General features: G+C 68.7%; 57 protein-coding genes and 1 pseudogene (2 of these 58 running past the window's edge). 27 read left to right on the top strand and 31 right to left on the bottom strand.

Going from position 1 to position 53920, the window contains the following annotated elements; translation table 11 throughout:
- A protein-coding gene (locus tag DTQ71_RS19520) for a DUF502 domain-containing protein (RefSeq protein WP_109565980.1) crosses the window boundary here: on the bottom strand, positions 1-301 show its beginning. 410 nt of this gene lie to the left of the window's left edge; only the first 301 of its 711 coding nucleotides appear in the window; the start codon lies at positions 299-301; its stop codon lies off the left edge, out of view.
- A 515-nt stretch (positions 302-816) separates the two neighbouring features.
- Entirely contained in the window at positions 817-1689 is an 873-nt protein-coding gene (locus DTQ71_RS19525) for a PfkB family carbohydrate kinase (RefSeq protein WP_109565981.1), read from the bottom strand.
- 274 nt (positions 1690-1963) lie between these two features.
- Here DTQ71_RS19525 and DTQ71_RS23245 point away from each other — a divergent pair, with 274 nt between their 5' ends.
- Positions 1964-2143: a hypothetical protein gene (locus DTQ71_RS23245; protein ID WP_146204903.1), complete on the top strand. Its 180-nt coding sequence runs from the start codon at positions 1964-1966 to the stop codon at positions 2141-2143.
- 62 nt (positions 2144-2205) lie between these two features.
- On the opposite strand, the gene DTQ71_RS19535 is transcribed toward DTQ71_RS23245, so the two are convergent.
- The 8 genes and pseudogenes from DTQ71_RS19535 to DTQ71_RS19565 all read right to left on the bottom strand — a co-directional run bounded on the left by DTQ71_RS19535 (position 2206) and on the right by DTQ71_RS19565 (position 8596).
- Positions 2206-2904, bottom strand: a complete 699-nt coding sequence (locus tag DTQ71_RS19535; protein ID WP_109565983.1) for a M48 family metallopeptidase — start codon at positions 2902-2904, stop codon at positions 2206-2208.
- 351 nt (positions 2905-3255) lie between these two features.
- On the bottom strand, positions 3256-4440 hold the full coding sequence (locus DTQ71_RS19540) for a vWA domain-containing protein (protein WP_109565984.1): 1185 nt from the start codon (positions 4438-4440) through the stop codon (positions 3256-3258).
- Positions 4441-4602 carry a hypothetical protein gene (locus tag DTQ71_RS23670; RefSeq protein WP_170125509.1) on the bottom strand — a complete coding sequence of 54 codons (162 nt, stop codon included), beginning with the start codon at positions 4600-4602 and terminating at the stop codon, positions 4441-4443. It lies immediately after the preceding gene.
- A 101-nt stretch (positions 4603-4703) separates the two neighbouring features.
- The gene (locus DTQ71_RS19545) at positions 4704-6068 is read right to left on the bottom strand and encodes a DUF2927 domain-containing protein (protein ID WP_245947665.1); all 1365 of its coding nucleotides are present in this window, start codon (positions 6066-6068) and stop codon (positions 4704-4706) included.
- Positions 6065-6517 carry a GNAT family N-acetyltransferase gene (locus DTQ71_RS19550; RefSeq protein WP_109565985.1) on the bottom strand — a complete coding sequence of 151 codons (453 nt, stop codon included), beginning with the start codon at positions 6515-6517 and terminating at the stop codon, positions 6065-6067. Before DTQ71_RS19550 ends, DTQ71_RS19545 begins: the two co-directional genes overlap by 4 nt.
- Positions 6518-6592: 75 nt before the next feature.
- A complete protein-coding gene (locus DTQ71_RS19555) occupies positions 6593-7213 on the bottom strand; it encodes an FkbM family methyltransferase (protein ID WP_109565986.1) in 621 nt (206 codons plus the stop codon).
- Between the two features lie 235 nt (positions 7214-7448).
- A pseudogene (locus DTQ71_RS24980) lies at positions 7449-7664 on the bottom strand (GNAT family N-acetyltransferase); the annotation flags it as partial.
- A gap of 98 nt (positions 7665-7762) precedes the next feature.
- Positions 7763-8596, bottom strand: a complete 834-nt coding sequence (locus DTQ71_RS19565) for an AAA family ATPase (protein WP_109565987.1) — start codon at positions 8594-8596, stop codon at positions 7763-7765.
- Between the two features lie 179 nt (positions 8597-8775).
- Here DTQ71_RS19565 and dksA point away from each other — a divergent pair, with 179 nt between their 5' ends.
- Both dksA and DTQ71_RS19575 read left to right on the top strand, forming a co-directional pair.
- Positions 8776-9198: an RNA polymerase-binding protein DksA gene (dksA, locus tag DTQ71_RS19570; RefSeq protein ID WP_109565988.1), complete on the top strand. Its 423-nt coding sequence runs from the start codon at positions 8776-8778 to the stop codon at positions 9196-9198.
- A 45-nt stretch (positions 9199-9243) separates the two neighbouring features.
- On the top strand, positions 9244-10356 hold the full coding sequence (locus DTQ71_RS19575; RefSeq protein ID WP_109566033.1) for an FAD-dependent monooxygenase: 1113 nt from the start codon (positions 9244-9246) through the stop codon (positions 10354-10356).
- Positions 10357-10363: 7 nt separating this feature from the next.
- Here DTQ71_RS19575 and DTQ71_RS19580 read toward each other — a convergent pair whose 3' ends face one another.
- On the bottom strand, positions 10364-12331 hold the full coding sequence (locus DTQ71_RS19580; RefSeq protein ID WP_146204904.1) for a calcium-binding protein: 1968 nt from the start codon (positions 12329-12331) through the stop codon (positions 10364-10366).
- 421 nt (positions 12332-12752) lie between these two features.
- On the opposite strand from DTQ71_RS19580, the gene DTQ71_RS19585 reads away from it, so the two are divergent.
- A complete protein-coding gene (locus DTQ71_RS19585; RefSeq protein WP_170125511.1) occupies positions 12753-13766 on the top strand; it encodes a LacI family DNA-binding transcriptional regulator in 1014 nt (337 codons plus the stop codon).
- A gap of 6 nt (positions 13767-13772) precedes the next feature.
- On the opposite strand, the gene hrpB is transcribed toward DTQ71_RS19585, so the two are convergent.
- Both hrpB and DTQ71_RS19595 read right to left on the bottom strand, forming a co-directional pair.
- On the bottom strand, positions 13773-16103 hold the full coding sequence (hrpB, locus tag DTQ71_RS19590) for an ATP-dependent helicase HrpB (protein WP_109565991.1): 2331 nt from the start codon (positions 16101-16103) through the stop codon (positions 13773-13775).
- On the bottom strand, positions 16100-16813 hold the full coding sequence (locus DTQ71_RS19595; protein ID WP_170125512.1) for a DUF3108 domain-containing protein: 714 nt from the start codon (positions 16811-16813) through the stop codon (positions 16100-16102). Before DTQ71_RS19595 ends, hrpB begins: the two co-directional genes overlap by 4 nt.
- Before the next feature lie 112 nt (positions 16814-16925).
- Here DTQ71_RS19595 and DTQ71_RS19600 point away from each other — a divergent pair, with 112 nt between their 5' ends.
- Positions 16926-17477 (top strand): tetratricopeptide repeat protein, encoded by a 552-nt coding sequence (locus DTQ71_RS19600; protein ID WP_109565993.1) that lies wholly within the window; start codon positions 16926-16928, stop codon positions 17475-17477.
- A gap of 83 nt (positions 17478-17560) precedes the next feature.
- Here the strand turns inward: DTQ71_RS19600 and DTQ71_RS19605 are convergent, their stop codons facing one another.
- The 3 genes from DTQ71_RS19605 to DTQ71_RS19615 all read right to left on the bottom strand — a co-directional run bounded on the left by DTQ71_RS19605 (position 17561) and on the right by DTQ71_RS19615 (position 21908).
- Positions 17561-18250 (bottom strand): response regulator transcription factor, encoded by a 690-nt coding sequence (locus tag DTQ71_RS19605; RefSeq protein ID WP_109565994.1) that lies wholly within the window; start codon positions 18248-18250, stop codon positions 17561-17563.
- Between the two features lie 118 nt (positions 18251-18368).
- Positions 18369-20273, bottom strand: coding sequence for a hybrid sensor histidine kinase/response regulator (locus DTQ71_RS19610; protein WP_245947666.1), 1905 nt, complete (start codon positions 20271-20273; stop codon positions 18369-18371).
- 198 nt (positions 20274-20471) lie between these two features.
- A complete protein-coding gene (locus tag DTQ71_RS19615; RefSeq protein WP_170125513.1) occupies positions 20472-21908 on the bottom strand; it encodes an aminotransferase-like domain-containing protein in 1437 nt (478 codons plus the stop codon).
- A gap of 112 nt (positions 21909-22020) precedes the next feature.
- Here DTQ71_RS19615 and DTQ71_RS19620 point away from each other — a divergent pair, with 112 nt between their 5' ends.
- The gene (locus DTQ71_RS19620) at positions 22021-22248 is read left to right on the top strand and encodes a DUF1127 domain-containing protein (protein WP_109565996.1); all 228 of its coding nucleotides are present in this window, start codon (positions 22021-22023) and stop codon (positions 22246-22248) included.
- Between the two features lie 218 nt (positions 22249-22466).
- On the opposite strand, the gene DTQ71_RS19625 is transcribed toward DTQ71_RS19620, so the two are convergent.
- Positions 22467-22883: a PaaI family thioesterase gene (locus DTQ71_RS19625; RefSeq protein WP_109565997.1), complete on the bottom strand. Its 417-nt coding sequence runs from the start codon at positions 22881-22883 to the stop codon at positions 22467-22469.
- A 45-nt stretch (positions 22884-22928) separates the two neighbouring features.
- On the opposite strand from DTQ71_RS19625, the gene DTQ71_RS19630 reads away from it, so the two are divergent.
- The 13 genes from DTQ71_RS19630 to DTQ71_RS19690 all read left to right on the top strand — a co-directional run bounded on the left by DTQ71_RS19630 (position 22929) and on the right by DTQ71_RS19690 (position 34324).
- A complete protein-coding gene (locus tag DTQ71_RS19630) occupies positions 22929-23714 on the top strand; it encodes an enoyl-CoA hydratase (protein ID WP_109565998.1) in 786 nt (261 codons plus the stop codon).
- Between the two features lie 41 nt (positions 23715-23755).
- A complete protein-coding gene (gene surE, locus DTQ71_RS19635; RefSeq protein ID WP_109565999.1) occupies positions 23756-24550 on the top strand; it encodes a 5'/3'-nucleotidase SurE in 795 nt (264 codons plus the stop codon).
- 26 nt (positions 24551-24576) lie between these two features.
- Positions 24577-25197, top strand: coding sequence for a protein-L-isoaspartate(D-aspartate) O-methyltransferase (locus DTQ71_RS19640; protein ID WP_109566000.1), 621 nt, complete (start codon positions 24577-24579; stop codon positions 25195-25197).
- Positions 25198-25235: 38 nt separating this feature from the next.
- Complete coding sequence (locus tag DTQ71_RS19645) at positions 25236-26405, top strand: M23 family metallopeptidase (RefSeq protein WP_109566001.1); 1170 nt, start codon at positions 25236-25238, stop codon at positions 26403-26405.
- 129 nt (positions 26406-26534) lie between these two features.
- Positions 26535-26759 carry a twin-arginine translocase TatA/TatE family subunit gene (locus tag DTQ71_RS19650; RefSeq protein ID WP_109566002.1) on the top strand — a complete coding sequence of 75 codons (225 nt, stop codon included), beginning with the start codon at positions 26535-26537 and terminating at the stop codon, positions 26757-26759.
- Between the two features lie 20 nt (positions 26760-26779).
- Positions 26780-27256: a Sec-independent protein translocase protein TatB gene (gene tatB, locus DTQ71_RS19655; RefSeq protein WP_109566003.1), complete on the top strand. Its 477-nt coding sequence runs from the start codon at positions 26780-26782 to the stop codon at positions 27254-27256.
- 2 nt (positions 27257-27258) lie between these two features.
- Positions 27259-28158: a twin-arginine translocase subunit TatC gene (gene tatC, locus DTQ71_RS19660; RefSeq protein WP_109566004.1), complete on the top strand. Its 900-nt coding sequence runs from the start codon at positions 27259-27261 to the stop codon at positions 28156-28158.
- 8 nt (positions 28159-28166) lie between these two features.
- Complete coding sequence (locus DTQ71_RS19665) at positions 28167-28997, top strand: ATP-binding protein (protein WP_109566035.1); 831 nt, start codon at positions 28167-28169, stop codon at positions 28995-28997.
- A gap of 102 nt (positions 28998-29099) precedes the next feature.
- Positions 29100-30290, top strand: a complete 1191-nt coding sequence (locus tag DTQ71_RS19670; RefSeq protein WP_109566005.1) for an ABC transporter substrate-binding protein — start codon at positions 29100-29102, stop codon at positions 30288-30290.
- A 63-nt stretch (positions 30291-30353) separates the two neighbouring features.
- Entirely contained in the window at positions 30354-31133 is a 780-nt protein-coding gene (locus DTQ71_RS19675; protein WP_109566006.1) for an ABC transporter ATP-binding protein, read from the top strand.
- Positions 31130-31948: an ABC transporter ATP-binding protein gene (locus DTQ71_RS19680; RefSeq protein ID WP_109566007.1), complete on the top strand. Its 819-nt coding sequence runs from the start codon at positions 31130-31132 to the stop codon at positions 31946-31948. The genes DTQ71_RS19675 and DTQ71_RS19680 overlap by 4 nt, the downstream gene beginning before the upstream one ends.
- A 64-nt stretch (positions 31949-32012) precedes the next feature.
- Positions 32013-33023, top strand: a complete 1011-nt coding sequence (locus DTQ71_RS19685) for a branched-chain amino acid ABC transporter permease (protein ID WP_109566008.1) — start codon at positions 32013-32015, stop codon at positions 33021-33023.
- Entirely contained in the window at positions 33020-34324 is a 1305-nt protein-coding gene (locus DTQ71_RS19690; protein WP_109566009.1) for a branched-chain amino acid ABC transporter permease, read from the top strand. The genes DTQ71_RS19685 and DTQ71_RS19690 overlap by 4 nt, the downstream gene beginning before the upstream one ends.
- A gap of 10 nt (positions 34325-34334) precedes the next feature.
- On the opposite strand, the gene DTQ71_RS19695 is transcribed toward DTQ71_RS19690, so the two are convergent.
- Both DTQ71_RS19695 and DTQ71_RS19700 read right to left on the bottom strand, forming a co-directional pair.
- Positions 34335-34985, bottom strand: a complete 651-nt coding sequence (locus DTQ71_RS19695) for a DUF305 domain-containing protein (protein WP_109566010.1) — start codon at positions 34983-34985, stop codon at positions 34335-34337.
- A gap of 199 nt (positions 34986-35184) precedes the next feature.
- Positions 35185-36855: a chloride channel protein gene (locus DTQ71_RS19700; RefSeq protein WP_245947667.1), complete on the bottom strand. Its 1671-nt coding sequence runs from the start codon at positions 36853-36855 to the stop codon at positions 35185-35187.
- A gap of 54 nt (positions 36856-36909) precedes the next feature.
- Between DTQ71_RS19700 and DTQ71_RS19705 the strand changes: the two genes are divergently transcribed.
- Positions 36910-38283, top strand: a complete 1374-nt coding sequence (locus DTQ71_RS19705) for an FAD-binding oxidoreductase (RefSeq protein WP_109566011.1) — start codon at positions 36910-36912, stop codon at positions 38281-38283.
- Positions 38284-38371: 88 nt separating this feature from the next.
- Here the strand turns inward: DTQ71_RS19705 and DTQ71_RS19710 are convergent, their stop codons facing one another.
- From DTQ71_RS19710 to DTQ71_RS19720, 3 genes are all read right to left on the bottom strand, one after another.
- Positions 38372-38713, bottom strand: coding sequence for a DUF427 domain-containing protein (locus tag DTQ71_RS19710; protein ID WP_109566012.1), 342 nt, complete (start codon positions 38711-38713; stop codon positions 38372-38374).
- A 67-nt stretch (positions 38714-38780) separates the two neighbouring features.
- On the bottom strand, positions 38781-40565 hold the full coding sequence (locus DTQ71_RS19715) for an aminopeptidase P family protein (protein ID WP_109566013.1): 1785 nt from the start codon (positions 40563-40565) through the stop codon (positions 38781-38783).
- Between the two features lie 172 nt (positions 40566-40737).
- On the bottom strand, positions 40738-41340 hold the full coding sequence (locus tag DTQ71_RS19720; protein ID WP_109566014.1) for a flavin reductase family protein: 603 nt from the start codon (positions 41338-41340) through the stop codon (positions 40738-40740).
- Positions 41341-41451: 111 nt separating this feature from the next.
- Here DTQ71_RS19720 and DTQ71_RS19725 point away from each other — a divergent pair, with 111 nt between their 5' ends.
- A complete protein-coding gene (locus tag DTQ71_RS19725) occupies positions 41452-41949 on the top strand; it encodes a GNAT family N-acetyltransferase (RefSeq protein ID WP_109566037.1) in 498 nt (165 codons plus the stop codon).
- Between the two features lie 6 nt (positions 41950-41955).
- A complete protein-coding gene (locus DTQ71_RS19730) occupies positions 41956-42717 on the top strand; it encodes an EcsC family protein (protein ID WP_172500072.1) in 762 nt (253 codons plus the stop codon).
- Positions 42718-42906: 189 nt separating this feature from the next.
- Here the strand turns inward: DTQ71_RS19730 and msrB are convergent, their stop codons facing one another.
- On the bottom strand, positions 42907-43311 hold the full coding sequence (msrB, locus tag DTQ71_RS19735; RefSeq protein ID WP_109566015.1) for a peptide-methionine (R)-S-oxide reductase MsrB: 405 nt from the start codon (positions 43309-43311) through the stop codon (positions 42907-42909).
- Between the two features lie 73 nt (positions 43312-43384).
- Here msrB and DTQ71_RS19740 point away from each other — a divergent pair, with 73 nt between their 5' ends.
- Both DTQ71_RS19740 and DTQ71_RS19745 read left to right on the top strand, forming a co-directional pair.
- The gene (locus DTQ71_RS19740; protein WP_109566016.1) at positions 43385-44071 is read left to right on the top strand and encodes a GNAT family N-acyltransferase; all 687 of its coding nucleotides are present in this window, start codon (positions 43385-43387) and stop codon (positions 44069-44071) included.
- A 31-nt stretch (positions 44072-44102) separates the two neighbouring features.
- Entirely contained in the window at positions 44103-45923 is a 1821-nt protein-coding gene (locus DTQ71_RS19745; protein ID WP_109566017.1) for an ABC-F family ATP-binding cassette domain-containing protein, read from the top strand.
- Between the two features lie 18 nt (positions 45924-45941).
- Here the strand turns inward: DTQ71_RS19745 and DTQ71_RS19750 are convergent, their stop codons facing one another.
- Positions 45942-46634, bottom strand: a complete 693-nt coding sequence (locus tag DTQ71_RS19750; protein ID WP_109566018.1) for a DUF1194 domain-containing protein — start codon at positions 46632-46634, stop codon at positions 45942-45944.
- A gap of 60 nt (positions 46635-46694) precedes the next feature.
- Positions 46695-47366: a hypothetical protein gene (locus DTQ71_RS19755; protein WP_109566019.1), complete on the bottom strand. Its 672-nt coding sequence runs from the start codon at positions 47364-47366 to the stop codon at positions 46695-46697.
- Between the two features lie 111 nt (positions 47367-47477).
- Between DTQ71_RS19755 and DTQ71_RS19760 the strand changes: the two genes are divergently transcribed.
- Together DTQ71_RS19760 and DTQ71_RS19765 are read left to right on the top strand one after the other, a co-directional pair.
- The gene (locus DTQ71_RS19760) at positions 47478-47867 is read left to right on the top strand and encodes a c-type cytochrome (RefSeq protein WP_109566020.1); all 390 of its coding nucleotides are present in this window, start codon (positions 47478-47480) and stop codon (positions 47865-47867) included.
- A 68-nt stretch (positions 47868-47935) separates the two neighbouring features.
- A complete protein-coding gene (locus DTQ71_RS19765; protein ID WP_109566021.1) occupies positions 47936-48427 on the top strand; it encodes an REP-associated tyrosine transposase in 492 nt (163 codons plus the stop codon).
- 103 nt (positions 48428-48530) lie between these two features.
- Here the strand turns inward: DTQ71_RS19765 and DTQ71_RS23250 are convergent, their stop codons facing one another.
- The 3 genes from DTQ71_RS23250 to DTQ71_RS19775 form a co-directional block, all read right to left on the bottom strand.
- Positions 48531-49049, bottom strand: a complete 519-nt coding sequence (locus DTQ71_RS23250; RefSeq protein WP_146204905.1) for a hypothetical protein — start codon at positions 49047-49049, stop codon at positions 48531-48533.
- Positions 49046-51007 carry a DNA topoisomerase IV subunit B gene (gene parE / locus DTQ71_RS19770; protein WP_109566022.1) on the bottom strand — a complete coding sequence of 654 codons (1962 nt, stop codon included), beginning with the start codon at positions 51005-51007 and terminating at the stop codon, positions 49046-49048. The genes DTQ71_RS23250 and parE overlap by 4 nt, the downstream gene beginning before the upstream one ends.
- Before the next feature lie 80 nt (positions 51008-51087).
- Entirely contained in the window at positions 51088-51783 is a 696-nt protein-coding gene (locus DTQ71_RS19775; RefSeq protein WP_109566023.1) for a hypothetical protein, read from the bottom strand.
- Between the two features lie 242 nt (positions 51784-52025).
- On the opposite strand from DTQ71_RS19775, the gene galE reads away from it, so the two are divergent.
- Positions 52026-53042, top strand: a complete 1017-nt coding sequence (gene galE / locus DTQ71_RS19780; RefSeq protein ID WP_109566024.1) for a UDP-glucose 4-epimerase GalE — start codon at positions 52026-52028, stop codon at positions 53040-53042.
- Between the two features lie 77 nt (positions 53043-53119).
- On the opposite strand, the gene DTQ71_RS19785 is transcribed toward galE, so the two are convergent.
- The 3 genes in view from DTQ71_RS19785 to ccmC are tightly spaced (each overlapping or abutting the next) and all read right to left on the bottom strand, a layout consistent with a single transcriptional unit that may run on beyond the window.
- Complete coding sequence (locus tag DTQ71_RS19785; RefSeq protein WP_109566025.1) at positions 53120-53647, bottom strand: DsbE family thiol:disulfide interchange protein; 528 nt, start codon at positions 53645-53647, stop codon at positions 53120-53122.
- Positions 53644-53781: a heme exporter protein CcmD gene (ccmD, locus tag DTQ71_RS19790; RefSeq protein WP_109566026.1), complete on the bottom strand. Its 138-nt coding sequence runs from the start codon at positions 53779-53781 to the stop codon at positions 53644-53646. Before ccmD ends, DTQ71_RS19785 begins: the two co-directional genes overlap by 4 nt.
- Positions 53778-53920, bottom strand: the 3' portion of a protein-coding gene (gene ccmC / locus DTQ71_RS19795; RefSeq protein WP_109566027.1) for a heme ABC transporter permease CcmC. The gene runs 586 nt beyond the window's last position; only the last 143 of its 729 coding nucleotides appear in the window; its start codon lies off the right edge, out of view; the stop codon is at positions 53778-53780. Before ccmC ends, ccmD begins: the two co-directional genes overlap by 4 nt.

The following is a 53920-nucleotide window of genomic DNA, read 5'->3' on the forward strand; positions in this document are numbered from 1 at the left end:
GGCCGATATAGCCCTTGACGACCCAACCGACGACCAGGGTGAAGAGCAGGAAGAACGCGACCCCGATGCCGCGGATATTGACCTCCAACCCGAAGCGCTGGAGCAGCCAGATATCCGGGCGGTAGCCCTGCGGCACGAAGGGCAGGACCCAGCTGTCGAACCAGCCGATCACAGTCCAGATCAGCCATGTGGTAAGGCCGATGGGGGCGATCACCACCAGGCCGGTCAGGAAATTGTTCCTGATCCGGGTCAGCAGGCCCGGCCGCTGGACTCGGGGGGGATGGTCGTCTCCAAGCTGCATGGGGCCGTCCGGTCATTCGTCGGATCCGACATAAGCGGCAGGGGGCACGGGAACAAGCGCGGAGCGGGCGGGGCGGTCGGGCAAGCGCCAGATCGTGAGGCAGGTGCCCTGTTTTTCGGCAAGGCGGACGGGTCTGTCTCAGGCGCCGGCACGGCATCGGCAGAGCGTCCGATTGCGTGGCGATGGGCAGGGCGAGACGGGTCGGGTGCTTCATCCGAACCGACCCGGATGCGGGGCGCGTTGCTTCGTTCTGCTGATCGCGCCCGCCCCTCCGGGAGACGCACAGGGGGCAGCGGTCTACTTCTCTGTCGCCGGCGCTCAGGGGGCCGTCGGGGAGACATCGCCGCGGCGCCCGCCGGGCCAGACTGTGAGGTGTGGGACGAGAGGGCGCCTCGGCGCGTGCTCTGCCTATCCGGTCATGACGCAGAGGCAGGCCTCGCTCAGGACGGGGTCACGGGGGGGCGTCCGGTCTCCCTATGGCATGGTTGCCGAGGCCGGATCTCGAGCGCGGCCGGTCAGTACGTGTCGCCCGACACATAGGTCGCCGCCGCGTCGACGGCGCGGCGGAGCGCGGCCTCCGGCCCGGCACCTTCGCGCTCGGCGGCGATATGGGCGGCCATGAACGTGTCGCCCGCGCCGGTGACTCGCGTGACCATCACGTCGGGCGGGTGGTGCGCCTCCACGCCATCGGCATGGGCGCAGGCCGCGAGGCGCGGTCCATCCGTCACCAGCGCCCGGTGCAGGCCCCGCGCGCGCAGCGCCTGCGCCGCCTCGGCGGCGTCGGTCTGTGCGCGGTGCAGCAGCAGCCCCGCCTCCTCCAGGTTGACATAGAGCGTGGCCGAGCTGTGAGTGAGGAAGGGCAAGAGCCGCTCCGCCTTGCCCGGCGAGGCGGGCGCGACGCGCAGATCCGTCGCGGCAAAGCGCGGATCCTGCGCAATCTGCGCCAACAGGTCCGCGGTGAGGTTCCCGTCCAGCGCGACGGGCCCCTCCCAGCCCTGAAGCTCGTCTTGCAGCGGGCGGAGGATCTTGTCCCCCACCGCCTCCAGCGAATGGGCGTCGGCGATGGCCGCGATCAGGCCATTCCCGCCCTCGACGGCCATGTAGACATCCGTCGGCAGGTCGTCCGAGCGGTAGAGCGTCCGCGTCACCAGCCCCATGTGATCCAGCGCCGCGACCAACTCTTCCCCGGCCGGATCGCGTCCCACCACCGACAGCAGCGCGGGCGTCATGCCATAAGCCTTGGCCGCCATCGCGATGTTCAGCGCCACCCCGCCGGGCAGCCGGGTGATCCGCCCCGGGCGGTCGGAGCCTTGGGTCATATGCGCGGTCGAACGGCCGATCACGTCCCACAGGACGGAGCCGATGCAGAGAAGGTCGGGGCGGGTCATTGCGCCGCTGTGCCACGGCGCGGGGCGTTTCGTCCAGATCGGCCCGGCGCTGCGGGCCTGCTGGAGCTGTCGTTACGTCAGCCTAACAATTATCAAACGAATGCCCCTGTCGGCCCGGCCACCGTCGCGGCAATCTCTTCCCTGGATCGACGCGGCAGATGGGTGCGGGATGGCGGGCGAATGGGACAGGTTCTTGGGCCGCAATGGAAATATCCGGTCATCGGGGTTGGATCCGTTGCGGCCCTTTCGCCGTCCGGCCGCGACCGCAGAGGACATGGCGCGAACCGAGCAGGGCCAGCTCAACCTGGTCGCGCTGCATGACCGGATCGCCGAGGCCGAGGAAGAGCTGTCGATGCTGGACGAGCCGGCGGACCTGCGTGAGAAGGCCCGGGAAATCGATCTGCTGCACCGCGCCCTCGCGCAGGAGGTCGCGGCGCTACGCGATCTCGGCTAAACCCGCATCCGGGAGCCTGGCGCGCGCCCTTGTCCCGGCCGCGAGGGCGCGGTGGATGGGCTTCAGCGCGGCGGGCCTTCGATGCCCCAGCGCGCCTCCAGGGTCTCGATGGCGGCGATGCGTTCCTCTGTCTTCGGATGGCTCATCAGCCAGGCCGGCATCCCCACTCCACCCATCCCGGTCAGTTTCGAGAGCTTGCCGAACAGTGTCTTTTGCGGCGCCGTGCCGATGCCCGCCTTGACCAGCAGCGCGCTGGCATAGGCATCGGCCTCGTATTCATCCTGCCGCGACAGGCGCGCGGCGACGAGCGAGGCCAGGACATTGGCGAGATAGGGGCCAACCCCGGGGACGACCCGGCCCAGCATGCCCGAGAGCACCACGCGGATCGCGTTCTGGCCGCTGAAGTCGATCAGCCGCCGCCTTGCGTGCCCCAGCGCGACATGGCCCAGCTCATGGGCGACGACGCTGGCCATCTCGGGGGCCGAGACCTCCCCGGCGTGAAACTTCCGCAGAAAGCCTCGGGTGATGAAGATGCGCCCATCGGGCGCGGCGAGGCCGTTGACGGGGTCCACCTCGTGGACGTGGACGCGGATGCGCTCCACGTCCAAAACGCGCGCCATCTTCGCGAATTCCCGCTCCAGCTCCGGATCGGCGAGCGGGGTCGCGGTGGCGTCCATCTGGCGCTTCAGACGCCAGGCCGAAAAGAACCAGAGCACGACGCCATAGCCGATGGTCAGGAGAAGGGCGGGGAGCTTGAGCATGGGCGGAATATGGGAGCGGGTCGGCCCCGCGTGTAGGGTGCGCGGCGAATTCGCCGCGGCCGCTGCGCCGGTGCCTCAGTGCGGCCCGCGAAACGACCCGCAGGACTGGGGATGCGCGCCCATGCGATCAACCTCCATCGATCCAGAGGCCGGTTCCGTGCCGCTCCAAATTCCCGGGGCGTATCACGGCATGTCTGTCGCGGGGGATGACATGATTTCGGCAAGATAGACTGAGACCGGAGAGACAGGATGACCGAGGCCGCCCCTTGGGACATGGCCTCTCCGACGGCGCTCCCGCGGGCGGTTTCCGAGGGGCTGCCGCCTGCCATCTATCTCCAGAATCGTGCCATGTTACCGCGTGAGGAGCTTCATCCCTTCCGTCAGTCCCTCCAGCGTCATCGGGACCATCCGATCCTCGAAGATTTCCTGGATCATGCGGATCGAATGGGTGTGACGCCAATGTGCCCGGGGCATCGGGTTGATCCAGAGGTTCGAGGCCCATTGCTCCCGTGCGCGTGCCAGCCAGACCTGTCCCGCCTCCTCGTTCCAATGCTCGTTGGCGCCGCCGGGGTAGGCGATCTCGTAAGGCGACATCGACGCATCGCCCACGAAGATGCAGCGGTAGTCGGGGCCGTAGGTGTTGAGCACCTCGCGCGTCGGCGTCACCGCGTTCCAGCGGCGGCGGTTGTCGCGCCAGACGCCCTCGTAGAGGCAGTTGTGGAAGTAGAAATGCTCCAGCGTGCGGAACTCGGCGCGGGCGGCGGAGAAGAGCTCCTCCACGACTTTCACATGCGGGTCCATCGAGCCGCCCACGTCGAGGAAGAGCAGCACCTTCACCGCGTTGCGCCGCTCGGGCCGGGTCTTGACGTCCAGGTATCCCGCCTTGGCGGTCGAACGGATGGTGCCGTCCAGGTCCAGCTCTTCCGCGGCGCCGTCGCGGGCCCAGGCCCGCAGGCGTTTGAGCGCCACCTTGATGTTGCGGGTGCCCAGCTCGACCCCGTCGTCGAGATTGCGGAACTCGCGCTTGTCCCAGACCTTCACCGCCCGCTTGTGGCGAGACTCGTGCTGGCCGATGCGCACGCCTTCGGGGTTGTAGCCATAGGCGCCGAAGGGGCTGGTTCCGGCGGTTCCGATCCATTTGGAGCCGCCCTGGTGGCGACCCTGCTGCTCGGAGAGGCGCTGACGCAGGGTCTCCATCAGCTTGTCGAAGCCGCCCAGCGCCTCGATCTCGGCGCGCTCTTCGGGGGTCAGATGCTTCTCGGCCTGCTTCTCCAGCCAGTCGGCGGGCAGGTCCATCGCCTCCAGCACCTGTTGCAGGGAGACCTGTTCCAGCCCCTCGAAGGCCGTGGCGAAGGCGCGGTCGAAGCGGTCGATATGGCGCTCGTCCTTCACCAGAGCGGTGCGGGCGAGGTAGTAGAACGCCTCGACGTCATAGGTCGCGAGGCCTGCGGCCATCCCTTCGAGAAAGGCCAGATGCTCCCGCAATGAGACCGGAACGCCCGCGGCGCGCAATGTCTCGAAAAAGCGGAGGAACATCTAGACCCGCGTCAGCAGGACGATCGCCAGAAGGCCCAAGAGGCCTCCGATCACGGCCCAGACGGCGGCGTATTGCGCCATGTCGAAGCCATTGCCGTTCTTGCGGCGGACATAGAGGGCGCCCGCGATGGCGCCGGCGGCGGCGGTGATGAGAGGCAGCATGGCGCTCACCTAGAGGCGGCGGGGCGGCGGGGCAAGATGGGGCGCTCTGCCTTGTCGAGCCAGTGCCCTCCCCATCGAGGCCCGTGCGCCCGCTGCGCCGCCTAGCTCGCCGGGCTGAGCGCGTCGATCTCGGCCAGACGGCGGGCCAGCACCCGGTCGCCCCAGGCGTAGCGGCCCCAGGAAATCGCCTCGCTGCGGACCTCCTGCGAAAGCTCGGCCGCGCCCCGCATCGCAAGTGCCTGGCTGCGGATCATGAGCAGTGTGGAGGTGATCCCGGCGTTCTGCGCGTCGCGCGCGGCGGGGAGGGCGCGGTCGACGATGCGCAGGGTGGACTCGGGCTGACCCGCGGTCAGCGCGAAGGCGGCGAGCTGCACCGCCACATGGGCCGCGTGGATGCCGTCGCCATAGAGACGGCGGAAGCCGGTGCCCGCGGCGAGGAAGGCCGCGATGGCGCGGTCGGCATCCGTCGACAGCGCCGCCCGGCCCAGCGCAAGCTGCGCGAAGGGCAGGCGCGAGTCGCGCCAGCTGGCATCGGTGGCGATGGCGACGGCGCGCTCGGCCTGGGCCAGGCGGTTGCGGCTCGACCCCGCGGGAGAGAGCGCGCCGCGGATGGAGCGGGTCCAGTCGTCCGGACTCTCGACCGTCGCGGCGCGATCGGGCCGGCGGCCGGCCGGGTTCACCCGGGCCATCACCTTCGGCAGGACCGCCGCGATCTCCTCCTGGCTCATGCCGGAGCGTAGCGCGGGGTCGTAGGTCGCCCGCAGCAGCATCATGTCGTAGCTGGTCAGAACGACATGGACATTGTCGTCGTTGAAGACCGAATGGGGCAGCCGGTAGAGGTCGTTGAGCGGGCCGAGCGCCTGGGCCAGTTCCTCGTGCAGGCAGTCGCGGATTTCCTGGGCCGAGACGTCCCCCGGCAGGAAGATGCTGGCGCGGGTCCGGGTCTTGAGGGTGGTCCAGTCCACGGCGTTGCTGAAGCGGCGGTCCAGATAATCCTGCCAGCCGGTCACGCGCGGCACGACGAAGCAGGCCGCGCCGGGGACCACCGATTGCAGCGTCTTGCGGGGCAGGGCGGAGACGGTGATCGACGGCATCTCGCCGCGCCCCGCCCGCGAGACGTCGATCCGCGCCTCGGTCCTGAGCCGCGCGATCAGCGCATCGAGATCGGCATCGAGGGACGAGGGGGCCTCCCCCTCGACGCCGACGGTGATCGGGCCTTCGAAGCGGGTGAAGACCGGCAATTGGCGCCCGGTCTCCAGCTGGAAGGAGAGCGCCATGAAATCCCGCGCCAGCTGGCCGTTGGGCTGCACCGGGATCGGGCGCTGCGGGACGCCGGTGAAGCGGTGGGCGGGGGGCAGGGCCGCGGCACTGACGATGCCCGCGCGGCTCGCCACCGGGGGCGCGTCCGCGGGTGTGCAGGAGGCCAGGGCGACCGCGCCCGCGAGGATCAGACCGCGCAGCATCATGGCCGGTCGTATTTGATGAAGGAGGACATCCGCCCGATCCGGTCGTAGAGACGTCGGGCGGTCGCGTTCTCGGCCTGGGTCAGCCAATAGACCCGCGGCGCCCCGGCCGCGTCCGCGGCGGCATAGACCGCCTCGATCAGGGTCCGCGCGATGCCACGGCCCCGGGCCTCGGGCGCGGTGAACAGATCTTGCAGATAGATGACGCCCTCGGGCCGCCACATATGCGGATGGTGCAGCCAATGGACGAGGCCGAGGGCCTCCGACCCGTCCCAGGCCAGCAGGCCCTGGAAGGTCGCCGGGTCGTCCGACAGCAATCGGTCGAACGCGATGTCATAGGTCTCCTCGGGGAGGCGCGTCTCGTAGAAGTCGAGATAGTCGCGCCAGAGCGCACCCCATACCTGCCGGTCGGCCCGCGCCGGGGGGCGCAGGGCGATCCTGTTCACTGCCATGCTCGATCTCGCCGGTTTCCGGTCGTTATTGCGGCAGGCTAGGTCGCGATTGGGGCGAAAGGAAGGCCGATATGCTCAGCGCGGCGCGAAGAGATAGGTGGGCGAGCCGAAGCGCCGCCCCCGGTCGTAGCCCAGCCCGTCGAGATAGGCAGTCGTCTCGTCGAGGACGTCGTCGAAGATCTCGATATAGAGCAGCGGCTTCTGCGACCGGATCGTGGCCTCAGCGCCTTGTAATACCGCGCGTTCCATGCCCTCCACGTCGATCTTCATCACCGCCACGTCGGTCAGGCCAAGATCGTCGAGGCGCATCACCGGCGATTCCGTCCACTTGCCGTTGATGTCCAGGTCGATGGTGCCGGGTGCGGCGCCGAGGGCACAGTTCATGATCCGGATATGCTCGGTCATCTTGTTCATGCGGAAGAGTTCGTGGGCGTGGCGCACCCATTCGCCGTAAGGCTCGAACCCGATCACCTGCCGCGAGGGGCAGCACAGCGCGAAATAGAGCGCGTGATTGCCGTTGTTCATGCCCGCATCGACATAGGTACCAGGTCGGTTCTGCGCGCCGACATGGGCCAGCAGGCCCGGCTCGTAGAACTGGCCCTTGGCCCAATGGCTGCCGATGCGGCCCTTGATTCCCTGGGGCAGGCGGACCTTGACGCCCGCGATGGTGAATTCGGCGTGCTTCTTGAAGTACATGGGACGGCATTCGCGGCTGAGATCGGACTGGGGCTCCGCCCCAGACCCCGAGGTATTTGAGGCAAGATGAGACGGGGTGCCCGTTAACCTTAATGGATCGTTTATCCGGGGTCATGGGGCGGAATGTCCTTACGGAGGAATACACGGGAGAAGCCGTCCTCTGTCCGCTTGTCTTCGCGCAGGTAGCGGAGACGGGGGGGAGCGTCAGGTTCCGGGTCATCGCCGCGTTGGTGTAGAGGCGGACGGCGCGGGCGCCCCGCCGCCGGGCCGCCTCCGCCTCGCAGAAGGCGATGAGGGAGAGCCCGATGCCCCGGCCCGCGTGGTCCGGGTGGGTGGCGACGGTCTCGAGGCGGATGTCGGCGCCCTGCGTATCGAACAGGACGAAGCCGCGCAGCGCCGCGTCGATCCAGACGGCCCCGTGCGCGATCATCGCGGGATAGTCGGCCGTCATCGGGGCGGGCGGGCGACCGATCAGGGCGGTGGAAGGGGCAAAGGCCGCCCTGGCACGGGCCACGATGGCCGGGGCGTCCGCGGCGGTGGCCGCCCGGATCAGCGCTGACCCCGCGCCATGAAGGCCAGCCTCTCGAACAGGTGGACATCCGCCTCGTTCTTCAGCAGCGCGCCGTGCAGCTTCGGCAGGGCAGGGCCGTTCTTGAGGTCCTCCGCCGTCAGATCCTCCGCCAGGAGCAGCTTGAGCCAGTCCAGCACCTCGGAGGTGGAGGGCTTCTTCTTGAGCCCCTGCTGCTCGCGGACTTGGTAGAACTGCGTCAGCGCCGTGGTCAGAAGGGCACCCTGGATGCCCGGATGATGCACCTCGACGATGCGTTTCAGCGTCTCCATGTCCGGGAAGCGGATGTAGTGGAAGAAGCACCGGCGCAGGAAGGCGTCGGGCAGCTCTTTCTCGTTGTTCGACGTGATGATGACGATGGGGCGGTGCCGCGCGCGGATCGTCTCGCCGGTCTCGTAGACGTGGAACTCCATCCGGTCGAGCTCCTGCAGGAGGTCGTTCGGAAACTCGATATCCGCCTTGTCGATCTCGTCGATCAGCAGGACCACGCGCTGGTCGGCCTCGAAGGCCTGCCAGAGTTTGCCCTTGCGGATGTAGTTCGAGATGTCGTGCACGCGCGCGTCGCCCAGCTGACTGTCGCGCAGGCGCGAGACGGCATCGTATTCATAGAGCCCCTGCTGCGCCCGCGTGGTCGATTTCACTGCCCATTCCAGCATGGGCGCGTCCAGCGCGGCGGCGACCTGGCGGGCCAGTTCAGTCTTTCCGGTGCCGGGCTCGCCCTTGACCAGCAGGGGCCGCTCAAGTGTGATCGCGGCGTTCACGGCCACGGTCAAATCATCGGTGGCGACGTAGTCGCGGGTCCCCTCGAAGCGCATACGTCCCTCCATCGTGGCCGATCCGGCACGGTACTTAGCAGCCGGTCCCGCTGGTGCAACCAGACAGGTCCGAGGGCGTGACAACCCCTCGGGGCTGATGTAAGCGGCCTCCAGAGAGTCGGGAACGGCTTGATCTGTTTACGGATCGCCGCGGCACCCGACCCCAGAGGGAGTGCGACATGAAGGCCGAGACCTTTTTGCCCAATGATTACATCCCCGCCGAGGACGAGCCCTTCATGAATGAGCGGCAGGTGGAGTATTTCCGCCGCAAGCTGCTGGCCTGGAAGAGCGACCTTCTGGAGGAGACGGCGACCACCATCGAGGGCCTGCAAGGGGCCGCCCGCAACATCCCCGACATCGCGGATCGCGCCTCCGAGGAGACCGACCGCGCGCTGGAGCTGCGGACGCGAGACCGGCAGCGTAAGCTGATCTCCAAGATCGACAGCGCCCTGCGCCGCATCGAAGAGGGGGAATACGGCTATTGCGAGGTGACTGGCGATCCGATCTCGCTCAAGCGCCTGGACGCCCGGCCCATCGCCACGATGTCCCTGGAAGCGCAGGAGCGTCACGAGCGGCGCGAGAAGGTTCATCGCGACGACTAAGGGCTGCTCGTCCGGCGTGACCGCCGTTCTCGCCCCGTGGGCCTCATGACGGCCGATATCACGGTACTGGGGGCCGGAGTCGCGGGGCTCGCGGCGGCTCTGGCGCTGCGGGACAGAGGCGTTTCCGTTGAAATCATCGAACAGGCGCCCGCACTGACCGAGGTCGGGGCGGGCTTGCAAATCGCGCCGAATGGGGCGCGGGTTCTGCGCGCCCTGGGTGTGCAGCCGCCGGGTCCCGAAAGCGCGGCGGTTCACCTGATCGACGGACCCACCGGGCGCTCGCTGATCCGCATGCCGCTCGGTCCCGGCTTCCATCTCGTGCATCGCGCGGATCTGATCGACGCTCTTGCCGCCCGGCTGGGTGCTATTCCGTCCCATCTCGGCCGCCAAGTCTCAGGCATCGAGGCGGAGGGAAAGCGGTTGCGATTCGCCGACGGCAGCGCGCGGGAGGTGCGGCGTCTCATCGGCGCGGACGGCGTGCGTGGCGCGGCCCGCGGCTTCGTCGCACCGGGACATGCGCCGAAATGGACGGGGCAAGTGGCGTGGCGCGCCACGGTTCCGGTGACAGGCTGGCCGATGGAAGCGCAGGTCCATGTCGGGCCCGGCCGGCATCTGGTGCTCTACCCGCTCCGCGACGGGGCGCTGCTGAACATCGTGGCGGTGGAGGAGCGGTCGGACTGGGTCGCGGAGGGCTGGTCGCAGCCGGACGACCCCGCGGCCTTGCGCACCGCCTTCGCGGGCTATGCCGCGCCGGTGCGCGATGTGCTGGAGCGGGTCGAGCAGGTCAATCTCTGGGGCCTGATGGACCACGGGGCGACGCCGGCCTGGCGGCGGGGCGCCTGCACCCTGATCGGCGACGCGGCGCATCCGACCCTGCCCTTCCTCGCCCAGGGGGCCAATCTGGCGCTGGAAGACGCCTGGACCCTGGCCGCCGCCCCGGACCCCGCCGCCTGGGAAGCCGCGCGCCGCCCCCGTGTCACCCGCGCCCTCGCGGCGGCAAAAGGGAACGCGCGGAACTATCATCTGACGGGCGCGCGGCGCCGCCTGGGCCATTTGGCCCTGCGCGCCATCGGTTCGGTCGCGCCCGGCGCGATGCTATCGCGCTTCGACTGGCTCTACGGCGCGGATGTGACCGAAGGCGCCGGCGCGCGCGGCTGAGCGCGGGTCACCCGAGGAACAGGATATTGTCCATATCGGCGACGGCCCGGTAATCGGAATGGCCTTCGAAATGGAAGATCTGTTGATTTCCATTGTCGCAAGCGACGCGAATTTCCAATAGACCTTGTGCTGCATCGTATTCGTGGCGGACGCCGCTGAAATCGGACCGGGCCATATCCTCGAAGACGATGTGATCCTTTCCGATCTCGAAGTCCTTAATCACGTCGATGTCGCCGGTAAAATCGCCCCGCCGGAATACGAAATAGTCAGCGCCGTGCCCGCCTTTCATGGAGTCGCCGCCCCGGCCTCCGATCAGAATGTCATCGCCTGCTCCCGCATCCAGCCGATCCGCGCCGCGGCCGCCTTCGAGCCGGTCGTCGCCCCGCCCCGTCTGGAGGGATCGGCCGTCCCCCGCGTCGCCCTGCGCGGGTTCCGGGCGGGGTCGAGGGCTGGGGGCCGGATCGGTTGGAGAGACATCTCCCGGGACGGGCTCGGGCTGGTTGACGAGGGCGGGCGCGGCCTCGGAGACGATCTGCGCGATTTCATGGGGGCGCATCAGGATATGGACGCCTTCTGCGATCTCGGCCGCGGTGAAGCTCAGCGTACGGATCGACGCGGCGGCGTCGTCCTCGTTGATGTAATGCCGGGCGCCCTGGATCTCGATCCAGTCAGCCGCGCCACCGTCATTGCTCAGCTGCCCGTCGGTGGTGGCGGCATCCACGCCGACCAGCGTCACGGTCACGCCCGCGCCCTCGATCACCATCTCATCGTCGATCTCAAGGCGCTTGCGCGTCGGGAAATTCGCGGTGACGTAGGTGACCTTGGTATCCGCGTCCTCGAAGAACTGCGCGACGAAACTGTTCGGCGTGATCGGCTCGGGCGAGAAGCCCGCGACGGTCTTGTCGACATATCGCAGCCCGACCGTGTTGGTCGCCAGCAGGTCGAACACGGCCCCGGCGACGGAGCTGACGACGATGCCGGTCTCCGCATCGACCAGCGCGTCCCGGCGGTTGCCGCCCGCCATGTCGTTGCGCGTGTTATGCTGAAGCGGCCAGACCTGTGCCGCGTCCACGCCGGCCTCCAGAAGATCGACGAACATGTCGAGCAGAGCGCCCCCGGCCTTCAGCCCCAGCATCTCGTAATTCGCCGCCGCCACGTTCCATTCGGTGATGTGGAGGTCGAGTTCCTTGCCCAACGCCCGCTCCCAGGTGTCGCTGTGCCAGTGCATCCGGTGCTCGCCGCTATCGGCCGGAGCGCCGTCGATGACGCGCGTCCAATAGAAGTGGTGGATGATCCCGTCGATGGCGTCCGCGGCCCGGTCGCTGAGCTGATCGGCGATGGTCGTATTGGCCGCCTCCCAACGCTCCTCCGCGCCCATGCCGGCGCCCGGTCCGTTCTTGGCCTTCCAGTTATAGGCCGAGCCGTGGCCGTTCGGATTGGCGGTCTGGATCAGGATATCGGTCGTGCTGTTGGCGTTCTCGCGGCCCAGCCCCTGCTCCAGCCCTTCGGCGATGGTCGAGGCCCGGCGACCGTAGAATTCCTCGCGGTTCAGATCGCCGGCGGTGTGGTCCTCACCCCAATATTCGTTCCCGATCTCATAGGCGGTCACCAGGCCTGGAAAGTCGCGGGCGATGATTTCGGCGAGGCGGGCCACCTGCGCCTTGTCAGTAAAGCTTCGGTCGGTCGGCAGAACGATCGAGGCGGTGACCCCGTCGAAGCCGGTCTCGATCATTTCCAATGCCATGCGCAGCTTGGCGGGAATGTCGCCGCGCACGATCAAGCCGTCATCGAAGAAGTTTTCCGCCTGGCCTCCGGGAATGCGGAAATGCGTGACGCCCAGCATTTCGGCGGCATAAGCGAAATTGTCATAGAGCGCGCCAGTGTCACGATGCAGATTCGCATTCCAGATCGCATTGCCGCCGAACAAGTCACGAGAAACAGGGGCCGTTGTCGCATTGTGGGAAACAGTGGTCATTTCGGGCACCTTTCGATGTGTTGCCCTCAAATCACCAATCCTGTCCGGCCAAAGCGGGAGCGCCGTCTGGCGGAATGGTGGCGGTTCGCAAAGGTTTTAGAAGTGCGAATTGCGCGGAATTCCCCGGCCCATCACTTTAATGCGTGGTGGCTGTGGGGCATTGTGTCCGATCCAATGCGGAATGCGGCGGGACAATGACCCGAAGACGACGATGCGGGCGCGCTCGGAGGGCGGTCCGGGACAAGTCGACCGGTTCCGCAGCTTGGGCGAAACGGGGCGATTTCAGGGCAGGCTCCATCCCCCGCGCGCGTGTCGCGCCGGACCGAGGCGGGCGAATCGACGATCCCCCCGCGCCACGGCCTTGGATCGGGGGCCGACAAGGCAATGGTCACGGTGCCACAGGCCGGATAAGCCGACCCACATGCCGCGCCCGCCCGAGAAAAAGCGCTCCAATCTCCGCGATGTCGCGGCCCATGCCGGCGTGTCCGTCGCCACGGTCAGCCGGGTTCTGAACGCGTCGGGGCGGGTCTCGCCGGAGACGCGCGCAAGGGTCCAGGCCGCCATCGCGGAGTTGCGCTTCCGGCCTTTGGCGGCGGCGCGGGCGATCAATTCGGGGCGGTCGCGGATGATCGGCGCGCTCTTGCCGTCGCTCGACAACTCCACCTACGCCCGGGTGATCGACGGGTTGGAGGCCCGTCTGGCGGAGCATGACCTGTCGCTGATGGTCGCGCGCACCGGCGAGGACCGGCAGGTGGAACTGGCGCGCGCCCGGCAATTGCTGGAGGCCGGGGCGGAGGGGCTTTTCCTGGCCGGCCGGACCCGCGCCCCCGCGCTGCTGGAGTTGATCGCCCATTACCGGCTGCCGGCGATCATGCTGGCCTATTGGGACCCGGACGGCCCCATTCCCTCGGTCAGCTACGACAACGTCGCCGCCGTCGCGGCTGCGGCCGATCATCTGCGCGGGCTGGGCCATCGAGAGATCGCCGTGATCCATGGGCCGCGGGCCACGAATGACCGCACCGCGCAGCGGCTCGAGACGCTGGCGGCTTTGGGCGACGGTCTGCGCTATGCCCCCTTCGAGACGGAGCTGTCCTTCGCCGGGGGCGCGGCGGCGGCGCGCCGGATCGCGCAGGCGCGGGGCCCGGCCACGGCAGCGCTCTGCTTCTCGGACATGCTGGCGATGGGGGCGATGGCCGGATTCCAGTCGGCCGGTCTGGTCATTCCGCGGGACATGTCCGTCCTTGGCATCGAGGATCTGCCGGCCGCCGCCGCGACCCATCCGCCGCTCACCAGCGTGCGGCTCCAGGTGCAGCGGATGGGCGAGGAGGCGGGCGAGGCCATGGCGCGTTGGGTCGAGACCGGGGAGCGGCCCGCCCCCCTCTGCCTGGACTGCGAACTGATCGTGCGGGCCTCGACGGCGCCGCCGCGCGGCTGACGCCGCTCAACCCCGGGGTTTGGCGCGTTCGGTCGGCTGGGCGCTGGCCGGGTCTTCGGGCCAGGGATGGCGCGGGTATTGCGCCCGCATGTCGCGGCGCATGTCGGCATAGCCGCCGGCCCAGAAGCCCGGCAGGTCCTGGGTGATCGCCACCGGGCGGCGGGCGGGGCTGAGCAGTTCCAGCCGGAGCGGCGTGTCGCCCACCCGCGGATGCTCGGTCACGCCCAGAACCTCCTGGACGCGCAGCGACAGGGTGGGGATATCGGGGGCGTAGTCGATGGGAACCCGCCGCCCGAGCGGGGTGGTCCAGGCGGCGGGGGCCAGCCGATCCAGCCGCGCGCCATCCTCCCAGCCCAGCCAGGCGGTCAGCGCCTCATGCGGGTCCAGCCGCGCCAGCCCGCCCGCGTCGCGGATGCCGCCCAGCCAGGGCAGCAGCCAGTCCTCCGCCGTCTCCAACAGCGCCGCGCCCGAAACGTCGCGCAGGCCCGAGGCGGCGATCCGGGCGCGCAAGAGCCGCGCGCGCTTGCTCCAGTCGAGGCAATCGATCCCGAGGTCGCGCACGCCGTCCAGCGCCGCCCGCGCGACGGCCTCGGGCGACGCGTCGTTCCAGGTCCGGTCGTCCAGCGCGATGGCGCCGAGCATCTCCCGCCGCCGCGTCTCGACCCGGCGGTGGCGCGTCGACCATTCGCAGACCTCCACCCAGGCGATCCGGTCGGCGAAGACCTCCCGGACCTCCGCCTCGCTGATCGCAAGGGCCCGGCGGATGCGCGCCTCGGTCCGGTCGCCGTCCAGGTCGCAGGCGACCAACAGCCGCGCCGCGGCCAGCGCGTCGCCCTTCTCCATGCGCGCCCCCTTGCCGCCCGAGAGCAGCCAGCGCGGCGCGTCCCCAGGGCGGCGCAGCCCGATGCGGTCAGGATAGGCCAGGGCCAGTTGCTGCGCCTCGGACCGATCCGGGCCGGTCTCCCAGCGGCGCAGGCGCTTGGTCTCGGCGCGTGCCTCGGCCGAGGGCGACCGCAGCGCCTCCGAGAGGTCCACCGATCCCGGAACCGGGCGCGCGGCGAGAAGGCCCGCCAGGGCCGACGAGCCTGCCCCCCCCGACAGCACCATATGCCCAAGCCGCGGATGTAGCGGCAGCCGCGCCAGGGCCCGCCCGTGATCCGTGATCGACCCGCCCGCCAGCGCGCCAAGGCCCTCCAGCAAACTGCGCGCCTCGGCCAGCGCTCCCTCGGGCGGGGGCGTCAGGAACGGCAGGTCGTCCGTCCCCCAGGCCGCCAGTTCCAGCGCAAGCCCAGCCAGATCCGCCGTCTCGATCTCCGGCGAGGGGAAGGCCAAGAGGCCGCCCTCCTCCCCGCGGGTCCAGTTGGCATAGGCGACGCCCGGCGCAACGCGCCCCGCGCGGCCGGCCCGCTGTGTGGCTTCGGCGCGGGTGACCCGCTCCGTCACCAGCCGGGACATGCCCGAGGACGGGTCGAAACGGGCGCGGCGGGCGAGCCCGCCATCGACGACCGCGCGGATCCCCTCGATCGTCAGGGAGGTCTCGGCGATGGAGGTCGCCAGCACCACGCGCGGCCGCTCGCCCGGCTCGATCGCGGCCCGTTGCTGGGCGAAGGGCAGCGCGCCATAGAGCGGCCGGATCTCGGCCCCGCACCCTTCCAAGGCCGCAGCGCAGCGCCGGATCTCGCCCTCGCCCGGCAGGAAAGCCAGCACGTCACCATGGGCGAGCGCGGTGCGGACCAGATCGGCCACCTGCGCCTCGAAGCGCATCCCCCGGGGGGGCGGGCGGTCGCGCCAGATGCGCTCCACCGGGAAGCTGCGGCCCTCTGATGTGACGATGGGCGCGTCCAGCATCTTGGCCACGGGTTCCGCATCAAGCGTAGCGGACATGACCAGGACCTGCAGGTCCGGGCGCAGCGCCTCCCGCAGCTCCCAGGTCAGCGCCAGCCCCAAATCGGCAATGAGGGAGCGTTCGTGGAATTCGTCGAAGATCACGCAGCCCACCCCCGGCAGCTCCGGGTCGGACTGGATCATGCGGGTCAGGATGCCCTCGGTGACGACCTCGATCCGCGTGGCCTTGGACACCTCCGAGGCCCCACGCATGCGGAACCCCACCGTCTCGCCCACCCGCTCGCCCAGTGTCTCGGCCATGCGCGCGGCCGCGGCGCGGGTGGCGAGGCGCCGGGGCTCCAGCATCACGATCCGGCCCTCGACCCGGTCGAGCAGGGCCAGCGGCACTCGCGTCGTCTTGCCAGCGCCGGGCGGCGCCTGGAGCACCGCGACCCCGCGCGCGGCCAGCGCATCGCGCAGCTCCGGCAGGACCGCTTCGATGGGCAGGGTCATCGGCGGCGCAGCACCGCAACGCCCAGACGGGTTCGCGAGGTAATCTCCGACACCTGAACCTTCCCGTCGTCCACGGGGGTGAGCGTGAAGGTCATGAGGGCGTTCGGCTGGCGCTCCAGATCCTTGGCGGAATAGCCGCGCAGACGCAGATACTCCCCCTCGCAGGTAAGGGTGCCATTCTCGGCGGCTTGGGCAGGGCCCAAGGTCAACCGCGCGACGTGGCGCCCGTCGAAGGTGTCGAACTGCGTGTTGCAGGCCGCGCCCGGCGCGGTCGGCCGCAGCACGAGATAGAGCGCCGTCAGCGGATCGATCACATCGCTCTGCGCTTGGGGGTCGATGTCGTAGGTTTTGGGCTCTCGCGGCGGATCGAATGTCACCGAGGCCGGCGTCGTGCCGTCGAAGAGCGTGACCGAGGAGGTCCGCTCCCCGTCATCGAATTCGATCTCGACATATTCGGAGCTGATATGGCGCCCGCCCTGGATGCGCCCCTGCGCCCGCCCCTCATAGCCGTATTTGAGCAGCGAGCCGACCATGCCGGTGGCCTTCGCCGCCGATGAGATCGAATAGCTGTCTCCCTGATCCCGCCCTCTGAGCGCGATCGTGCCCCCGGTGATCCCGAGCAGCGACAAGTCATAGGTCGCGTCCATCCCCTGCCCGAAGGCCGGGGCGGCTGCCAGAAGGGCGGCGCAGAGCAGGGATCGTGCCATCATCATGTCTCTCCGGTCCGGGTCGATGACGCATTTAGCGCGAATTCCGGCGCGTTGCAGGGGGGAGGGGCGCGCTACCTTCGCCGGGAGGGAGCCAGACAGACGGAGGCCAACCATGATCCAACCGCTTTCCCTGCTGCGGGCCGCGACCCTGACCGCGGGTCTTGCCGTGCCGAGCTCGGCCTGGGCCGTCGGCACCGAGGATCCGGCGCCACCGAAGCCCACGCCGACGGCGACCTGTCCCGATGGCAGCGTATGGGACGACGAGCCCGGCGCCTGCGTGCCGGTCGAGTCAGGGAGGCTCGACGATGACGCGCTCTACGACGCGGTGCGCGAACTGGCCTATCTGGGACGCCGCGCCGCGGCCGAGGCCGCCCTGGACGCGATGTCGGACCAGGGCGACACGCGTGTGCTGACCTATCGCGGCTTCCTTGCGCGCAAGGCGGGGGACATGGAGGCGGCGATGGCCGCCTATCGCGCGGCGCTTGCCGCGGACCCGAACAACCTGCTGGCGCGCAGCTATATGGGGATGGGGCTCGCGTCGGTCGGGCGGTTTGCGGAGGCGGAGGCGCAACTGGCCGAGATCCGCGCCCGAGGCGGCGCAGGCCGCCGGCCCGAGACGGCGCTGGTCGAGGCGCTGCGCGTCGGGGTCGGGTTCGAGTATTGATCTGGGATTGGTGGGCATAGGGATGCCCCCAAAGAGGTGGGCATGGTGACGCCCACCCTACGGGGCTGTGGGCGGAGGGGCGGTCAGGACCAGGAGACGTCGCCGAGGAAGATGTAGCCCGCGCCGTAGATCGTCTTGATCAAGGCTGGGTTCTTCGGATCCTCGCCGAGCTTGGCGCGCAGTCTGGAGATGCGCACGTCCATCGCCCGGTCGAAGGCCTCGCGGGCGCCGCCACCCAGCACGTCCTGCATCTCGTCGCGGGTGATCAGGCGGCGGGGGCGGTCGAGGAAAAGCCGCAAGACCTCGCCCTCGGCCTGGCTGAACGTCGCCTCTCCTCCCGGACCGGTCAGCGTGAAGCGGTCGAAATCGGCGGTCCAGTCGGCGAAGTGGGCCCGGCGCCGCGCCTGTGGCGCGACCTTGCGCAGGCGGGCGCGGACGCGGGCCACGATCTCGGCGGGTGCGAAGGGTTTGACCACATAGTCGTCGGCGCCCAATTCCAGCCCTGTGATCCGGTCCTGCACCTGGCCGCGCCCCGAGATGATGATGATCGCCGCGCCGCCCTCCAGCGCCAGGCGCGACACCACCGCGAGCCCGTCCCGATCCGGCAGGCCGAGATCCACGAGGCAGACATCGGGCATGGCGCGGCGAACGGCGGCCTCGAACGCGTCGGCGCGGGAATGGGCGGTGACGGAGAGTCCGGCCTGCTCCAGCGCCTCGGTCAGGGTGGCGCGGATGGCGGGGTCGTCGTCGAGGATGGCGACGGTGGCGGTCATCGCGGCCCTCCCGGCGCGAGCGGAGAGGGGGGAGGGGGGCGCTGCCCCCCGCCTTCGGCCCCCCCGGAGTATTTCCGGCCAGAAGAAAGGGGCCGCGGGCCGGGTGTGTCCGTGGCCTTCATGCGAGCACCGCCGAGAGCTTCTCGACAGAGAAGGGCTTGCGCAGGAGCGGCCAGCCTGCGGCGGCCTCGCGGTAGAGGGGGGCGTCCGACGGCAGCGAGGTCATCAATGCCACCGGCAAGTTGCGCGCGGCCGCGGCGCGGGCGAGGTCGAGCCCCGTCCGCTCGGTGCGCAGCATGATGTCGGTCAGTACGAGGCCCAGCCCGTCGAGGTCCAGCAGGCTTTCCGCCTCGGCCACGCCTCCGGCCTCCAGCACGGTGTGGCCGGCGGCGACGAGCCGGTCGCGCACCGCCTCGCGGATATGGATCGCGTCCTCCACAAGGAGCACCATCGTCGGCGGCAGCCCCGGCGGCGGCGCGCGCAGCGGCAGGCGCAGAGAGACCAGCGCGCCGCCACCCTTGGCGTTGGCAAGCCGCGTGCGGCCTCCGGCGAGCTTGACCACGTCATAGACCATCGACAGGCCCAGCCCCGTCCCGTCCTCGCCCTTTTCGGTGAAAAAGGGCTCCGCCCCGCGTGTCAGTGCCGCCTCCGAGAAGCCGGGGCCGGTATCGCGGACCTCGATCTCCAGCCAGGTGCCGCGATGGGGGCGCGCGGTCAGGGTGATCGCGCCGGGCCCGTCTCCGATGGCGTCGCGGGCGTTCAGCACCAGATTGAGGATCGCGTCGCGCAGCGCGTCCGGATCCAGCAGGACCGGCTCCTCCAGCCCGTGCACCCGCGTGCGGATCGCGATCTCGGCGGGCAGGGAGGCGCCCGCCAAAGTCGCTGTCTGCGCCAGAAAGGCGCGCAGGTCGACGGCGCGGGGTACCAGATCGCGCGGGCCCGACAGCCCGCTGATCTGGTCGATGAGGGTGCCGCCGCGGGTGGCGGCCAAGGCGATCGCGTCGACGGCTTCGCGCGCGCGCGGCGGCAAATCCATCCCGCGCAGGCGGTCGCCCATCCCCAGGATTACGGTCAGCAGATTGGCGAAGTCATGGGCCATCCCCGAGGTCAGCTGCGCCGCCACCTGCCGCCCGGCGGCCTGGGAGAGCGCGGCGCGGGCCTGCGCCTCCTCGGTGACGTCCATCGAGAGCGCGAACACGCCGGTAACCTCGCCCCCGGTCGTCTCGGGGGTGAAGCTGACCCGGATACGGCGGCCCGAGGGCTCGTGCGTCATCTCGAAGACCGGCGCCTCGCCGGCAAAGGCCGCGTCCAGATGCGGCGCGACTGTGGCGTAGGGGCCGGAGCCCAGCGCGTCCTCCATGGTCAGGCCCACGATCTCGGCATGGGCGCCGGGGAAGACAGCGGCCAGCCGCCGGTTGGAGAAGGTATAACGCCGGTCGCGGTCCAGCCGGGCGATATGGGCGGGCAGCATCTCGGTGGTGAGCCGAATGCGCTCGGCCATCTCGGTGGCCTCGACCCGGGCTTCCTCCAGAGCGGCATTGGCGGCGGCGAGCTGTCGGTTGGCCTGGCTCAACTCCTCCGCGCGAGCCAGCAGCTGGTCGGAGAGGACTTCGGAGCGGGCCCGCAGCAGACGTTCCTGCGTCTTGATGGCGGTGATGTCGGTATAGACGGTGACCCAGCCGCCCTCGGGCAGGGGCGAGCCTTCGACCGAGATCACCATGCCGTTCGGGCGGCGCCTCTCCAGGTAGTGCGGCTCGAAGGCGCGAGCCTGGGCCACGCGCTGGGCGACCATGGCATCGGGATCGGCGGCGGGGCCGTATTCGCCCCGGTCCACCAGGAAGCGGATCGTCTCCTCGAAGGAGACGCCAGGCCGGGTCAGCGGCGCGGGCAGATCGAACATCTGCGCATACATCCGGTTGCAGACCGCGAGCCGCAGGTCGCGGTCGTAGATCGAAAGAGCCTGCCCGATCAGGTTCAACCCGGCCTGGGTCATGCGGGCAGTGGTGGAGGCGGGGTGCGGCATGGCCTTGTCACGGTAGGCGGCGGGGGGCGCGCCCGCAAGCGGGCGCCGGGCCCTGCCGTTGGGGCGCGCGCACCCATCGGTGCGGACGGCAGCGCGCCGGCAGCGATGGGAGGGGGGCTCTGCCCCCCGTCGGCCGGGGGCCGACTCCCCCGAGGTATTCGGGCAAGATGAGGATCGGGTCGGGAGGCGGCGTGGGCTCTAGACCCCCAGGCCTTCGGGCGGGTGGTCGAGGAGGCCGCGCAGGCGGGTCAGGGCCGCGCGCCAGCTTTCGGGGGTGACACCGGTATTGACGGCGAAGCGCACCGCATGGGGCGCGTTGGCCTCGCGAGAGGCGTATTCCTCGGCGGCGCGCAGCTTCACGCCGATCTCTTCGGCGGCGCGGCAGAAGGAGGAGGCGCGCCAGCCCCGCGGCAGCTGCAACCACAGGAAGGAGACGTCGTCCCGCGCGGTCAGGGCATGGCCGTCGAGGATCTCCCGCGCATCGGCGATGTAGCGTCCGACGGTCGCGCGCAGCTCGTCCATGAGGCCCGGCAAATCGGGATGGATCAGTAGCCTGGCCGCCAGGTCGGATATCGGAGTGGCGAGGCCGAAGGAGTTGTATTCCGCTGCCCGCCGCAGGCTCAACTGCCGCCCCGGTGGGGCGAGGGCGAAGCCCAGGCGGAGCGCGGGGGTGATCGTCTTGGCGATGGAGGAGACGTGCCAGACCCGCTCCGGCGCGAGGCTGCGCAGGGAAGGCAGGGTAGCCTCGCCCATACGGTAGCAATCGTCCTCCAGGATCTGGATGTCGGCGCTGCGGGCGGCGGCGACCAGCGCCTCCCGGCGGGCGAGCGGCATCTCGGTGCAGGTCGGGTTCTGCACGTCCGGCGAGACGCAGAGGATCTGCGCATCGGCCCCGCGGGCGGCTGCCAGGAGCGCCTCGGGCACCACCCCCTGGTCGTCGATGGCCACGTCGATTACGTCGGCGCGCAATACCTCGGCCATGCGGCGAAAGCCGGGATAGGCCAGCTCCTCCAGCAGGACGGCGGGACGCCGGCCGCGCAAGACCGTTTGCAGCACCAGCGCGATGGCCTGCTGGCCGCCATGGCTCAGGGTGATGTCGTCGGGCGCGACCGGGCCGAGCATGGGATGGGCGAGAAAGGCCGCGGCGGCTTCGCGGGCCGGGCGTTCGCCCGCGAAATGGGGATAGTGCATCAGGCCCGAGGGCGGGTCCTGGGCGATCTCGCCCATCAGGCGGCGGATCAGCGCGCCTTGCCCGACCGAGGGCAGGTGAGGCGAGAGCATGTTGACGGCCCAGTTGTCGCCGCCCGTCCCATGGGCGACGGCGTCCACCTCCAGAGGCGCCTGGAACTCGGCGTAGATCGGGGCAGGGGCGCTCGGCTCCGCGACATAGGTGCCGCGCCCGACTTCGGCGGTCAGCACGCCCGCCTCTGTCAGGCGCGAATAGGCGCGCGCCACCGTGCCGGGGGTCACGCCGATCTTCCAGGCCAGGTCCCGCACGGGCGGAAGCCGCGTGCCGGGCGGCAGGTCGCCGCGATCTATGGCGGCCCGGACCGCGCCCTCCAGCACGATGTATTTCGCGCGGGGGTCCGCGCCGAAATCCACCTCGATGATATTCGAGTCCGTGATTGTACCCATGACAATGTATCGCTGGTCTGGCGTCGCCGGAAATTGTATCTGTGTTTCACGCTCTACAGGTGAAATCGTATCGACACAATACGCAGGAAAGCGCGCCGAAAGGAACAATGTCATGACTGCCCTTGCTTTCACTCATCCCTCCCTGAACGCCCATGCCGCTCCCGCGCGTTCGCCGCTGTCTCGCGGTCTGGCCGCACTCGCGCAGACGGTGGCCATCTGGGAGATGCGGGCCGCCACGCGCCGGGCGCTCAAGGACATGGACCCGAGCCGCTACCCCGATCTCGGCCTCACCACCGCCGAGGTGCTGCGCGAAGTCGAAAAGCCGTTCTGGGTGGCCTGACCTCCGTCTTTTTTCTCTCCCCCTTCCCCCACTGGGGCCGGTTCGCCACGGGCGGCCGGCCCTTTTTTCGTTCGCGCAAGGGGAGGCACCCGAAACCCATGGCGTCGCGCGTGGCGGTTTCCGTCAGACTGGGGCTCTGCCCCAGACCCCGGGATATTTGGGCAGGGAAGAAGGGGGCGGCGTTTCCCTGGAGGGATGCGGAGGGATCGCTTGCGGCTCTAGGCCGGAGGGATGGAATAGGTCAGGGTCGCGCGGGCCACGATGGCGTCGGACCCATCGGAGCGGATCAGGCAATCCCCTACCGCCAGCCTGCGTCCCAGCTTGAGCAGGCGAACGTCGCAGATCAGATCGGTGCTCGCGGCGGGCTTGCGCAAGAAGTCGATGGAGCAGTTCGTCGTCACGGCCAGGGCGACGGGGCCGATTCGCGATAGAATCGCCAAGTAGACCCCCACATCGGCCAGGGCGAACATCGACGGACCCGAAACAGTGCCGCCCGGGCGGAGATGCCGGTCGGCCACGTTCAGGCGGACGGTCAGCCCGTCCATGTCGGCCCGCTCGACCGTGAACTCGTCCTTCACCTGCAAGAAACTCTGGTGGAGGAAGGCCTCCAGCGCCGCGGTGTCCATCTTCAGCATTGCAAACCCCTTCCCGCGTCCGCACGGTGAGGGGGGAGGCCCTTCATGACAGACGACATTCTCCTACGCTCCGACGCCGATGGGATCGCCACGCTGACGATGAACGATCCCGGCACGCTGAACGCACTGTCCGACGAGATGCTGGCGGCGCTGTCGCGTCAACTGTCGGATATCGCCGCATCGCGGTTACGTGCCGTCATCCTGCGCGCCGAGGGCAAGGCGTTCAGCGCCGGGCACCATCTGGGCCAGATGCAGCGAATGCGCCAGGCCGAGGATGGCGGCCGCGCCGCCTTCGCCGACCTGTTCGACCGCTGCACCGCCGTGATGGCGCAGATCCGCGACTTGCCGCAGCCGGTGATCGCCCAGGTTCACGCAATGGCTACGGCGGCGGGGTGCCAGTTGGTGGCGACTTGCGACTTGGCGATTGCCTCGCGGGAGGCGCGGTTCGGGGTGAACGGGGTGGATGTCGGGCTGTTCTGCTCGACGCCGATGGTGGCGCTGTCGCGCAACGTCTCCCGGAAGCGGGCCTTCGAGATGCTCAGCACCGGCCGGTTTCTGACCGCCGAGGAGGCTGAGCAGGCGGGGCTGATCAATCGCGCCGTCCCCCCCGACCGGCTGGCCGAGGAGACGCGCGCCTTGGCGGAACGGGTCGCGTCTAAGCTGCCGGCGGCGGTGCGCATCGGCAAGGGCGCGTTCTACGCGCAGCTCGACCGGCCGCTCGATGCCGCCTATGAATTGACCCGCGACGCCATCGTCGAGAACCTGATGGACACAGGGACCGACGAAGGCATGCAAGCCTTCCTGGAAAAGCGCCCGCCCCGCTGGACATGACCCGCCCGACCCCGCATTGAGGCCGTCGAAAGGGGGCCTTAATGCGCATTCTGATCACCAATGACGATGGCATCGGTGCACCTGGGCTCGAAGTGCTGGCCGAGGTCGCAGAAGCGGTCGCGGGGGAAGGCGGCGAGGTCTGGACCGTGGCCCCCGCTTTCGAGCAGTCGGGCGTGGGGCATTGTATCAACTACGTGAAGCCGACGATGATCTCCAAGCTGGGCCCGCGGCGCTTCGCGCTCGAGGGTAGCCCGGCGGATTGCGTGATGGCGGGGATCGGTCATCTGGTCGAGGGGCCGGTCGACCTGATCCTGTCGGGGGTCAACCGGGGCAACAACGCGGGCGAGAACACTGTCTATTCCGGCACGATCGGCGCGGCGATGGAGGGGGCGCTGCAAGGCGTCCCGGCCATCGCGCTGTCGCAATTCTACGGCCCGCGCAATGTCGACCTGGACGATCCGTTCGAGGCGGCGCGCGCGCATGGGGCGGCCTTGGTGCAAAAGCTGCTGCGGGGCGCGCCCTGGGGCGGCGACGCTTATAAGCTGTTCTACAACGTCAATTTCCCGCCGGTCCCGGCCAGAGATGTCAGAGGCTTCGCCGCCGTGGCGCAGGGCTATCGCGGCGATGGGCGGATGGGGGTCCACCCGCAGACTTCGCCCTCGGGGCGCAAGTATCTCTGGATCGGCGGCTCGGCCCAGGGGGAGGCCACCGCGCCCGGCACGGACGTCAAGGCCAATGTCGAGGGCTGGGTCTCGGTCACGCCGATGCGCTGCGACCTGACCGACCGCGACGCGCTGAACGCCTTGCGGGCCGCGCTGCCCGATTACGACGGCTGAGGTCCCGTGTGACGCCGGAGGACAAGATGCGCATCCTCTTCGCCCTGCGTCAGCGGGGCGTGACGGATACGCGCGTCCTGACGGCTTTCGAGCGGACGGACCGCGCCGAATTCGTCTCGGAGGCCTTCGCCGACCGCGCCTATGAGGACGTGCCGCTGCCGATCGCCAGCGGCCAGACCACCAGCCAGCCTTCGGTCGTGGGGCTGATGACCCAGGCGCTCGACGTGCGCCCGCGCGACAAGGTGCTGGAGGTGGGAACGGGCACCGGCTTCCAGGCCGCGATCCTCTCGCGGCTGGCCCGCCGGGTCTATTCGCTGGAGCGGCAGCGGGCGCTGTCGCGGCTTGCCCGCGAGATTCACGCGCGGCTCGACCTCGCCAACATCACCGTCATCACCGGCGATGGCAGCCTGGGCCTGCCGGAACAGGCGCCTTTCGACCGTATCCTCGTGACCGCAGCCGCCGAGGATCCGCCGGGCCCCCTGTTGGCACAATTGCGCGAGGGCGGTAGGATGGTGGTGCCGGTCGGAGTGTCCGACCATATGCAGCAGCTCGTCATCGTCACGCGGACGGCGGCGGGCTACGATTATGACGATCTGAAAATGCCGGTGCGCTTCGTGCCACTGGTGGAAGGGGTGGAGCCGGGCTGAAGACCGGGCGCGCCCGAGGGCAGGACGGAGGGACAGGCATGTCCATCAACGGCACGACCCGCGTGGCGGGTCTGATGCTCGCCACCGCGCTGGTTGCGGGCTGCAATGGCGGGCCCGGCGGGTTCGACTTCGACTTTCGCGACCGCGCGCCCGGGGGGCTCGACACCTCGGATGCGGCGCGCGCGGCCATCGCCGACCGCCCTGCGCCCGATGGCAGCGGACTGATCACCTATCCGACCTATCAGGTCGCCGTCGCGCGCCGGGGCGATACCGTCGCCACCGTGGCCGAGCGGGTCGGCATCGGCGCGGCCGAGCTGGCGGAGTTCAACGGCCTCCAGGTCGATTCGCGGCTCAACCGCGACGCCGTGCTGGCGATGCCGCGCCGGGTCACGCCCGGCCAGGCGCCGCGCCCCGACATCACCCAGATCGCCGGGGCCGCCATCGACCGGGCCTCGAACGGACAGGCCACCCCGGCCGTCGTCGTCCAGACCGGGCAGGAGCCGGTGCGCCACCAGGTCGCGCGCGGCGAGACCGCCTTCTCCATCGCGCGCCTCTACGGGGTCAGCCCGTCCTCGCTGGCCGAGTGGAACGGGCTGGGCAGCGATTTCGCCATTCGCGAGGGCCAGTTCCTGCTGATCCCGCTGGTCGTGGGTGAGGGGACCGAGCCCGGGCTCTCCGCCCCCGGCGGGGGCAGCGTCACGCCCGTCCCGCCATCGGCCAGCTCTGCCCTGCCCGAGACGGTGGAAGAGGCGACCCTGCCGGAGAGTCCCGATTTCGACCAGTTCCGCACCGAGGCCAGCGCCGATCCCGAGCCGGAAGCGGTGCCGGTGGCGGTCTCCACCTCTGACGAGGGCGATGCGCCCGGCCGCCTGCGCCGCCCGGTCCAGGGGGAGGTGCTGCGTCCCTTCTCGGCGCGCAACGAGGGCGTCGACTTCCGCGCGGCGGAAGGCACGGCGGTGACCGCCGCCGCCGCCGGCACCGTCGCGGCGATCACGCGCGACACCGATCAGGTGCCGATCCTCGTGCTGCGCCACGAGGGAGGGCTGCTGACGGTCTATGCCAACATCAAGGACATCGAGGTCGAAAAGGGCGACAGCATCCGCGCCGGCCAGCGTCTCGCGTCGGTGGGTGGCGGCGATCCGGCCTTCCTGCATTTCGAGGTGCGGCGCGGCTTCGACGCGGTGGACCCCGAGCCGCTCCTGCGCTGACCCCCGCTCGCGCGCGCGCCCGATGCAACTTTTCGCAGGGGGCGCTTTCAACTCCCCCTGCCAAGGCATAAGTAGGGGGCCAGGGAAATGGACCAGGGCCCCGTGCGGCCGCTGTCAGGGAGCATTCAGATGCTGAACAACATCGGCCTTCCGGGCCTTCTTCTTATTGCGGTCGTCGTCCTCGTGCTGTTCGGTCGCGGCAAGATCTCTTCGTTGATGGGCGAGGTCGGCAAGGGCATCACCGCCTTCAAGAAAGGCGTGAGCGACGGTGCCAAGGACGACGACGAGGCGCTGGCGGACGGCACCGCCGCCCGCGACGTCACGCCTGAGGCGAAAGAAAAAGACAAGGTCTGAACCGACCCGAGGGCTGACCCATGTTCGACATCGGATTTTCCGAGATGCTCGTCGTGGGCGTCGTCGCCCTCATCGTGGTCGGTCCCAAGGACCTGCCGCGGATGTTCCGCACCTTGGGCGAGTTCACGGGCCGTGCCCGGCGCATGGCCCGCGAGTTCCAATCCGCCATGAACCAAGCGGCGGATGAAAGCGGCGTCGGGGATATCGCGAAAGATCTGAAGAAGGTCTCGAACCCGAAAAAGTTCGGGATCGAAAAGATCCGCGAGGCGACCGACGATCTGACCGCCTGGACCCCGGACGAACATACCGGACCGAACACCAAGGCGCTGGCCGAAAAGCGCGCCGCCTCCAAGGCGGCCGCCAAGGAAAAGATCGCGGCCAACGCCGCCCGCATGGCCGAAGAGCGCGCTGCGCGGGAAGCGGCGGATGTCGCCGAGGCTTCGGAGGAGCCGGAGCTGGTTCCCGATCCGGCCGCCCCCAAGCCCGAGGCCAAATAGGCATGAGCACGCAGGACGAGATCGACGACAGCTCCGCGCCGCTGATCGAGCATCTGGCGGAGTTGCGCACGCGGCTGATCCGATCGGTCGCGGCCTTCCTGGTCGGTATGGTGGTCTGTTTCGCCTTCGCCGAGGCGATCCTCGACTTCCTGCTCGGCCCCATCGAGGAGACTCTGCGCCAGCTTGGCGCCGAGAATCCTCAGATGCAGTATACCGCGCCGCAGGAATACTTTTTCACCTTGATCCGGGTGTCGGTCGTCGCCGGGTTGATCGTCTCCTTCCCCGTCATCGCGCACCAGCTCTGGCGCTTCGTGGCGCCCGGTCTCTACCGCCAGGAGAAGAAGGCCTTCCTGCCCTTCCTGCTGGCCTCGCCGCTGCTGTTCACCCTTGGCGCCGCCTTCGCGCATTTCATCGTCGTGCCGCTGGCGATGCAGTTCTTCCTGGGCTTCGCCGATGTGCGTGAGGTGATCGCGGGCGCGATCCCCACCGACGTGCCCGAGGGCGTCGTCATCACCGGCCTGCCGCCGGTGCCCGAGGGGCTGGTCCCCGAGGACGGCATCACCATCAGCTTCATCGGCAAGGTCAACGAATCGCTCGATATCACGCTCAAGATGATCGTGGCCTTCGGGCTCTGTTTCCAGCTGCCGGTCCTGCTGGCGCTGATGGGCACCGCGGGGCTGGTCTCGGCCGAGGGGCTGGGGACGGTGCGCAAATACGCGGTGGTGGGCATCCTGCTGCTCGCCGCGCTGGTGACGCCGCCGGACGTGATCACGCAGGTGATCCTCTTCACCGTGGTTTATGGGCTTTACGAAATTTCCATCTTCATCGTCCGCGTCATCGAAAAGAAGCGGACGGAGCGGCTGCGGGCCGAAGGTGTGCTCGACGAGGACGAGGAACTGTGAGCCTGGATATGCAGAGCGATGCCCTGGCGCGCATCGCGGAGGCGCTTGAACGGCTGGCGCCTGCGCCCTTCGCGGCTCCTGCTTGGGATAGCTCGGCCTATCTCTGGGACACCGAGCCGGACCGCTTGATCCCGGTCCCTAAGGTCAACCGCATCCCGCTCGATCTGCTGGTTGGCATCGACCGCGCCCGCGACACGCTCCACGCCAATACCCGGCGCTTCGCCGAGGGGCTGCCCGCGAACAACGCGCTGCTCTGGGGCGCGCGGGGGATGGGGAAGTCGAGCCTGGTGAAGGCGGTACATGGCGACCTGGAGACGAGCGGCCTCAAGCTAGTCGAGTTGCAGCGCGAGGATATCCAGACCGTCGGCCGCCTGCTGGCGATCCTGCGGGAGGCGCCGCACCGCTTCGTCCTTTATTGCGACGATCTGAGTTTCAGCCATGACGACGCGGCCTATAAGTCGCTCAAGGCCGTGCTCGATGGCGGGATCGAGGGGCGGCCCGACAACGTCATTTTCTACGCGACCTCGAACCGCCGCCACCTGATGCCCCGCGACATGATCGAGAACGAGCGGGGCTCGGCCATCAATCCGGCCGAGGCGGTGGAGGAGAAGGTTTCCCTCTCCGACCGCTTCGGGCTCTGGCTTGGCTTCCACGCCTGCGACCAGGACAGTTACCTAGCCATGATTCGGGGCTATTGCGATGCGTTCGGCCTCGCGATCGACGACGCCACGCTGCGCGCCGAGGCGATCGAGTGGCAGGCCACGCGCGGCTCCCGCTCCGGCCGGGTGGCCTGGCAATTCTTCACGGATCTCGCCGGACGGCACGGCCTGAAAGTCTGAGGCGGCCCAGACGCACGGATCGGTCTTTTCCTCCGGCGCGCCTCGTCCTATCGTCCGCTCCCATGACGGCCCGTCAACAGGGCCGCGAACAGGGAGAAGACTATGAAGAAGCTGCTGCTGGCCTCTGCCGCTACGCTTGCGACCACCGCCGCCTTCGCCGACGGGCACAGCCCGGTGAAGATGGGCATCATCCTGGGCTTCACCGGCCCGCTGGAATCGCTGGCCCCGACCATGGCCGCCGGTGCCGAGCTCGCTATCTCCGAGGTCAATGCGGCCGGCACGCTGCTCGACGGCGTCCAGATCGAGCCGGTCCGCGGCGACTCCACCTGCATCGACGCCGCCGCCGCGACGGCCGCCGCCGAGCGTCTCGTCACCTCCGAAGGGGTTGCAGCGATCATGGGCGCCGACTGCTCGGGCGTCACCGGCTCCATCCTGCAGAACGTCGCGCTGCCCAACGGCATCGTCATGATCTCGCCCTCGGCCACCTCGCCGGGCCTCTCGACCGCCGAGGATAACGGCCTGTTCTTCCGCACCGCGCCGTCGGACGCGCGCCAGGGTGTCATCGTGACCGAGATCCTGCAGGAGAACGGGGTCAACGAGATCGCGATGACCTACACCAACAACGACTACGGCAAGGGGCTCGCCGACGCGATCCAGGCGAATTTCGAGGCTGCGGGCGGCACGGTCACGATCAACGCCGCCCATGAGGACGGCAAGGCGGACTACTCCGCCGAGATCGGCGCACTGTCGGCTGCCGGTGGCGAAGTGCTGGTCGTCGCGGGCTATGTCGACCAGGGCGGCTCCGGCATCGTGCGCTCGGCGCTCGATTCGGGGGCGTTCGACACGTTCTACTTCCCGGACGGGATGGTCTCCCAGGCGCTGGAAGACAATTTCGGCTCCGAGATCGACGGCTCCTACGGCGCCAACCCCGGCACCGATTCGCCCGGCGCCCAGCTCTTCCAGGAGATGGCGACCGCAGAGGGTTTCGACGGCACCCAGCCCTTCTCGGCCGAATCCTACGACGCGGCCGCGCTGATCATGCTGGCGATGGAAGCCGCTGGCTCCACCGACTCGGCCGACTTCAAGGACCATGTCATGCATGTCGCCAACGCCCCGGGCGAACAGATCCTGCCCGGCGAACTGGCGAAGGCTATCCAGATCATCAAGGATGGCGGTGATATCGACTATGTCGGGGCCTCCGCGGTCGAACTGATCGGCCCCGGTGAGTCGGCGGGCAACTACCGCCAGATCACCTTCACCGACGGCACGCTCGAGGTGGTGGGCTACCGCTGAGCGGTTCCGGCACGAGTTGGCGGCCCCGGGAGACCGGGGCCGTCACATTTTTGGGTGGATGCCATGATCGAAGTCACTGACCTCCATAAGCATTTCGGCGGGTTTCATGCGGTGGACGGAGCCACGCTCAAGATCGAGGAGCGCTCGATCACCGGGCTGATCGGGCCGAATGGCGCGGGCAAGACGACGCTGTTCAACGTGATCGCGGGGGTGCTGCCGCCGACGCGGGGGCGCGTCACGATGGCGGGCGAGGACATCACGGGGCTGCCGCCGCACGAGCTGTTCCACAAGGGCCTGCTGCGCACCTTCCAGATCGCGCATGAGTTCAGCTCGATGACCTGCCGCGAGAACCTGATGATGGTGCCGGGCGGGCAGTCGGGCGAGCGGCTCTGGAATACTTGGTTCGGCCGAAAACGCATCGCCGACGAGGAACGCGCGCTGAGGGCCAAGGCCGATGAGGTGCTTGAATTCCTCACCGTCTCGCACTTGGCCGAGCAGCGCGCGGGCGAGATCTCGGGCGGGCAGAAGAAGCTCCTAGAGCTTGGGCGCACCATGATGGTCGACGCCAAGATCGTGTTCCTGGACGAGGTGGGCGCGGGCGTGAACCGGACGCTGCTCAACACCATCGGCGACGCGATCATGCGGCTCAACAAGGAGCGCAACTACACCTTCGTCGTCATCGAGCACGACATGGATTTCATCGGCAAGATCAGCGACCACGTCATCTGCATGGCCGAGGGCAAGGTGCTGGCAGAGGGCTCCCTGGCGGAGATCAAGGCCAACGAGCAAGTGATCGAGGCCTATCTCGGCACCGGGCTCAAGAACGCGGAGGCGACGGCATGAGTTCGCCATATGAGGGCCGCGCCAACAAGGATGCCAGCATCGTCAAGCAGGGGACGCGCTCGACGCTGACCCCGGGCACGGCGACCGGCGAGCGGACGCATACCGCCGACGCCTTCCTGATCGGCGACAGCATGACCGGGGGCTATGGCAGCGGGGCCGACATCCTCCACGACTGCACCATCGCCGTGGAGAAGGGCGAGATCGCGGTCATCGTCGGCCCGAACGGCGCGGGCAAGTCGACCGGCATGAAGGCCGTCTTCGGGATGCTCAACCTGCGCAAGGGCGCGGTCAGACTCGACGGCGAGGACATCACCGCGCTCACGCCGCAGGACCGGGTGGCGAAGGGCATGGCCTTCGTGCCGCAGACCTCCAACATCTTCACCTCGATGACCGTCGAGGAGAACCTGGAGATGGGCGCCTTCCTGCGCCGCGACGACATCTCGGGGACCATGGCGCAGGTCTATGACCTGTTCCCGATCCTCAAGGACAAGCGGCGGCAGCCCGCCGGGGAGCTGTCGGGCGGCCAGCGCCAGCAGGTCGCCGTGGGCCGCGCGCTGATGACACAGCCGACGGTGCTGATGCTGGACGAGCCGACGGCGGGCGTCTCGCCCATCGTCATGGACGAACTCTTCGACCGCATCATCGAGGTCGCGCGGACGGGCATCTCGATCCTGATGGTCGAGCAGAACGCCCGCCAGGCGCTGGCCATCGCCGACAAGGGTTACGTGCTGGTCCAGGGCCGCAACGCGCATACCGGCACGGGCAAGGAGCTGCTGGCGGACCCGGAGGTCCGGCGCAGCTTCCTGGGGGGATGAGAATGCAGAGACTGCATCCGGCGGCTGTGCCTGCCACGGCAAATGAATCGGAGGACCGGACCTGATGGAACCTCTCAACGCCTTCGTCACCTTTGCCAATTTCGTCCTGATCCCGGCCACCGCCTATGGCTCGCAGCTGGCCATAGGGGCGCTCGGGGTCACGCTGATCTACGGCATCCTGCGCTTTTCGAACTTCGCCCATGGCGACACGATGGCCTTCGGCACGATGGCTGTGATCCTCTGCACCTGGGGGCTGCAATCCGTCGGGATCAGCTTCGGTCCGCTGCCCACCGCGCTGCTGGCCCTGCCGGTGGGGATTGCGGTGACGGCGCTGCTGCTGATCGTGACCGACAAGACCGTGTACCGCTTCTATCGCGCGAAAAAGGCGCCGCCCGTGACCTTCGTGATCGCCTCGCTCGGCGTGATGTTCGTCATGAACGGCCTCGTGCGCTTCATCATCGGCGTGGATGACCAGCGCTTTGCCGACGGGGAGCGGTTCGTCATCTCCGTCCGCACCTTCCGCGAGATGACGGGCCTCGACGAGGGGCTGGCGATCCGCACCTCCCAGGCGATCACGGTGGTGGTCGCGGTAATCGTGGTCGCGGCGCTGTTCTGGTTCCTCAACAAGACGCGCACCGGCAAGTCGATGCGGGCGTTCAGCGACAACGAGGACCTCGCGCTGCTGTCCGGCATCAACCCCGAGCGGGTTGTCTTCATCACCTGGCTGATCGTGGCGGGGCTCGCGACGGTGGCGGGCACGCTCTACGGGCTGGACAAGTCGTTCAAGCCCTTCACCTATTTCCAGCTGCTGCTTCCGATCTTTGCGGCGGCGATCGTCGGCGGCCTCGGCAACCCGCTGGGGGCTATCGCGGGGGGCTTCCTGATCGCCTTCGCGGAGGTCACGATCACCTATCCGCTCAAGAAGGTGCTGGGCTATCTCCTGCCCGAGTCGCTTGAGCCGGACGGGCTCGTGCAGCTGCTCTCCACCGACTACAAATTCGCGGTCAGCTTCTGCATCCTGCTGATCGTGCTCCTGTTCCGGCCCACCGGACTGTTCGCGGGGAAATCGGTATGATCGGAGACCTCAAGACGCGCGACCTGCTGCTCTTCGCCTTCGTGGCGCTGCTTTTCGTGGGCACGGGGATTGTCCAGTCCTGGAACGTGTCGCTGACGATCCTGAACATGGGTCTGATCTCGGCGATCATGGCGCTCGGCGTGAACATGCAGTGGGGCTATGCCGGGCTGTTCAATGTCGGGATCATGGGCTTCGTGGCGCTGGGAGGCCTGGGGGCGGTCCTGGTCTCGATGCCGCCCACGGGGCAGGCCTGGGCCGATGGCGGCCTGCGGGTGCTGCTGGGGCTGGTGTTGGGCGCGGCGACGGTGGTGGCGGCGGTGCTGGCCTGGTCCCGGGTGACCCGTTTCCGCGGACCCGTGGTGGTCGCGATCCTGGTAATCGGCTTCTTCATCTTCCGCGCGGTCTTCGACGGCGGCGTGGCGGCGGTGGAGGCCGTCGACCCGGCTTCGACCGGCTATCTGGGCGGGCTTGGCCTGCCGATCATCCTGTCCTGGCCGGTGGGCGGGTTGCTGGCGGCCGGGGCCGCTTGGCTGATCGGGAAGACGGCCCTGGGCCTCCGGTCCGATTACCTGGCCATCGCGACGCTGGGCATCGCCGAGATCGTCATCGCGATCCTCAAGCATGAGGATTGGATGGCGCGCGGGGTCAAGAACGTGATCGGCCTGCCGCGCCCGGTTCCCTACGAGATCGACCTCCAGAATTCCGAGGCCTTCGTGGCGCGGATGACGGCCTGGGGCTTCGATCCCGTGACGGCCTCGGGGATCACGGTCAAGCTGGGCTACACGGGGCTGTTCGTGGTCGTGCTGGCGATCCTTCTGTGGCTGGCGCAGGCGGCGCTCGCCTCGCCCTGGGGCCGCATGATGCGCGCGATCCGCGACAACGAGGTCGCGGCCGAAGCGATGGGCAAGGACGTGACGCGCCGCCATTTGCAGGTCTTCGTTCTGGGCTCGGCCGTGGTCGGGATCGCGGGCGCGATGATGACTACGCTGGACGGTCAGCTGACGCCGGGCACCTACCAGCCGCTGCGCTTCACCTTCCTTGTCTGGGTGATGGTGATCGTGGGCGGGTCGGGCAACAATTGGGGCGCGGTGCTGGGCGGTTTCCTGGTCTGGTGGCTCTGGGTGCAGGTCGAGCCGATCGGCGCGGCGCTGATGCAGGGGATCACGGCGGGCATGCCGGACGGCATGTGGCTCAAGGCCCATCTGTTGGAGGCCGCGGCGCATATGCGGCTGCTAACGATGGGGCTGATCCTGCTGCTGGTGCTGCGCTTCTCTCCGCGCGGCCTGATCCCGGAGCGGTGAGGGGCGGGCCTCAGCCCGCCTCGCAGCTATAGACGCCGCGATAGCCGACGGTCAGCCCTTCATCGAGCGCGAAGACGAGCTCGGCGTCGGCGCGCCAATCCGCCTCCTCGACCGGCATGGGCGCGGGGTCCAGATTGGAGTCCGAGACGCGCGACAGGGCGTCCTCGGCGGTGCCGATCTCCGGCGGCGGATCGCGGTAGATTTCGGTGACCGTCTCCGCCGCGGCGAGGTCGGCCACCAGATAGCGCATCTCGGCGATCTCGCGCCGCTGAGCCAGAATGATCTCCCGGGCGAGCTTGGCGACGCGCGGATCTTCGATCCCGGCCCGCTCCGAGGTCATGATCGCGATGGAATGGTGCGGGATCATCGCGCGCATATAGCTTTCGCCGCTCACGGTGACCTGGCTGCGCACCAGCCAGAGCGACAGGGCGAAGACCAGGGCCGACCCCACGAAGATCGCCATGTTGAGCGCCGTGTTGGCATACATTCCCAGCATGTAGGCCAGCATCACGATCGCCATCGTGGCGCCCATCGGGAGGGCCATGTAGCTGCGCGTCTCCGAGAAGAACACGTGCTCCCAGGCGTAGGTATTGAGATACATTAGGACGGACATCACCACTTTGGAGGTGAGGATCATCAGTCCGAAGCGGATATAGGACATGGGATATGCCTCCGTTTCTCGGCCGGAGGCCGGCGGCGCCGGGGCGTTTTCGTCATGCCCCTGCCTTGTCCAGGCGCGCTGTTCCGTCCGGGGCATCAGCCGGTCCGGAGTGCCCGATGCACTGGCTGCCCGAAGTGCGGGAGCCTTATGAAATCAACGGTTTCTATAGTCTGAGGTTCCGTGGCCCGGCGGGCGGGGCCTAGGAATGCTCCTCCGCCGCCGTCGCCGCCAAGGCGCGGTTATAGACCCGCAAGGCGTCGATATGGAGCAGGACGCCGACGATCTCGGGCGTCTCCGACTTCTCCGACAAACGCACCACTGCCAGGAACTCCCGCCCCGATTTCTCGAAGAGCGGCATCGCCGTCTCCAGCGTGTCGGAGGGCGCGACGAAGAGCGCCTCGTTGATCGCGGCGCGGACCCGCTCCTCGGCGGGGGCGCGGGGGTGGTCGGGCGATTTCATCACCGAGGAGACCCGGAACATCGCCAGCAGATAGGCCTGCGGACCGGCGGCCAGATGGATGCCGCGGCGCTCCAGCTGGGTGAGGAAGAAGGACCGGTCGACCAGACGCGAACTGAGCGCCGTCGACATGCTGACCGCCACCAGAACGGCGAGCCCGGTCTGCCAGTCCCCGGTCAGCTCGAACACGATCAACGTGGTCGAGATCGGCGCGCCCAGCACGGCCGCCGCCACCGCGCCCATCCCCGCTAGCGCGTAAAGCGTCTCGGCGCCCGAAACCTCGGGCAGGAGCCCCGTCGCCACGATGCCGAAGGCCAGCCCCGTGAGCGCCCCGACCATCAGCGCGGGCGAGAAGATCCCGCCGCCCATCCGCCCGCCCATCGTGATCGACACCGCCGCGACCTTGAGCACCGCGAAGACCATGGCCTCGTGCAAGAGCAATTCCCCGGAGAGCGCGGCCGATGTGGTCTCATAGCCGACGCCGATGATGTGCGGAAACCAGATCGCCATCGCCCCGAGCAGCAGGCCCGAGACGGCGGGCCGCAGCATCGGCGGCAGGCCGGAGCGCGCCTGGAGGCGGGTTGCCACGTCCTCGACGAAGAAAACAGAGCGCATCAGCACCACCGCGACGAGGCCGCAGAGCAGCCCAAGCAGCAGGAAGGCGGGCAGCTCCACATAGAAAGCAAGCGTGTTGACGCCGGGCAGGGTGAATTCGGTCACGTCGCCGAAATGCGTGCGGCTGATGACCGAGCCGGAGACGGCGGCGATGGTGATCGGCGCGAAGGCGTGGACGGCGAAGTGCCGCAGTACCACCTCCAAGGCGAAGAGCGCGCCGGCGATCGGCGCGTTGAAGCTGGCCGCGACCCCTGCCGCCACGGCGCAGCCCAAGAGGTCGCGCCCGGTGATCCCGTCCGCGTTGATCCGGTTCGACACCCAGCCCGCGATCAGCCCGGTGATATGCACCACCGGCCCCTCCCGCCCGCTGGAGCCGCCCGAGGACAGCGTGATGAGCGACGATACCGCCGAGGCGACCCCGGCCCGGCGCTCCACCCGCCCTTCGTTCATGGCCGCGCCCTGGATGACCTCGGCCACGCCGCGCACCCGCCCGTCCGGCGTGAAGCGCGTCAGGATGAAGCCCACCACCAGTCCCCCGAGCGCGGGCAGTGTCAGCACCCAGAACCAGGGCAGCGTCGCCGCGAAGCTGTGGATCATGCGGATGTCGTCGGTCCCGTAGAGAAACGCCTGAAGCCAGCGGATCGCCGTCATGAAGGCCACAGCGGCATAGCCCGAGGCGACCCCTACGGCGAGCGCGATGAACCAGAACTGGATCTGGGACGGGCCCCGGGTCAGCACCACCTCCCAGCCTCGGCGGAGCCGGGCGAAGATATGGGTCAGCGGAAGAGGGTCGCGCACGGCTTGTCCTTTGCGCGCCCCGCATCCACTCTCGACCCCGGGGAGGACGACGACATGATCCCGGATGATGCGATAGGCGCCTTGGGCGCGATGCTAGGGGAACGCCTGAGCACGGGAAAGAGCGATCTGGCGCTGCATGGCCGCTCCGAGACCTGGCATGCGGAGATGCCGCCGGATGCCGTGTGTTATCCGCGCGATACCGAGGAAGTGTCCCGCATCGTGGCGCTCTGCGCACGCTATGGCGTGCCGGTGATCGGTTGGGGCACGGGCACGGCGTTGGAGGGGCACGCCTCGGCCCCGCGCGGCGGGCTGACGGTCGATTTCCGCGAGATGGCCGCGGTCCTGGAAGTGCGGGCCGAGGACATGCTGGTGCGGGTGCAGCCGGGCTGCACGCGCGGCGCGCTGAACACGGAACTGCGGGCGACGGGGCTGATGTTCCCGGTCGACCCCGGGGCGGACGCGTCGCTGGGCGGGATGGCGATGACGCGGGCCTCGGGCACGACGGCGGTGCGCTATGGCACGATGCGCGACCAGGTCCGCGCGCTCGAAGTGGTGCTGCCGGACGGGCGGGTGATCCGGACCGGGACGCTCGCCGCGAAATCGAGTGCCGGGTACGACCTCACCGGGCTTTTCGTCGGATCGGAGGGGACGCTGGGCCTCGTCACCGAGTTGACCCTCAAGCTGCATGGGCAGCCGGAGGCGGTCTCCGCCGCGGTCTGCGCCTTCCCCTCGACCGAGGCGGCGATCGAGACGGTGATTCTGGCGACGCAGATGGGGCTCCGGCCCGCGCGGATCGAATTCGTGGACGCGGCGACGGCGGCGATCCTCAACGCTCATGACGGTGGCCGGTTCGAAGAGGCCCCGCATCTGCTGCTGGAGTTCCACGGCTCGGATGCCGCCGTGGCCGAAGAGGCGGAGCGGTTCGGCGATCTCGCGGCGGAGGCGGGGGCCGGGGGCTATCGCTGGGCGACCCAGGCGGAAGAGCGCACGGCGCTTTGGACGATGCGCCACCGTGCCTACCACACGATCCTGGCTTCCCGTCCCGGCTCGACCGCCGTGGTGACCGATGTCTGCGTGCCGATCAGCCGGATGGGGGACGCGATCGAGCGGGCCCGCGCGGAGATCGCCGCCAGTCCCATCCCGGGGCCGATCCTGGGCCATGTCGGCGACGGCAATTACCACGCCATCCTGCTGGTCGATCGGGGCGACCCGGCGGAACTGGCCGCGGCCAAACGGCTGTCGGACGGGATGGTGGCCCACGCGCTGGAGCTTGGGGGCACGGCCACGGGCGAGCATGGCGTGGGCCTGGGCAAGCTGCATTTCATGGAGCGCGAACATGGCGCCGCCTGGGACGTGATGGGCGCGATCAAGCGCGCCATCGACCCGGAGGGCATCATGAATCCCGGCAAGCTCGTGCGTCAGAACTGACGGGAGGGGCGGCGGGGTGAAACCCCGCCGTTCGCCGCGTCGCGGGGGCGTTCCGTAGGGCGGGGTTTCACCCCGCCGCCAGCCGCGATCAGATCTGCTCGACGGTTACTTTCGTTACGTAAAACGCCAAATACCCCTCGATGTCCTTGGCGTCGGGATTGGTCACATGCTCATAGGTCCAGGCCACGTCCGGGATGGAGCCGGCGGCCCCCTCATAGGAATAGTAATTGGCCATGCCCTTATGCGGGCAGCGCGTGGTGCTGTCCGAGCGCTCCAACAGCGCCATCGCCACGTCCTCGCGCGGGAAGTAAATGACGGGGTCCATGCCTCCCTCGACCAGCGACTTGGCGTTGCGGCTCTCGACCAGGACGCCGTCCTCGGTCCGCACGGTCCATGTCCCCTTGGCCGGGGAAACCTTGATCTGGGTCATGCTCTCTCCTGGATCAGCTGTTGGCGCGGAGCCTAACGTCTGAGGGCCCTCGGCGGAACCCCGCGCATCAGGAGCCCAGCGGTGCGGTCATGCGCAGAAGCCAGTCGCGATCCGCCCCTTCGACCCGCGGCCCGATCCGCGCCGCGACCTCGGCGTGATAGGCGTCCAGCCAGGCGCGTTCGTCGGGCGACAGCAGCTCGGCCGCGATCAGGCGGCGGTCGATCGGGACCCAGGTGAGTGTCTCGAAATCCAGCATCTTGCGGTCGTCGCCGCCCGCGGGGCGCTCCGCCTCGCGCACGACGATGAGGTTCTCTATGCGGATTCCGAAGGCGCCTTCGCGGTAGTAACCCGGCTCGTTCGACAGGATCATGCCCGGCGCCAGCGGCACCTGGGAGACGCGGCTGATCCGCTGCGGCCCTTCGTGGACGCCGAGATAGACGCCCACCCCGTGGCCGGTCCCGTGGTCGTAATCCTTATGCTCCGCCCAGAGCGGCGCGCGGGCCAGCGCATCGAGATGGCAGCCCGCGACGCCCTTGGGGAAGCGCGCGCGGCTAACGGCGATCATGCCCTGGAGGACGCGGGTGAAGTGGTGAGCGACCTCGGGGTCGGGCGCGGCGACGGGCACCGTCCGGGTGATGTCGGTCGTCCCGTCCAGATATTGCCCGCCCGAATCGACCAGCAGGACCGGCTCGCCCGCGATCGGTCGGTCCGTCTCCACGTTGACGCGGTAATGGGGCAAGGCGGCGTTGGGGCCCGCGCCGGCGATGGTCTCGAAGCTGATCTCCAGCAACTGGTTGGTGTCGCGCCGGAAGCCCTCCAGCGCCTGGGCGACGCCGATCTCGGTCAGATCGTCGGGCCGGTCTTCGTCCAGCCAGCGCAGGAAGCGGACCATGGCCGCCCCGTCGCGCAGATGCGCCTCGCGGGTGGCGTCGATCTCGGCTTCGGTCTTGCACGCCTTGGGGAGCGCCAGCGGGTCGTCCATCGCCCGCGCCTCGCCCGGCATTTCGGCCAGGGCGACGGGGCAGGTGGTCTTGTCGTAGCCGACCGCGCCTTCGATCCCGGCCAGGAGCGTCGGGAGCTGCTCGGACGGGACGACGCGCACCGCGTCCCCCAGGTGGTCGGCGACGGGCGTGGTCTTTTCTGGCGCGCAGATCAGGTCGACGGTCGCGTCGGCATGGATCACGGCGAAGGCCTGGGCGATGGGTGTCCGCTCGATATCGGCGCCGCGGATGTTGAGCAGCCAGGCGATGGCGTCGGGCTGAGTCGTGACGAAGGCGGCGACACCGGCCGCGCGCAGCGCCTCGGCGATCTGCGCCCGCTTTTCGGCATGGGCGCGTCCCGCGAGCGCGTCCGGATAGGCGCGCATCGCCCCCATGGGCGGGGCGGGACGGTCCTCCCAGACGGCATCGACGCCGTTGGCGACGGGCTCCAGCGCGATGCCGTCGAGGCCGCGCAGCTTTTCCATCTCGGCCACCGTGTGCAGCCAGGGGTCGAAGCCGACGCGGCCGCCCTGGGGCAGAGCGGACTTCAGCCAGGCGGCCAGCGAAGTGTCGGGCCAAGCGACGCGCTCGAACGTGGCCGGGTCGGTCTGCGCCTTGGCCTGCACGGTATAGCGCCCATCGACGAAGAGCGCCGCCCGCCCGGCCAGGATGACCGCGAAGCCGGCCGAGCCGGTGAAGCCGCTGATCCAGGCCAGCCGCGCGTCGCAGGGGGCCACATATTCCCCCTGATGGGCGTCGGCGCGGGGCACGATGAAGGCGTCCAGCCCCTGCTCGGCCATCCAGGCGCGCAATCGGGCCACGCGGGGCGGGGCGTCCTGCGGGCGGGCGGTGACGTCGAAGGTCTGGAACATGGGGCTCTCCGTCTTGCTGGCTCTCTGTCCCATGTCGGGGGCGGCGGGGCCAGCCCCGCCCTACGGGTCCGCTGCCCCGAGCGTTGTCCGGCGGGTGGCGCGCCATGCGCCGGAGTATTTTTGGCCAGAAGAAGAGACGGGCGCGCGCAGGGCTCGGGCCGCCGCTCCGCGGTCAGTCGTCGGGGCGCTTGAGCGAGAACAGCTCGGTCACCCGGGCATAGTCGCGGTATCCGAGGCGAGCGAGCGGCTGGAACCTCGTCACGTCGAAGCGGCCGTCGACCACGCAGTCGTCGCGCATATGAACCCCCGTGACTTCGCCGAAGACGGCGAAGTTTGCCTCGCCGGGCAGTTTCACGATCTGCGTCAGCTTGCATTCCAGCGCGGCGGGGGCGCCTTCGACACGGGGGCAATCGATGGTCTCGCATTGCCGCTTGGCGATCCCGGCCACGGCGAACTCGTCCGTCCCCGCCGGATGGGTGCCGGAGGTCACGTTCATCACATCGCGGGCCGCATATTCGACCACGTTGACGCAGAATACGCCGCTTTCGCGAATCTGGGCCACGCTGTCCTTGGTGCCGTCCCGGTCGTCCTTGGCGGAGGTGGAGGCGAACATGACCTGCGGCGGCACATAGGCGACCGCGTTGAAGAAGCTGTAGGGCGCGAGGTTGTCGCCTTGGCTGGCGCGTGTGCTGATCCAGCCGATCGGCCGGGGCGAGACGATGGCGTTGAACGGATTGTGCGGCAGGCCGTGGCCGTCCTCGGGGCGGTAGAACATGGGGGTCTCGTCCGTTTGTGGCGGTCGCCCTGGCTTAGGCCGGGCGAGGGGCGGGCCGCAACCGCCCGCTTTCGGGTGGCGCCGGGCGTCCGCCCGCGCCACAACCCGCCCATGGAATTGATGCGCGAGACCGAAGACGACCGCTGGGAAGTGGAGGCCCTGTTCGACCTGTGCTTCGCGCCCGGGCGCGAAGCGCTGTCCTCCTACCGCTTGCGGGAGGGGGTGCCCATGGCGCGGGATCTCTGCCTCGTGGCACGGGGATCGGCGGGCGAGGTAGCGGGCGCGATCCGCTTCTGGCCGGTCCGTGTGGGCGACCGCTGGGACGCGATGCTGCTCGGTCCCGTCGCCGTGCACCCGACGCGGCAGGGGGAGGGGCTGGGCGCCTATCTGCTTCAATCGGGGCTGGACCGGGCCGCGGTCGCGGGCGTGGAGCGCGTGCTGCTTGTGGGGGACGCCCCGTATTATTCGCGCTTCGGCTTCAGGCGCTTGGACGGTGTCGAGATGCCGCCGCCGACCAACCCCGAGCGCGTCCTGGGTATCTGGGACTGGGAGGGCGTGCGGGGGCGCGTCACCCGGGCCTTGCCGGGGGGCGACGCACACCCCACTTAACGCTCTATGAGCGACGATCGGATTGGACGGCAGCAGATCTTCGAGCCCCTTGATCGGGAGGAAGAACTCGACAGGCTGGCGGCACGCATGAAGGCGGCGAATTCGTCCGCCATGCAGCTGATGAACTTCATCGGGACGCGGGCGGAAAGCCTGCTCGATATGCTGCCGGAGCCCGCCAAAAGCGGGCTGGAGCGGGCGACCGCGATCGCGCTGGAACAGGCGTTCAATGCCGCAGCCTATTCCCGGGGCCGGATCCGCGACACCTCCGACTGGCTGACCCGCGCTGTGACCCTGGGGACCGGGGCGGCCGGGGGCATGGGCGGCCTGCCTTCGGCTCTGGCGGAACTGCCGGTGACCACCACCGTCATGCTGCGCGCGATCCAGGGGATCGCCGACGAGCACGGGTTGGACCCGGCCAAGCCCGAGGTCCGGGCGGCCTGCCTGAAGGTCTTTGCCGCCGCAGGGCCGCTGGATGACGATGACGGGGCGGATCTTTCCTTCATCACGATGCGGCTGACGCTGACGGGCGGCACGGTGCAGGGGCTGATCGCCAAGATCGCGCCGCGCCTCGCGGTCCCCCTGGGTCAGAAGGTCGCGGCCCAGGCCGTGCCCATCCTCGGCGCCGCGGCGGGCGCGGCCACCAACTACGTCTATACCTCCTACTACCAGGAGATGGCGCGGGTGCAGTTCGGCCTGATGCGATTGGCCGAGCAGGGAGGGGAGCCGCTGGAGCGGCTTGTCCACGATCTGCGCAGGCGGCTGCTCTGACGGAGGTCCAGGCTGCTGGACCTGATCCTGCCTTAGATGGTGGTCGCGCCTTTGGCGGGCGGACCGGGGGCCAGCCCCCGGACCCCGGAGTATTTTCCGCCAGAAGAAGAGCGCCAGGAGCAGAGCACCGTCGTGCCGTTCGCTCCGCCGGACCGTTTCTTGCGAGGGGGCGGCGACCCCGGCCCAGCGTCAGTCTTCTTCGGGCTCGAAGGTCAGGGCGACGCCATTGATGCAGTAGCGCAGGCCCGTGGGTTTCGGCCCGTCGGGAAAGACATGCCCCAGATGGCCGTCGCAGCGGCTGCAGTGGACCTCGGTGCGGCGCATGAACCAGGAATTGTCCTCGCTCTCGCCCACCAGCTCACTCTCGGTCCCGTCGACCGGCTGATAAAAGGACGGCCAGCCCGTTCCGCTTTCGAACTTGTGCGCCTGATCGAAGAGCGGCGCGCCGCAGCCTTTGCAGAGATAGGTGCCGGGGCTCTTCGGGAAATCCTCATGGGTGCCCGCGCGCTCGGTTCCGTGCTTGCGAAGCACCTTGTAGGCTTCTGGGCCGAGCTGGTCCCGCCACTCGGCATCCGTCTTGACGACCTTCTCCATCGGGGATGTCCTCTCGCTTGGCCTCATAGAAAGGTGCAGATAGGGGGCTGAGGCGGTTACGGAAAGGGCCGGGATGAAGATCGAGGCGGGACGGCTCTCTGCACGGGTGGTGCCCATGGGGCAGGCCGGCGGTGCCCTGGCTCTGCGCGCGGCGGTCTTCAGGGGCGGCGCCTGCGACCGGGACCCGTTCGATGACGCCGCCTCCCATGTGGTGATTGAAGCGGGCGGAACGGTCCTGGCCGCCGCGCGGCTGACGGCGCAGGGACCGGACGCGGTGATCCGGGGCTACACGGCGGGGGTCTACGATCTGAGGCGCTTCGCGCGCGCCTTTCCCCGCGCGCTAGAGGTCGGCCGCATCTGCATCGCGCCGGGGTGTTCCGACCCGGACGTGCCGCGCCTCTTGCTGGCGGTTTTCGCGCAGGTGGTCGAGCGGGAGGCCGCAGCTGTCCTTTACGGCTGCACCTCGTTCCCGCCGGAAGCGGCGCCCCTGGCCCGGCTTTCCGGCCGGACGGCACCGCCCGACTGGGCGCCTGCCCGCCGCGCGCCCGAGACCTGGCCTCTGACCGGCGCGACCGGCCCTTTGCCGCCTTTGATGCGCGCCTATCTGAGCCTGGGCGCGGTGGTGTCCGACCATGCCGTCGTGGACCGCGACCTGGGTACCGTGCACGTCTTTACCGCCCTGCCCATCGCCGCGATCCCGCCGGGACGCGCGCGCCTGCTCACGGGCATGCTGGCCGGGCAGTTGATGACCGCCGATTGACGGCGCGTGCGGCGGCGCCTAGCTGCGCCTCATGGCTCGCGCACCGCTTCTGCAACTCACCGATGTTTCGCTCACCTTCGGGGGGACGCCTCTGTTCTCCGACCTCTCGCTGGTGGTCCAGCCCGGCGACCGGGTGGCGCTGGTGGGCCGCAACGGGTCGGGTAAGTCGACGCTGATGAAGGTCATGGCGGGCCTCGTGGAGCCCGACCGGGGGGAGCGAGTACTCTCGCCCGGCACCTCCGTCGGCTATATGGAGCAGGACCCGGATCTGAGCGGCTATGCCACGCTGGGCGACTATGCCGTGTCAGGCCTGGAGCCCTCCGAGGCGTGGCGGGTGGAAGCGGTGGCGGAGGGGCTGAAGCTGCCGCTCGATGCGGATCCCGCGGCGGCCTCCGGCGGCGAACGGCGGCGCGCGGCGCTGGCCAAGCTGCTGGCCGAGGGGCCGGAGCTGATGCTGCTGGACGAGCCGACGAACCATCTGGATATCGAGGCCATCGCCTGGCTGGAGCGGGAGCTGGCCGAGACCCGAGCGGCCTATGTCGTGATCTCCCATGACCGCGCCTTCCTATCGGCGCTGACCCGCGCGACGCTCTGGGTCGACCGGGGGCAGGTGCGGCGGCAGGAGAAGGGCTTCGACAGCTTCGAGGCCTGGCGCGACAAGGCCTGGGAGGAAGAGGACCAGCAGCGCCATAAACTGAACCGGCTCATCAAATCCGAGGCGCGCTGGGCGGTCGAGGGCATCTCGGCCCGGCGCAAGCGCAACCAGGGCCGGGTCCGTGCGCTGGCCGCGTTGCGGGCGGAGCGGGCGGCGCAGGTCAAGCGCGCCGGAACCGCGGCGCTGGAGCTGGACTCCGGACCCTCCAGCGGCAAACGTGTGATCGAAGCTCGCGGTATTTCAAAGTCTTACGATGAGAAGGTGATACTTCGGGATTTCGACCTGCGCGTCCAGCGCGGAGATCGGGTCGCCTTCGTTGGCCCGAACGGCGTCGGGAAAACGACTGTTCTCAAGATGTTGTTGGGCGAAGTTCAACCGGACAGCGGGACCGTCACCCTCGGCACCAACCTGGAGGTCGCTGTCTTCGACCAGACGCGGGAGAAGCTGGACGGGGACAAGACGCTCTGGGACAACCTGACGCTCGATCCGTCGCTTGGCGTATCGGGGGCGTCCGACCAGGTTATGGTGCGCGGCACGCCGCGGCACGTGGCCGGCTATCTCAAGGATTTCCTGTTCGACGACAAGCAGTTGAAGGCGCCGGTGCGGTCGCTGTCGGGGGGCGAGAAGGCGCGGCTGCTCTTGGCGCGGATCATGGCGCTGCCCTCGAACCTGCTGGTGCTGGACGAGCCGACAAACGATCTTGACATCGAGACGTTGGATCTGCTGCAGGACGTGTTGGGAGAGTATGACGGCACCGTTCTGCTCGTGAGCCACGACCGCGATTTCCTCGATCGCGTCGCGACGCAGACCGTGGCGATGGAGGGCGATGGCCGGGCCGTCGTCTATCCCGGCGGCTGGTCGGATTATAGATCTCAACGTCCCGATGAAAGCCGCGGAAAACGCACGGAAAAGAAAAAGGCCAAGCCCGCTCAGGCCGCCGCGCCCGCGCCCGTGCCCAAGGCCGAGGGGCTGAGCTACACGGAGCGTCACCGGCTCGACGCGCTCCCTGCCGAGATCGAACGGCTGGAGGCCGAGATCGGCAAACTGGAGCAGCTTCTCGCCGACCCGGATCTTTTCAATCGCGAGCCGGTCAAGTTCCGCAAGGCGACCGAGGCGCTGACGGAGCGGCAGACCAAGCTTTCCGCCGCCGAAGAGGAATGGTTGGATTTGGAGGGCAAGGCGGAGGCGGCCCAGTAGGGCGGGGTTAAATCCGCCCTACCGCAGATCCGCGACGATGCGTGGCGTGGGCACGCCCGAAATCTCCAGTATCAGCTTCCGCTTCACCGCCTCGGCGAAAACCTCGCCCTGGCCGGCCTCGACCACGAAGGCGCCCGGCCCCCCGATGATCCGCGCCTCATAGCGCGCGGCCAAGGTGTCGCTGTCGAAGCGCCGCTCCGAGACGATGGCGAGGGCGTTGATCGTGATCCCGCTCTCCAGCACTTCGTCCCGCGCCATCTCGATCGGCGGGCCGTAGGAATTGCCGGTCGTGTCCCCGGAAAAGTCGATCACCCGGCGCCAGCCGTCGATCCGGTTTTGCTCGATCAGGTCGCGGGCAAAAAGGAGGGCCGAGCCGATGGCGTTGCGCCCGGTCGCGCCCCGGGGCGGCCCGTCGAGCGCCGCGGCGAAGGCGGCGGCCGTCTCGGCCCCGTCGATCCGCATCCAGGGCACGACGACGCCCTGGTTGGTCGCCCATTCGACATAGGTGACCGCGATGGAGCCGTAGGCCGTGTTCTGGATCGCGGCGATGACCGTCGGATCGGTCATGGCCGCCGCATAGGCGTTGCGCTGGAACATGAGCTCGGACTGGGTGATCGAGCCGGAGGCGTCGGCCAGAAGGACAAGTTCCAGGTCGGTATCCTGAGCGAAGGCGGGGGCCGCGAGCAGGGCCAGGAGAGCAAGAACACGCATGAGGCGAGGGTAGCGCCCCGCCCGCGGGCCGCCAGTCGCAAGGGATGGCATGCCCGCAATTCAGGCGCAGATGCCGGGGATGTCCTCTTCGTAGGGCACCCAGGCGGGGCGGGTGATCCGCTGCGGGTCGGCGACCGGCATGACCTGTCTGAGGAGTTCTTTGAGGCGATGCGTGCGGGCGCCCTCGGGGTGGAGCACGGCGCAGCAGAGATACTCCTCTACCAGCGACGCCTGCACCTCGTAGCCGAAATCGAGGAAGCGGCGGCCCGGCTCTTCCCGGAAGAGATAGGGGTCGTCGATGGTCATCTGCTCGGCGAAGGCACGGCTGGGGTGGTAGCCGGTCACGTCCCGGTTCTGCCATTGCCAGACATGGGTCATCTCGTGGACGAAGAACATCGCGGCTGGCAGGTCGAGCCGCCCGTCCCGGTCGAAGCGGGCGAAATCCTCGAAAGCGATGGCGGGGCTCAGCAGCAGCCGTTCATAGAGCACGATGCCGCCGGTGCGGGCGGTGATGCGGCCCGTCTGCGGCGGGCCGATCCGCTCGCGGCAGGTCGTGCGGGGGCGGGCGTCATAGGTGATCGGGAAGGCGCCGATCCCGAGCTGCGTCTGGATGCGCACCCGGTCGATATCCAGGGTCGGCCCATGCAGCGGGGCGGTCAGCGCGCGCTCGCCCTCGGTGACCGGGCGGCCGCAGGCGGCGAGCGCGACGAGAAGGAGAAGGGCGATCCGCATGGGCGCAGGATCACTGCCCGGCGCGTGCCGTCAATGGGGCGGGTTGACCGGGGTCAAGGACGGGGGGCGCGGTGGCGGTCACTCTGGGGCGGTTCAACCGGAGATCTTCCCATGCGCATCGCCCTGCTTGCCCTGCTCCTGCCCTTTGCCGCCGCCGCGCAGGAGGCGCGGGTGGTCGAAGGGGAGGCGCTCTTCCTGCGCTACTGCGCGACCTGCCACGGAGAGGACGCGCGGGGCGGCGGGCCGATGCAGTCGGTGCTCTCCGTGGCGGTGCCGGACCTGACGGCCCTGGCGGGGGAGGGCGGCTTTCCGCATTTCGGCGTGATCGCCAAGATCGACGGCCGCGACCCGGTGATCAGCCACGGGGGCGTGATGCCGGTCTGGGGGGACTTCTTCGACATGGGCCAGGGCGCCTTCGTGCGCACCGAGGCGGGCCAGCCGATCGTGACGACCCCCCCGGTCGCGGCGCTGGTGGCCTGGTTGGAGGCGGTGCAGGAGTAGGGAGCGGGGTCTCGGCTTCGTAGGGTGGGTGATAACCCACCGTTAACCATCATCTGCCACGATGATGTATGTCGCGCTACAGACGCCTCTTCGTTTCCGGCGGGACATATTTCTTCACCGTCAAGCTCGCTGACGGTGACGAGACTACCTTGATCGACCAGATCGACGACCTGCGCGCCTGCTATGGGCGCTGTGCTGCGTCGCATCCCTTCGCAACCCGGGCCATTGTCGTTCTCCCGGATCACATCCACGCCGTTTGGACCCTTCCGGACGGGGATGCGGATTTCTCTGGGCGTTGGAAGCGGATCAAGGCCGGATTCGCGCGACAGGTCGGCGGCCGGCCAAGGTCTGCGAGCAAGCTGCGGAAGGGCGAGGCTGGAGTTTGGCAGCGCCGGTTCTGGGAGCATCTCGTGCGGGACGAGGCGGAGTTATCGGCGTGCCTCCGGTATGTCTGGAGCAATCCGGTGAAGCACGGCTTGGTCGAGCGGGCGGTGGATTGGCCGTATTCGTCCTTGCACCGGGAGATCAGGGCCGGGCCGATGCCTGAGGGCGGAGTTTGATCGTAGGGTGGGTGAAAACCCACCATCCCTCATCCCAACTCGCGCGAATGGTGGGTTTTCACCCACCCTACGCTTGCTTGGCCGATCTCGCAGGACACTTGCACTAAGTCTCACTCGAAAGTCGCTTGTGGAGATGAGTTAGTTCCCGGAGCAGGCGGTCGACATCAGCCACCAACTCGTCGATCACGCGAATTTCAGTATTGAACCATCCAGAACGCCCCTTCTTGGGTGCCGCCTCGATCCGAACGTTGCTGCCATGAAGTAAATGCGCGCCGTGAACAGCCAAATGACGATTGTGGACATATCGGTGCAGCCACCCAGCCATGCTCGAAAGGGAAGATGAATCGACCGAGGTTAGCCGCTCGGATTTGGCAGCTTTGCTGAGTTCAGTTATCAGTTCGGATGTCGGCAGAAGCCTGAGCGAATTCGCCTTATCTTCGAACGCTTTGGTTTCCACCGCGAGGCCTTGAGAGAGGCAGACGATCTCGCTGCATAGCTTTTCCATATGCGCGCAACTCTGAACATAGACGCCGAGTTTGTAGAGGTAGTCGCGGCTTAGGAGGCATTCGGCAGCAAAATATCGAGGTTCGTCGTCAACGGTGTCGGAGCGACCTTCCTTCAAACATCCAACTCCCCCGCAAACCGTGCGTTCTCTGAAATATACTTGAACCGCATCTCCGGCCGCTTCCCCATAAGGCGCTCCACGAGGTCTCCCGTCTCCCCGGGCGAGTCCTCGTCCACCGTCACGCGGATCAGTTTCCGCGACCCGGGGTCCATCGTCGTCTCTTTCAAATCCTTGGCGTCCATCTCGCCCAGGCCCTTGAAGCGGCTCACGTCAATTTTGCCCTTGCCGCCGAGGCCCTTCTTCAGCCACAGGTCGCGCTCCGCCTCGTCGATGCAGTAGACGCGCTTGGCCCCCTGGGTCAGGCGATAGAGGGGCGGGCAGGCCAGATAGAGGTGCCCCGCGTCGATCATGGGCCGCATCTGGGTGAAGAAGAACGTCATCAAGAGCGACGCGATATGGGCGCCATCCACATCGGCGTCGGTCATGATGATGACCTTGTCATAGCGCAGGTCGTCCACGTTGAACTTCGTCCCGAGCCCCACGCCCAGCGCCTGGGTCAGGTCCGAGATCTCGGCGTTGGACCCCAGCTTGGAGGACGCGGCCCCCAGCACGTTCAGGATCTTGCCGCGCAATGGCAGCAGCGCCTGGGTCTTGCGGTCCCGCGCCATCTTGGCCGAGCCGCCCGCGCTGTCGCCCTCCACGATGAACAACTCGGTGCCGTCCCGCGCCGTGGCCGAGCAATCGACCAGCTTGCCCGGCAGGCGCAGCTTCTTGGTGGCGGATTTGCGGGCCGTCTCCTTCTCCTGGCGGCGGCGCAGCCGCTCCTCGGCGCGAAGCACCAGGAAGTCGAGGATCGCGCCCGCCGCCTTGGTGTCCTGCGCCAGCCAGGTGTCGAACCGGTCGCGCACCGCGCCCTCGGTCATCTTGGCCGCGGCCTCGGTCGAGAGCCGGTCCTTGGTCTGGCCGACGAAAGCGGGCTCGGCGATGAAACACGACACCAGCGCGCAGCCGCCCGAGATCAGGTCGTCGCGGGTGATCTGCGCGGCCTTCTTGTTGTTGGCAAGCTCGCCATAGGCCTTGATGCCCTTCAGGATCGCGGCCCAAAAGCCGGTGACATGGGTGCCGCCCTCGGGCGTGGGGACCGTGTTACAGTAGGACTGGAGGAAGCCGTCGCGCGAAGGGGTCCAGTTGATCGCCCATTCGACCTTGCCGGGCTGGCCGAACTTTTCATGGAAATCGACGGTGCCGGAGAAGGCCTGCTCGGCATAGGTCGAGGCGGAGCCCAGCGTCTCGGTCAGGTAGTCGGAGAGACCGCCGGGGAAGTGGAACTTGGCCTCGGTCGGGGTCTCGCCGTCGTCGATGGCCGATTTCCAGCGGATCTCCACGCCCGAGAACAGGTAGGCCTTGGAGCGGATCGATTTGAAGAGACGGGCGGGCTTGAGCTTGTGGCTGCCGAAGATCTCCGCGTCGGCGTGGAAGGTGACCGTGGTACCGCGACGGTTCGGGGCGGCGCCGACCTTTTCCACGGGGCCGAGTGGCAGGCCGCGGGAGAAGCGCTGCTCCCACAATTCCCGGTCGCGCGCGACCTGGACGACCATCGAATCGCTCAGCGCGTTGACCACCGAGGCGCCGACGCCGTGGAGGCCGCCCGAGGTTTGATAGGCCTTGCCCGAGAACTTGCCGCCCGCATGCAGCGTGCAGAGGATGACCTCCAGCGCGGATTTGTCGGGGAATTTCGGGTGCGGGTCGATGGGGATACCGCGGCCGTTGTCGCGCACAGTGATGGCGCCGTCCTCATGCAGCTCCACCTCGATCCGGTTGGCATGGCCGGCCACCGCCTCGTCCATGGAGTTGTCGAGCACCTCGGCCACCATGTGGTGCAGCGCCCGCTCGTCGGTGCCGCCGATATACATGCCGGGGCGCTTGCGGACGGGCTCCAGCCCCTCCAGCACCTCGATGGAGGACGCGTCATAGGTCTCGGGCGCGGCGGCGCCCGCGAGGAGGTCGTCGGACATGGGGCTGCTCTATCTTGTGTGCTTGGCTCCAAGATAGGCGAGATGCGGGGTCGGTGGAAGCCTTGGCCGCGTGGCGCGCCCTATCCGTCTTGGGTGCCCGTGACCACGACGTTGTCGATGCCGAAGAATTCGTCGCTGGCGCCCTGGTTCAGGTTCGTCGCCGCGCCGAGCGTCAGGTCGCGGCCATCGTTCCGACTGACGATGCTGACGCGATAGGTATAGTCGTTGTTGTTCTGCCAAGTGGCGTTGCCGATCCCCGTGCCGGTGGTCGAGCGCGTCAGGGTGACCGTCGCGTCGCCCGGTCCCTCGAAGGTCTGGATCTCGGGGGCGGTGGAGGCCCAGGCATGGGTCGCGATGACGATGTCCTCGCCGCCGATCGAGATCCTGCCCTGTTCGTTGTCCCAGCTATCGCCGATGATCATGTCGAACTCGATCCGCGCGTGGCTGTATTTGCTCTCCACCTCGATGGGGAGGGTGCCGCTCGGTTGGCCGCTGGAGAAGGCCAGGATGTTGCCGAAGCCGGGGACGTCCGTGAGGACCTGCCCCGCGGTCCAGTCGCCGCGCGTCCCGTCCTCGAAGTCGGTGGCGGCGAAGATCTTGTCGAAGGCCGTCCTGATCGAGACCCCGATCATCGCGTCGCGGGTATCGCCCGAGAGGTCCTCCATTCCGCCCGATACCGTCGCGGAGACGGCAAGGCCCAGCCCCACGAGGGCGGCGGTCATCGCCACCCAGTCGACGGTGACGGCACCGGATTCATTTGTGACGAAGCTTGTCATGGCGCGATTCCAGGGAACGGGTGGTCTATGCCTACGGGTAAAACGTGGGTGGACTACGCCTAGGGGTAGAACGTGTTTGATTTAGGACATGGACCGTGTATTTTCCGCGCACCTGACCTCGTATCGTCAACTTTCGGCAGCGATTTCTTCAAAATCTTGGGGCATTGGCGACGAGCGCGCCACGCTTTCGCCATTCCGGCGGCAGACATACGGGACCGTAAGCAAACCAGACGGAGCGACACATGGCGCGGATCCTGCTGACCGGCGGCGCGGGCTATATCGGGTCGCATACCTATGTCGCGCTTTGCGAGGCGGGGCATGCGGTCACCATCCTCGACGACTTCTCGAATTCCGATCCGGGGGTGATCGCGCGGCTCGCGCGGATTACCGGGGCGGAGGTGGATCTGGTGCGCGGCTCGGTGCTGGACCGCGCCGCACTGGATCGGCTGTTCGCCGAACGCGCTATCGATGGCGTCGTGCATTTCGCCGCGCGCAAGGCCGTGGGCGAAAGCGTGGCGCGCCCGCTCGACTATTTCGAGACCAATATCGGCGGGCTGACCACGCTGATGCAGGCGATGCGGGCGGCCGGCGTCTGGCGGATCGTGTTCTCGTCGACCGCCACGGTCTATGGCGAGCCTGAGGTCTTTCCCCTGACCGAGGACATGCCGCTCTCGCACACCTCGCCCTATGCCTTCACCAAGCTCACCTGCGAGCGCATCCTGGAGCAGGCTGCCGCCTCCGACCCCTGGGTGCCTGGCGTGCTGCGCTATTTCAACCCGGTCGGCGCCCATCCCTCTGGTCTGATCGGAGAGGACCCGCGCGGGATTCCCGACAACCTGATGCCCTATATCGCCAAGGTCGCCCTGGGCGAGTTGGAGCGGCTGACCGTGCATGGCAACGACTACGACACGCCGGACGGCACCTGCTGGCGCGACTATATCCATGTGATGGACCTGGCGCGGGCGCATGTGCTGTCGCTCAACCGGCTGCTGGAGGGGGAGGCGCATGTGCTCAACATCGGCACGGGGCGTCCTGTCTCGGTGCTGGAGATGCATCGCGCCTATTCGGACGTGGTCGGCCGGGAACTGCCCCATGTCATCGGGCCGCGCCGCCCGGGTGACGTGCCACGGCTTTACGCCGATCCGACGCGGGCCCGAGCGGCACTTGGCTTCGAGGCGGAATTCGGCCTGGAGGAGATGTGCCGCACCAGCTGGGACTGGGTGCGCGCGCAGTCGGAGGGCTGGCGGTTCAACTCGTGAGGGGGGGGGCGGGGAAATCCCCGCCCTACGAGGAACGCCCAGTAGGGCGGGGATTTCCCCGCCCCCTCCCGCCATGATCAGCGGGCGCGCGCGGCCTCGATGGCCGGGGTCAGCGTATCGGCGATGACCGATTCGGTGATCGGCCCCGCGAAGCGCAGCATCACCGTTCCGTCCCCGGCCACGACGAAGGTCTCGGGCACGCCGTAGAGCCCCCAGTCGATTCCCGTGCGGGCATCGCCATCCACGCCGATGGCGGCGAAGGGATCGCCGAGTTCTTCCAGGAAGGCCAGGGCGGCGTCGGGCGCGTCTTTGTAGTTGATGCCGTAGACCGGCAGTTCCTCGGCCAGGTGCTCCAACTGCGGGTGCTCGACCCGGCAGGGCACGCACCAGGAGGCCCAGAAGTTCACCAGCTTGACCTCACCGTCGGCCAGCATCTCCGGCGTCAGCGGCGTCTTGCCGGGCAAGGCGGTGACGGAGAGGGGCGGAGCCGTTTGCCCCACGCGGGTGGAGGGCAGGGCGTCGGGGTTCTCCCGGAACAGCCCCGACAGGAAGAACCCGCCCAATGCCGCGAAAAGCGCCACGGGCGCGATCGCCACCCATCTCATTCGCCACGCTCCTTCAGCTGGCGCTTGGCGGCGCGGGAGGCCAGGACCGATTGCAGGATCAGACCCGCGATCAGAGCGATCGACAGGCCATAGGCCAGCAGGATGTCGAACGCGTATTTTCCGAGCCAGCTCATGCGAGACGCTCCTTCAGGGCGATGGCGTGGAGGCGGCGGCGGCGGATCTCGGTGCGGGTGCGCATCAGGACGAGCGCGACGAAGAGAAGTGTGAAGCCCGCCAGCGTGATCACGAGCGGTAGCCAGAACACATCCGATA

It is taken from the genome of Jannaschia seohaensis (assembly GCF_900116765.1).
Lineage (GTDB): Bacteria > Pseudomonadota > Alphaproteobacteria > Rhodobacterales > Rhodobacteraceae > Jannaschia > Jannaschia seohaensis.

Bases quoted from the DNA above. Each gene is read 5' to 3' on its own strand.
- DTQ71_RS19775 (WP_109566023.1), bottom strand. From the start codon at position 51,783: ATGACAAGCTTCGTCACAAATGAATCCGGTGCCGTCACCGTCGACTGG.
- DTQ71_RS19715 (WP_109566013.1), bottom strand. From the start codon at position 40,565: ATGTTCCAGACCTTCGACGTCACCGCCCGCCCGCAGGACGCCCCGCCC.
- DTQ71_RS19705 (WP_109566011.1), top strand. From the start codon at position 36,910: ATGATCCCGGATGATGCGATAGGCGCCTTGGGCGCGATGCTAGGGGAA.
- DTQ71_RS19620 (WP_109565996.1), top strand. From the start codon at position 22,021: ATGACTGCCCTTGCTTTCACTCATCCCTCCCTGAACGCCCATGCCGCT.
- DTQ71_RS19595 (WP_170125512.1), bottom strand. From the start codon at position 16,813: ATGATGGCACGATCCCTGCTCTGCGCCGCCCTTCTGGCAGCCGCCCCG.
- DTQ71_RS19525 (WP_109565981.1), bottom strand. From the start codon at position 1,689: ATGACCCGCCCCGACCTTCTCTGCATCGGCTCCGTCCTGTGGGACGTG.
- DTQ71_RS19690 (WP_109566009.1), top strand. From the start codon at position 33,020: ATGATCGGAGACCTCAAGACGCGCGACCTGCTGCTCTTCGCCTTCGTG.
- DTQ71_RS19745 (WP_109566017.1), top strand. From the start codon at position 44,103: ATGGCTCGCGCACCGCTTCTGCAACTCACCGATGTTTCGCTCACCTTC.
- parE (WP_109566022.1), bottom strand. From the start codon at position 51,007: ATGTCCGACGACCTCCTCGCGGGCGCCGCCGCGCCCGAGACCTATGAC.
- tatB (WP_109566003.1), top strand. From the start codon at position 26,780: ATGTTCGACATCGGATTTTCCGAGATGCTCGTCGTGGGCGTCGTCGCC.
- DTQ71_RS19695 (WP_109566010.1), bottom strand. From the start codon at position 34,985: ATGTCCTATATCCGCTTCGGACTGATGATCCTCACCTCCAAAGTGGTG.
- DTQ71_RS23670 (WP_170125509.1), bottom strand. From the start codon at position 4,602: ATGCTGCCTCTCATCACCGCCGCCGCCGGCGCCATCGCGGGCGCCCTC.
- DTQ71_RS19535 (WP_109565983.1), bottom strand. From the start codon at position 2,904: ATGCTCAAGCTCCCCGCCCTTCTCCTGACCATCGGCTATGGCGTCGTG.
- DTQ71_RS23245 (WP_146204903.1), top strand. From the start codon at position 1,964: ATGGCGCGAACCGAGCAGGGCCAGCTCAACCTGGTCGCGCTGCATGAC.
- msrB (WP_109566015.1), bottom strand. From the start codon at position 43,311: ATGGAGAAGGTCGTCAAGACGGATGCCGAGTGGCGGGACCAGCTCGGC.
- DTQ71_RS19640 (WP_109566000.1), top strand. From the start codon at position 24,577: ATGCGCATCCTCTTCGCCCTGCGTCAGCGGGGCGTGACGGATACGCGC.
- DTQ71_RS19630 (WP_109565998.1), top strand. From the start codon at position 22,929: ATGACAGACGACATTCTCCTACGCTCCGACGCCGATGGGATCGCCACG.
- DTQ71_RS19760 (WP_109566020.1), top strand. From the start codon at position 47,478: ATGCGCATCGCCCTGCTTGCCCTGCTCCTGCCCTTTGCCGCCGCCGCG.
- ccmD (WP_109566026.1), bottom strand. From the start codon at position 53,781: ATGAGCTGGCTCGGAAAATACGCGTTCGACATCCTGCTGGCCTATGGC.
- DTQ71_RS19720 (WP_109566014.1), bottom strand. From the start codon at position 41,340: ATGTTCTACCGCCCCGAGGACGGCCACGGCCTGCCGCACAATCCGTTC.
- DTQ71_RS19605 (WP_109565994.1), bottom strand. From the start codon at position 18,250: ATGACCGCCACCGTCGCCATCCTCGACGACGACCCCGCCATCCGCGCC.
- DTQ71_RS19555 (WP_109565986.1), bottom strand. From the start codon at position 7,213: ATGTACTTCAAGAAGCACGCCGAATTCACCATCGCGGGCGTCAAGGTC.
- hrpB (WP_109565991.1), bottom strand. From the start codon at position 16,103: ATGACCCTGCCCATCGAAGCGGTCCTGCCGGAGCTGCGCGATGCGCTG.
- DTQ71_RS19540 (WP_109565984.1), bottom strand. From the start codon at position 4,440: ATGTTCCTCCGCTTTTTCGAGACATTGCGCGCCGCGGGCGTTCCGGTC.
- DTQ71_RS19675 (WP_109566006.1), top strand. From the start codon at position 30,354: ATGATCGAAGTCACTGACCTCCATAAGCATTTCGGCGGGTTTCATGCG.
- surE (WP_109565999.1), top strand. From the start codon at position 23,756: ATGCGCATTCTGATCACCAATGACGATGGCATCGGTGCACCTGGGCTC.
- DTQ71_RS19710 (WP_109566012.1), bottom strand. From the start codon at position 38,713: ATGACCCAGATCAAGGTTTCCCCGGCCAAGGGGACATGGACCGTGCGG.
- DTQ71_RS19625 (WP_109565997.1), bottom strand. From the start codon at position 22,883: ATGCTGAAGATGGACACCGCGGCGCTGGAGGCCTTCCTCCACCAGAGT.
- DTQ71_RS19670 (WP_109566005.1), top strand. From the start codon at position 29,100: ATGAAGAAGCTGCTGCTGGCCTCTGCCGCTACGCTTGCGACCACCGCC.
- DTQ71_RS19600 (WP_109565993.1), top strand. From the start codon at position 16,926: ATGATCCAACCGCTTTCCCTGCTGCGGGCCGCGACCCTGACCGCGGGT.
- DTQ71_RS19650 (WP_109566002.1), top strand. From the start codon at position 26,535: ATGCTGAACAACATCGGCCTTCCGGGCCTTCTTCTTATTGCGGTCGTC.
- galE (WP_109566024.1), top strand. From the start codon at position 52,026: ATGGCGCGGATCCTGCTGACCGGCGGCGCGGGCTATATCGGGTCGCAT.
- DTQ71_RS19645 (WP_109566001.1), top strand. From the start codon at position 25,236: ATGTCCATCAACGGCACGACCCGCGTGGCGGGTCTGATGCTCGCCACC.
- DTQ71_RS19550 (WP_109565985.1), bottom strand. From the start codon at position 6,517: ATGGCAGTGAACAGGATCGCCCTGCGCCCCCCGGCGCGGGCCGACCGG.
- tatC (WP_109566004.1), top strand. From the start codon at position 27,259: ATGAGCACGCAGGACGAGATCGACGACAGCTCCGCGCCGCTGATCGAG.
- DTQ71_RS19565 (WP_109565987.1), bottom strand. From the start codon at position 8,596: ATGCGCTTCGAGGGGACCCGCGACTACGTCGCCACCGATGATTTGACC.
- DTQ71_RS19585 (WP_170125511.1), top strand. From the start codon at position 12,753: ATGCCGCGCCCGCCCGAGAAAAAGCGCTCCAATCTCCGCGATGTCGCG.
- DTQ71_RS19750 (WP_109566018.1), bottom strand. From the start codon at position 46,634: ATGCGTGTTCTTGCTCTCCTGGCCCTGCTCGCGGCCCCCGCCTTCGCT.
- DTQ71_RS19765 (WP_109566021.1), top strand. From the start codon at position 47,936: ATGTCGCGCTACAGACGCCTCTTCGTTTCCGGCGGGACATATTTCTTC.
- DTQ71_RS19685 (WP_109566008.1), top strand. From the start codon at position 32,013: ATGGAACCTCTCAACGCCTTCGTCACCTTTGCCAATTTCGTCCTGATC.
- DTQ71_RS19580 (WP_146204904.1), bottom strand. From the start codon at position 12,331: ATGACCACTGTTTCCCACAATGCGACAACGGCCCCTGTTTCTCGTGAC.
- DTQ71_RS19680 (WP_109566007.1), top strand. From the start codon at position 31,130: ATGAGTTCGCCATATGAGGGCCGCGCCAACAAGGATGCCAGCATCGTC.
- DTQ71_RS19610 (WP_245947666.1), bottom strand. From the start codon at position 20,273: ATGCCGCACCCCGCCTCCACCACTGCCCGCATGACCCAGGCCGGGTTG.
- DTQ71_RS19785 (WP_109566025.1), bottom strand. From the start codon at position 53,647: ATGAGATGGGTGGCGATCGCGCCCGTGGCGCTTTTCGCGGCATTGGGC.
- DTQ71_RS19545 (WP_245947665.1), bottom strand. From the start codon at position 6,068: ATGATGCTGCGCGGTCTGATCCTCGCGGGCGCGGTCGCCCTGGCCTCC.
- dksA (WP_109565988.1), top strand. From the start codon at position 8,776: ATGAAGGCCGAGACCTTTTTGCCCAATGATTACATCCCCGCCGAGGAC.
- DTQ71_RS19575 (WP_109566033.1), top strand. From the start codon at position 9,244: ATGACGGCCGATATCACGGTACTGGGGGCCGGAGTCGCGGGGCTCGCG.
- DTQ71_RS19615 (WP_170125513.1), bottom strand. From the start codon at position 21,908: ATGGGTACAATCACGGACTCGAATATCATCGAGGTGGATTTCGGCGCG.
- DTQ71_RS19725 (WP_109566037.1), top strand. From the start codon at position 41,452: ATGGAATTGATGCGCGAGACCGAAGACGACCGCTGGGAAGTGGAGGCC.
- DTQ71_RS19740 (WP_109566016.1), top strand. From the start codon at position 43,385: ATGAAGATCGAGGCGGGACGGCTCTCTGCACGGGTGGTGCCCATGGGG.
- DTQ71_RS19755 (WP_109566019.1), bottom strand. From the start codon at position 47,366: ATGCGGATCGCCCTTCTCCTTCTCGTCGCGCTCGCCGCCTGCGGCCGC.
- DTQ71_RS19665 (WP_109566035.1), top strand. From the start codon at position 28,167: ATGCAGAGCGATGCCCTGGCGCGCATCGCGGAGGCGCTTGAACGGCTG.
- DTQ71_RS19730 (WP_172500072.1), top strand. From the start codon at position 41,956: ATGAGCGACGATCGGATTGGACGGCAGCAGATCTTCGAGCCCCTTGAT.